Annotated in this window: 32 protein-coding genes and 1 pseudogene; 23 read left to right on the top strand and 10 right to left on the bottom strand. The window is 66.6% G+C overall.

Annotated elements, in window-relative coordinates; all coding sequences use genetic code 11:
• A pseudogene (locus MA879_RS09995) lies at positions 1-230 on the top strand (IS5/IS1182 family transposase); the annotation flags it as partial.
• Between the two features lie 20 nt (positions 231-250).
• Here MA879_RS09995 and MA879_RS10000 read toward each other — a convergent pair.
• Both MA879_RS10000 and MA879_RS10005 read right to left on the bottom strand, forming a co-directional pair.
• Positions 251-1,495, bottom strand: coding sequence for an IS256 family transposase (locus tag MA879_RS10000; RefSeq protein ID WP_248125903.1), 1,245 nt, complete (start codon positions 1,493-1,495; stop codon positions 251-253).
• Positions 1,496-2,123: 628 nt separating this feature from the next.
• Positions 2,124-2,534: a VOC family protein gene (locus MA879_RS10005; RefSeq protein ID WP_129867321.1), complete on the bottom strand. Its 411-nt coding sequence runs from the start codon at positions 2,532-2,534 to the stop codon at positions 2,124-2,126.
• 1,166 nt (positions 2,535-3,700) lie between these two features.
• Here MA879_RS10005 and MA879_RS10010 point away from each other — a divergent pair.
• From MA879_RS10010 to MA879_RS10055, 10 genes are all read left to right on the top strand, one after another.
• Complete coding sequence (locus tag MA879_RS10010) at positions 3,701-4,330, top strand: shikimate kinase (protein ID WP_129043635.1); 630 nt, start codon at positions 3,701-3,703, stop codon at positions 4,328-4,330.
• Between the two features lie 104 nt (positions 4,331-4,434).
• Positions 4,435-5,163, top strand: a complete 729-nt coding sequence (locus MA879_RS10015) for a formylglycine-generating enzyme family protein (RefSeq protein ID WP_241733887.1) — start codon at positions 4,435-4,437, stop codon at positions 5,161-5,163.
• Positions 5,160-6,002, top strand: a complete 843-nt coding sequence (locus tag MA879_RS10020; protein ID WP_129043633.1) for an RCC1 domain-containing protein — start codon at positions 5,160-5,162, stop codon at positions 6,000-6,002. The genes MA879_RS10015 and MA879_RS10020 overlap by 4 nt, the downstream gene beginning before the upstream one ends.
• A 144-nt stretch (positions 6,003-6,146) precedes the next feature.
• Positions 6,147-6,641 (top strand): GNAT family N-acetyltransferase, encoded by a 495-nt coding sequence (locus MA879_RS10025; RefSeq protein ID WP_129043631.1) that lies wholly within the window; start codon positions 6,147-6,149, stop codon positions 6,639-6,641.
• Positions 6,642-6,743: 102 nt separating this feature from the next.
• The gene (locus MA879_RS10030; protein ID WP_129043629.1) at positions 6,744-8,090 is read left to right on the top strand and encodes an AlbA family DNA-binding domain-containing protein; all 1,347 of its coding nucleotides are present in this window, start codon (positions 6,744-6,746) and stop codon (positions 8,088-8,090) included.
• A gap of 1,973 nt (positions 8,091-10,063) precedes the next feature.
• Complete coding sequence (locus tag MA879_RS10035; RefSeq protein ID WP_282447823.1) at positions 10,064-10,798, top strand: TnsA-like heteromeric transposase endonuclease subunit; 735 nt, start codon at positions 10,064-10,066, stop codon at positions 10,796-10,798.
• Positions 10,783-12,984 (top strand): DDE-type integrase/transposase/recombinase, encoded by a 2,202-nt coding sequence (locus MA879_RS10040; protein WP_129043625.1) that lies wholly within the window; start codon positions 10,783-10,785, stop codon positions 12,982-12,984. The genes MA879_RS10035 and MA879_RS10040 overlap by 16 nt, the downstream gene beginning before the upstream one ends.
• The gene (locus MA879_RS10045; RefSeq protein WP_129043623.1) at positions 12,984-14,057 is read left to right on the top strand and encodes a TniB family NTP-binding protein; all 1,074 of its coding nucleotides are present in this window, start codon (positions 12,984-12,986) and stop codon (positions 14,055-14,057) included. Before MA879_RS10040 ends, MA879_RS10045 begins: the two co-directional genes overlap by 1 nt.
• Complete coding sequence (locus MA879_RS10050; RefSeq protein ID WP_129043621.1) at positions 14,054-15,550, top strand: TniQ family protein; 1,497 nt, start codon at positions 14,054-14,056, stop codon at positions 15,548-15,550. The genes MA879_RS10045 and MA879_RS10050 overlap by 4 nt, the downstream gene beginning before the upstream one ends.
• Positions 15,550-16,443, top strand: a complete 894-nt coding sequence (locus MA879_RS10055) for a TniQ family protein (protein WP_129043619.1) — start codon at positions 15,550-15,552, stop codon at positions 16,441-16,443. The genes MA879_RS10050 and MA879_RS10055 overlap by 1 nt, the downstream gene beginning before the upstream one ends.
• Before the next feature lie 80 nt (positions 16,444-16,523).
• On the opposite strand, the gene MA879_RS10060 is transcribed toward MA879_RS10055, so the two are convergent.
• Positions 16,524-16,784 (bottom strand): hypothetical protein, encoded by a 261-nt coding sequence (locus MA879_RS10060; protein WP_248125906.1) that lies wholly within the window; start codon positions 16,782-16,784, stop codon positions 16,524-16,526.
• A gap of 214 nt (positions 16,785-16,998) precedes the next feature.
• Here MA879_RS10060 and MA879_RS10065 point away from each other — a divergent pair, with 214 nt between their 5' ends.
• The 7 genes from MA879_RS10065 to MA879_RS10095 all read left to right on the top strand — a co-directional run bounded on the left by MA879_RS10065 (position 16,999) and on the right by MA879_RS10095 (position 26,749).
• Positions 16,999-18,006, top strand: a complete 1,008-nt coding sequence (locus MA879_RS10065) for an IS481 family transposase (RefSeq protein ID WP_248125909.1) — start codon at positions 16,999-17,001, stop codon at positions 18,004-18,006.
• Positions 18,007-18,307: 301 nt separating this feature from the next.
• Complete coding sequence (locus MA879_RS10070; protein ID WP_248125912.1) at positions 18,308-19,477, top strand: hypothetical protein; 1,170 nt, start codon at positions 18,308-18,310, stop codon at positions 19,475-19,477.
• Complete coding sequence (locus tag MA879_RS10075; protein WP_248125915.1) at positions 19,478-22,303, top strand: DUF4365 domain-containing protein; 2,826 nt, start codon at positions 19,478-19,480, stop codon at positions 22,301-22,303.
• A 266-nt stretch (positions 22,304-22,569) separates the two neighbouring features.
• Positions 22,570-23,565 (top strand): IS481 family transposase, encoded by a 996-nt coding sequence (locus MA879_RS10080; protein ID WP_248125918.1) that lies wholly within the window; start codon positions 22,570-22,572, stop codon positions 23,563-23,565.
• A 307-nt stretch (positions 23,566-23,872) separates the two neighbouring features.
• Positions 23,873-24,364: a DinB family protein gene (locus MA879_RS10085; RefSeq protein ID WP_248125922.1), complete on the top strand. Its 492-nt coding sequence runs from the start codon at positions 23,873-23,875 to the stop codon at positions 24,362-24,364.
• Between the two features lie 197 nt (positions 24,365-24,561).
• Positions 24,562-25,503 (top strand): GNAT family N-acetyltransferase, encoded by a 942-nt coding sequence (locus MA879_RS10090; protein WP_248125924.1) that lies wholly within the window; start codon positions 24,562-24,564, stop codon positions 25,501-25,503.
• A gap of 346 nt (positions 25,504-25,849) precedes the next feature.
• Positions 25,850-26,749, top strand: a complete 900-nt coding sequence (locus MA879_RS10095) for a GNAT family N-acetyltransferase (protein ID WP_023190123.1) — start codon at positions 25,850-25,852, stop codon at positions 26,747-26,749.
• Between the two features lie 418 nt (positions 26,750-27,167).
• Here the strand turns inward: MA879_RS10095 and MA879_RS10100 are convergent, their stop codons facing one another.
• Positions 27,168-27,827 (bottom strand): hypothetical protein, encoded by a 660-nt coding sequence (locus tag MA879_RS10100; RefSeq protein ID WP_023190121.1) that lies wholly within the window; start codon positions 27,825-27,827, stop codon positions 27,168-27,170.
• Positions 27,828-28,080: 253 nt separating this feature from the next.
• On the opposite strand from MA879_RS10100, the gene MA879_RS10105 reads away from it, so the two are divergent.
• Entirely contained in the window at positions 28,081-29,394 is a 1,314-nt protein-coding gene (locus tag MA879_RS10105; protein ID WP_248125927.1) for a toprim domain-containing protein, read from the top strand.
• Between the two features lie 397 nt (positions 29,395-29,791).
• On the opposite strand, the gene MA879_RS10110 is transcribed toward MA879_RS10105, so the two are convergent.
• Positions 29,792-31,024, bottom strand: a complete 1,233-nt coding sequence (locus MA879_RS10110; RefSeq protein WP_023190119.1) for an MFS transporter — start codon at positions 31,022-31,024, stop codon at positions 29,792-29,794.
• Positions 31,021-32,673, bottom strand: a complete 1,653-nt coding sequence (locus tag MA879_RS10115; protein ID WP_135019341.1) for an ABC-F family ATP-binding cassette domain-containing protein — start codon at positions 32,671-32,673, stop codon at positions 31,021-31,023. Before MA879_RS10115 ends, MA879_RS10110 begins: the two co-directional genes overlap by 4 nt.
• A gap of 427 nt (positions 32,674-33,100) precedes the next feature.
• Between MA879_RS10115 and MA879_RS10120 the strand changes: the two genes are divergently transcribed.
• The 3 genes from MA879_RS10120 to MA879_RS10130 all read left to right on the top strand — a co-directional run bounded on the left by MA879_RS10120 (position 33,101) and on the right by MA879_RS10130 (position 35,789).
• Positions 33,101-34,039, top strand: coding sequence for an AbiTii domain-containing protein (locus MA879_RS10120; protein WP_127435182.1), 939 nt, complete (start codon positions 33,101-33,103; stop codon positions 34,037-34,039).
• A gap of 398 nt (positions 34,040-34,437) precedes the next feature.
• Positions 34,438-34,752 (top strand): helix-turn-helix domain-containing protein, encoded by a 315-nt coding sequence (locus MA879_RS10125; RefSeq protein WP_248125930.1) that lies wholly within the window; start codon positions 34,438-34,440, stop codon positions 34,750-34,752.
• A 56-nt stretch (positions 34,753-34,808) separates the two neighbouring features.
• Complete coding sequence (locus tag MA879_RS10130) at positions 34,809-35,789, top strand: NAD-dependent epimerase/dehydratase family protein (protein WP_248125933.1); 981 nt, start codon at positions 34,809-34,811, stop codon at positions 35,787-35,789.
• A gap of 9 nt (positions 35,790-35,798) precedes the next feature.
• Here the strand turns inward: MA879_RS10130 and MA879_RS12685 are convergent, their stop codons facing one another.
• Positions 35,799-36,323 (bottom strand): IS5 family transposase, encoded by a 525-nt coding sequence (locus MA879_RS12685; protein WP_418001245.1) that lies wholly within the window; start codon positions 36,321-36,323, stop codon positions 35,799-35,801.
• The gene (locus MA879_RS12690; RefSeq protein WP_418001246.1) at positions 36,289-36,678 is read right to left on the bottom strand and encodes an IS5 family transposase; all 390 of its coding nucleotides are present in this window, start codon (positions 36,676-36,678) and stop codon (positions 36,289-36,291) included. Before MA879_RS12690 ends, MA879_RS12685 begins: the two co-directional genes overlap by 35 nt.
• Before the next feature lie 121 nt (positions 36,679-36,799).
• Here MA879_RS12690 and MA879_RS10140 point away from each other — a divergent pair, with 121 nt between their 5' ends.
• Complete coding sequence (locus MA879_RS10140; RefSeq protein WP_248125937.1) at positions 36,800-37,684, top strand: phosphotransferase family protein; 885 nt, start codon at positions 36,800-36,802, stop codon at positions 37,682-37,684.
• Positions 37,685-38,263: 579 nt separating this feature from the next.
• Here the strand turns inward: MA879_RS10140 and MA879_RS10145 are convergent.
• Both MA879_RS10145 and MA879_RS10150 read right to left on the bottom strand, forming a co-directional pair.
• Entirely contained in the window at positions 38,264-38,509 is a 246-nt protein-coding gene (locus MA879_RS10145) for a hypothetical protein (protein ID WP_248125940.1), read from the bottom strand.
• Positions 38,510-38,687: 178 nt separating this feature from the next.
• A complete protein-coding gene (locus tag MA879_RS10150) occupies positions 38,688-41,429 on the bottom strand; it encodes a DNA methyltransferase (protein ID WP_248125943.1) in 2,742 nt (913 codons plus the stop codon).
• Positions 41,430-42,376: the final 947 nt, after the last annotated feature.

Here is a 42,376-nt window from a genome sequence, read left to right on the forward strand (position 1 = left end):
CCGACCAGCAGGGCCACCGCAGACGGCGCGGTGCCCGCGGCGGGCGCCCCGTCAGCCTCGACGCGGACGCCTACAAGGGCCGCAACGTCATCGAGCGTCAGTACGCTCACCTGAAGCAGTGGCGGGGTCTGGCGACCCGGTATGACAAGTACGCGATCATCTACAGGGCCGCTGTGGTCCTGAATGCTGTGCTCGCGTGGTCGAAGGTCAAGTCCCTGGAAGTGGTGTAACCGTCTTCGAGGCATGAGAATCAGGCCAGGGCCGGCATCACCTCCGTGCCCATCACGGTGCCCGGTTCTTGCGTGAGGGGCTCGCGGCAGCGGGCCAGCAGCTCGAGACCGAGGTACCGGCGGCCCTCGGCCCACTCATCCGTCTGCTCAGCCAACACGGCCCCCACGAGCCGCACCACGGCATCCCGGTTCGGGAAGATGCCCACCGCGTCCGTGCGGCGCCGGATCTCCCGATTCAGGCGCTCGGCAGGGTTGTTCGACCAGATCTGGGACCACACGTCCTTCGGGAACGAGATGAACGCGAGGATGTCCTCCCGAGCAGCATCGAGGTGCCCAGCCACGGCGGGCAACCGCTCGGCCACGTAGTCCAAGAGCCGGTCGAACTGGGCGTGCACCGCGGGCCCGTCAGGCTGGTCGTAGACGCTGTGGAGCATGGCCTTCACCGCCGGCCACATGGCCTTCGGGGTCACCGCCATCAGGTTCGCGGCATAGTGCGTGCGGCACCGCTGCCACACGGCCCCGGGCAGGTTCGCCGCGATGGCTTCGACCAGGCCACGGTGGGAGTCCGAAGTCACCAGTCTCACCCCGTGAAGGCCGCGGGCGACCAGATCAGCGAAGAACTCGTTCCACGCCGCGCCTGACTCCGTGGTGGCCACCCGCAGCCCGAGTACCTCACGTCGCCCGTCAGCGTTGACGCCGGTGGCGACCATGGCCACCGCGTTGATCACCCGACCACCCTCGCGAACCTTCATGGTCAGGGCGTCCGCGGCGAGGAACACGAACGGGCCGGCATCCCCCAGCGGGCGGTGCCGGAACGCGTCGATGTGCTCGTCCAGCTCGGCGGCCATCCGGCTGACCTGGGACTTCGAGAGCGAGTCGATGCCCAGCTGGCGCACGAGCTTGTCCATGCGTCGGGTGGAGACCCCAGCGAGGTAGCAGTCGGCGACGACCGTGATCAACGCGGACTCGGCCCGCTTGCGTCGCTCGAGCAGCCACTCTGGGAAGTACGTGCCGGCGCGCAGTTTCGGGATGGCCACGTCGATCGTGCCGGCGCGGGTGTCGAGGGGCCGGTGGCGGTACCCGTTGCGCTGTGCGGTGCGGGTATCAGAAGCGGTGCCGTACTCGGCGCCGCAGACCGCGTCTGCGTCAGCGCTGAGCAGGGCGTTGATCACGGTCTGCAGCAGGTGGCGCAACAAGTCCGGCGAGGCTTCGCCGATCGCTTCGCGTAGCAGGCGTTCAGAGTCGACAATGTGAGGAGCGGTCATCGTGGTGATGTCCCTTTCGAGAGTGCTGTGGAAGGTTCACTCGAAGGCTCCCACGGTGACCGCGTCCATGCTGGGGACGGTGTTGGCGGCCGGGGAGGGTTACACCACTATCAGGGACTCAACTTTCGCGTACTTCTCATTTCGTGCTCCCAAGACGGCGAAATCGGCTCGAAGACGCCCTTGGCCAGTCGATAACGAGTACCGGTGAGACTTGGCAGTGCAGCCCACCAGTGCTATCGGGCCGTCGACGTCCTCGAACAATAGAACGGATGGGACTCTCCCAGCCGGGTTGCTGACGCGTGCCGGTCCGAGGCTCTCGAACCATGGGCCGTACGGGCCGGGGCGGCCAAATTGCCCCAGGGGCAAGGTGAGCTCGATCGCGCTTCCGGTGTCCTGGAGTAGCACGATCACGGGAGGCGTCGACGTATTTGCCGAGTGGAGCCAGCCGAGCCGAGGAGCCCCCGGTTGGAGCATGTTCGATTGGGCCATTGTTCTCCTATTCTCAGCATGCAGATCGTTCGTTCGTTTTCATTCTCGCTCTATGGGGGGAGGAGGAGAAGCGGCCGACCGCCGCATATTTGGCTAATTGACCCGGTTTAAAAGCTGTCCATGCCCCCGGGCGGAACACCTAGCCAAAGAAGATGCAGAACGGGTGACCAGTCGGGTCCGCGTAGCCATAGAGGGGCTCATCGGGGTCGTCGGACTCGTCGTTGATGAGCCGGGCGCCAAGGTCCAACGCCCGGACATGGGCGGCAGTGAGGGACTCCCGGTCCGGCACCGTGAAGTCCACATGCGCCTGCATGGGCACCTTGGGGGAGGCCCACGTCGTGGACCTGAGCTGCTCCGTCTGCTGGAACGCGATCACCCGCCGGCCATGCTCGTCCAGGAGTACGAGCCAATCGGCTTTGTCCGCCTCGCCGCTGGTGGGCTCGTCACCCTCGCGGTAACGCAACCTCAAGAGCTGGCGGTCGAACTCGGCCAGTCCTCGAGCGTCAACGGCGTCGAGAATTGGTTGCAGCAGCCTGGGCACGCACACCATGGCTGAACCCTAGCAAGGGGTCCCGGTGGGACCGGGCCGCGCCTCATGCGGGCGGGGAAGCGGGCCCCGTGGACCCCCACCGCCTCCCGAAGCCAGCCAGCATCACGGTGAGGTCATCCTCAGCATGCGCCCCCGACATCAGCCGCTCGTCCAGCGACTCGGCCGCCGGCCGGCCGATGTGCACCGCGGTCGGTGCCGGTGCGGGTGCCTTGGCGCGGAGGGGCTGACCGTGGTTCCCCTCTGGGGGTGCCTTGCCCCGATGTCACTGATGTGGGGATCCGCCTTGGCGTCAACGGATCAGGTGCCCAATCGGGTATGAAACATATTTGCGCGTTTGTGAAATCTTCGCTGCATCTCGACACCAGAACCGGCGCCAGTCTGAGGCGTGATCTCCTGTAGAGATGCAGCGAAGATTTCACACGACACGCGGTGAACCCTTCTCGGAGCAAAACCTTCAGCGGGGTCTGTGAAATGTACCCCTCGGCCGCCGAGAGAGTCATCAACGCCCAGGGTCAGTACATCTAGGGCGTGTCTGAGAATGGATCCGGGGTCTTAGCCCAACCCTCGAAGCATTATCAGACACGCCCTAGGTCGAGGTGGCGCTCACGACCCGACGAGCAACCTCACTCCCATGACCGCAATGAACAGCGGGGCCCCTTCCCCAGTGGCCTGCGTGTCTTGCATGCCCGGCACAATCGGTCGTTTGTGGCGAGGGACCCCGCCATGCGCCGTGTGCGCCACATCCGACCCTGTCCGCCCGCCACATGACTCGCCACAACCGACCCGCCAGAGCGGCAGCCGCCCGTACGTTTCTGGCGGGCCCTGGGGCGTGCGGGAGCGCCCACCGGGACACCCAGATTTCACGCCGACCGGATCCCGCCTGATATGCGAAGAGTTCACCGCGCGTCGTGTGAACTCTTCGCTGCATCTCGACAGATGCAGCGAAGATTTCAAGAACGCGCCAATTTGATTCATACACGTTCTAGCGCCTCACCTCTTGACAGCACAGGTGTCGAGATGCAGCGAAGAGTTCCAAAACGCGTCAATTTGATTCATACGCCATCGAGCACCCCAGACATTGACGTAACGAGGTCGCGAAAGATAAAGAGGCCGCCGTTGCGTCTGACCACACGCCTTGTGCCTGTCTCTGATGGTTTCCTGAACCTATGGACGAAGTACCTCCTCCTTCCTCAGGCACGTGCGAGCCCCGTCCGCGGTGCGTGCTGATCGGACCACCCGCCACCGGCAAGAGCACCGTGGCCCGACTTGTGGCCTCCGCCCTCAGATCCCCATGGGTGGATCTCGACGAGATCGCCTCGCCCTACTACGCCGAGGCCGGCTGGAGCCCGGCGATGCTCTCCGATCTGCCCTCGGAGCTTGGGTGGGAGCGATTCCATGCCTCCTTCGAGCCCGCCCTGATCCACGCCGTGGAGCGATGCATCCAGGAACACCCCGGCGCCGTTGCAGGCCTCGGCGCCGGGCACACCCACCCCACCGACCCGAGCCTCCGGCCGCGGGTGGCCCAGGCCTTGAAGGGCGCGTTCGTCGTGCTCCTACGCCCCACCCCCGATACGAACCGCCCCGTGCAGATCCTTCGCGAGCGATGCCGGCGCGCGAAGTGGACGGACTGGCAGATCGACGGGATCGACTGGATCCACCGCTGGTGCACCGACCAGCAGGACGAGCAACTCGCCGACGCCACCGTCTATACGGAGGGGCAGAGCCCCGAGCAGGTGGCCACCGAGATCGTCACGCGCTTGCAACACCACGAGACGCAGACGCATCCCCCCGGCTGAGCAGGTACGACGGGAAATTTCCTGACACGCAGACGGCGAACCAGCCGCTCGCCGTGGGGTGAAGACCTCCCGGCATCTGCACGTCGGTGTGTCACGCTGGCCCCATGCCCCCGCCCGCAATGACTCCCCTACCCCCGGGCAGGATCACCCTGCGCGACGCACGCCGCGGGACCACACGGGACGTCAAGCTGAAGCCTTTCGAGATCGCCATCCATCCCCTCCACGACCCAGACACCGGCCTGCCGGTCGCGCCTCTGACCTGGTTCGACGCCGCCGCTCTCTGCAATGCGCTCTCCGCGACCGAGGGCCTGCAGCCGGCCTACGCTCACGCGGCAGACCGGCGCTCCATCACGTGGGACCCCGCCGCCGACGGCTACCGGGTGCCCACCGAGGCCGAGTGGGAGTACGCCTGCCGCGCTGACTCCACCGCGCCGACCTACGGGGCGCTCGAGGACGTCGCCTGGACCAGCCTCGATGACCTCCAGGGGCCGCAGCCCGTCGGCCAGAAGAAGGCCAACCCCTGGGGCCTGCACGACATGCTCGGCAACGTCTGGGAATGGTGCTGGGACTACGCCGACCCCGCCCGCTACGGCGACTACCGCACCCTCCGCGGGGGCGGCTGGGCGGACGAGCCCTGGAGCGTGCGCGCCTCAGTCCGCCGCGGCAGTTCCCCCGACGCCGTCCTCGAAGACATCGGACTGCGCGTCGCGCGCGGGCCGGTGGGTACAGGAGGGAAGGCACAGGGGTGGTCCCATGAGGCGGACCGGGAACGGGCCGCCATCCGTGGTCCGCTCCCGGTGGGGTGGACTCCCCTGCGGGAGATCGCCCGATGACCGCCCCGCAGGTGCCCCTCGCGGCCGGCCGGCGGCACTCGCTGGCCGTCGTCGACGGCGGGCGCGTCCTGGCCGCGGGCCCGCCCGGGGCGGCCGAGTGCGCCGTGGCCTGCTGGAGCGAAGTCGTCGTGGTCGCCGCCGGGAACGTCCACGCCGCGCGGAACACGGGCCGCTCCCACTCGGTCGGGCTGCGCGCCGACGGCATGGTCCTGGCCGTGGGCTGGAACGCGCACGGCCAGTGTGAGGTCACCGACTGGACCGGGATGGTGGGCGTCGCCGCCGGATGGCGCCGCACCCTCGGGGTTTGCGCCGACGGCACCGTGGCGGCGGCAGGCCGGCGGGACGACGGCGCCTGCGACGTCGAGGGTTGGTCCGAGATCGTCGCGGTCTCCGCCGGGGACTGGCACTCCGTAGGTCTTGAAGCAGACGGGAGGGTGGTGTCGACCGGGCTGAACACGCGCGGTCAGGGCGACGTGACCGGGTGGACCGACGTCGTGGGGATCGCGGCCGGCTACCTCCACACCCTGGGCGTCAGGAAAGACGGCACCGTGTTGGCCTGCGGCGACGCCGCCGCGGGCCTCGCCGAGGCCCACAGCTGGCGGGGCATCACGGCGGTGGCGGCCGGCAGTCATCACACGCTGGGCCTTGCTGAGGACGGACGCGTCCTCGCGGCCGGAGACGACAGCCACGGGCAGTGCCGCACGCAGGCCTGGCGCGATGTCGTGGCCATCGCTGCGGGGTCACGCCACTCACTCGGACTCCGCCATGACGGCGTCATCCTGGCCGCAGGCGACGACGGCGATGGGCAGTGCCGCTGGGCGGTGGCAGGCGAGTCATGATGCGAGCACACATGAGGCGTACTGCTGCAGAGTTCGGCCTGAGGAGCAGGTCCCGGTTTCTAGCCCCCTGGGCAAGGAACAGCGCGAGTCTTGCGCAGCCTTTGCCGCATCTCGACAGCAGCGTTGCCGTGCTTCACTACAGTCATGGCCGGCATCACGATTCGTCCTCTCAGCGACTCAGACCGCAGCGCCGTCGGGGCCGTGCTCGCCGCTGACGGCGGCTATGCCCAGCGGGTGCACGGACGGCCCCCGGAGTCTGACGACGTGACCGGCCTGTTCACGGCACGCCCGCCGGCCACGCAGCCAGAACAGAAGCATCTGCTCGGACTTTTCCTGGGCCGCGAGTTGATGGGCGTCGCGGATCTGGCCACCGACTGGCCGGAGCCAGGCGTGAACTTCCTGGGGCTGCTCCAGCTGCGGGTCGATGCCCAGGGGCAGGGACTGGCCCGACGCTTCCACGATCATCTGCTCTCCGCGTTCCCCGCGGGCCGGGAGTGGCGGCTGAACGTCGTCGACACCAACGCGGAGGTCCAGCCGTTCTGGGAACACCTCGGATATCGGGTCACTGGCCAGCGGAAGTCGTGGACCAGCCCCACAGGCCTGGAGCACGAAGTGGTAGTCCTGGCGCGCGAGAGCTGACTGTTCTCACTGAAGTCACCCCGCAGTTGTGCAGCAACGACCAAGCCCCCGGTTTCGCAGCAGTCCCCCTCGCCCCCAAGAACAGCCGCCTACGCTGACCCCATGTGGACCCGCATTCACGCCCGTCTGGGGCTGACCGATCCAGAGCTCAAACCTGAGCACATCGAGGCCGCAGTACGCGAGAATCTCACAGAGGAAGAGGAATTGGACTGGAAGGTCCAGCTCCCCCTACCTGATGGCCTCAAAGGTGCTGACCTGGAAGCCAAAGCCCTCGAGCTGGCGAAGGATGTCGCCGCCATGGCCAATGGAGACGGTGGCGTGATCGTGTACGGAGTGCAGGAGAAACGTTCCAACGCGCCGATGGCGATCGTGAGCGTCGGGGAAGTCTCCGAGGTGCAGGAGCTCCAGATCCGGCGCGCCATCCTGGCCCGTACCTACCCGCCCGTCTCTGGCGTGCAGTTTGAACACGTGATCTGGGACGACGGGCGCCGAGTCCTGGCGTTGCATGTGCCAGCCAGCCCGGAGGCACCGCACTTGATCCGCCCGCCCAAAGACAAGTCAGATCAGGGATGGTTCCAAGCCCCGTGGCGCAACGGCTCCCACACGGCGAACATGACCGAACGCCAGATCGAGGAGGCCTACCGACGGCGGGAGCAACGGCGACGCGAGCAACGCGCGAGCGTGAGCGAGCGATTTCACGACTTCGTGGTGGCCGTCGGCGCCGACCCTGAACTGGGCTCGAACGCACGCACTGTCAACGGCACGACTATCATGGGGCCGCCTCCCATCTGGATGGCCGCCGTGGCCGTCCCGCTCCAACCGCGTGTCGACCCTCGACGATTGAGCGCTATCGGGGCGACCCGGTTCCTGGATGCGGTAAACGCCCGTCGACCGGAGCAATCGTTTGATGGCCTCAGCGCTTTGAGGACCTCCACCTATTCAGAACTGCGGCGGGGGTTGGGTCTGTACCACCACACCTACCTCCCCCGCCCCGACTACCCCCAGGGCGCCCGCCTGGAAATCCATGGGGACGGCGGCTTAGGTCTGGGCGTGACTCGAGACGGCAGATTCGGCAGGGATGACCTCACCCCGGAATTTGTGGCAGCCGAGGACGCCGAAACCCTCGCCTGGGACTTGACGGCCATGCTGGTGCGAACCGTCGAAGCCGGCAACGTGAGCGGCGACTTCCTTGTGAAGTTCGGCCCCTCCCGGCCACCAGAGGGGATCCGACGGCGCAGCTGGATGGGAAGCATGTACGCATCCATCAGCGACGACGACCGTCTCCGCGGGCTCAAGGCCGTATCGGGGACCGCAGTGGCCACACACGGCCGCCGGGAGCTCGTCCGCAGTGTGTGGGAACTGCTGGAGGATTTCTTGTCCCAGCGGGGCACTCTGCCCAGCATCACGGCGGACCAGTTCGCCACGGCACTCGCCCTGGAGGTCCACTAGAAGAGCGGCTGCACTACGTGCTGGCCTCGAGCATTCAGTAACTCCGGAACCGTGCAGTACGGTCCACCGCTCTGGTCACAACAACTAGAAAGCCTTCCGACCGAAGACCGTGACCGCCCGCTCTCCGCTATCCCTCCCCGGATACATTTCGATCCAGGTGCCGTCGGCCGCGAGAAGTGGGTGTGTCGAGTACGGAAGGCGGGCGACCAGGTTTCGGAGGCCAACAGAGACTCGATCAGGCCCATAGGTCAGCCAGTCGCTCACGTCAGGGAGGTGATCGGTGATCTGCGGCTGTCCTGTTGCAGCCTGAAAGGGATTGGTCGCCCAAACCAAGGACCACGCGAGTGGTGGCCAGATGACGTCAGCGAGCGACGTGTGTGCCTCAGAGCGCTCAAGTACGCGGACGGCCCAGACTCTGCTGGCCAACAACCCGCTACGGGGGAAACGGGGGTCGGAGAGGCCCAATCTCAGGCTCAGATCAGCTGGCCAATCCACGCTGCAGCCGCGGCGGTAGTCCTCCGTTGCCAACTGATGCGCAAGGAGCGGGTACCGGGCGCGCATCCCGCTGTTCAGGGCAAACATCCCGTAAAGCACGCAACGGACCACCGCCCCGGGAGCGAACCTCACGTCCGGCACGCTCCCCGGACGGATGGCCAATCGTTGCGCACCTGGGGTCGTCAGCCGCCGCACCTGATGGGAGAACTCGGCGTAGGCCTTGTCGTAGTCGCCGCCGCAGCGACTGTTGCAGGCTCTGCAGAGCCCCCGAACCCACATCCCGCCCCCGTTCCAGCGACCGGGCTGACGCATCTGCGCGACGATCCGGTCCGGGGCACGTTCAACGCGCTCGTCGTTTCCGGCTGCTCTCGGGGGCACGTGCGTTCGGCTCATCTTGCCGTGCGCACCGCAGAGTCCACACGCCCGGGGGTCGGGGGATGCGCCCGTATCCGCGACCAGACCGGAAGTCTCCATGTTCACGCTGCCTCTCTCCTCGCTACCACTCAGGTCAATCCTGGTCGAGTTGCCGATCAGGCTGGACCGCCCCCTGCCGTTCGGACGATCCCTGTGACGTACGACCTACCCGCGCTGTTTGACCGTCTTCCTGCGACCAGTCGTCTCTGCCCTGTCTGCGACCAGTCCTGACCGTTGCTCTCGAGTGGGGTCGGGGTAACGACGAAGCATCCACGAGCGCTGGGCGATCCCAACCTCGATGGCTCGACGGGTATCCACCGGGGCGCCGCCCCGTTCTCGCAACTCGGCGAGAACAGCAATCTCGTCGCACAAACGAGTTCTCGTACGCTCGAAGTTCTGACGGCAGTTGCGGCTGCAGAAGGTCTGGGGCCGACCAGCGGAAGACTCCGTCGGCCACTCGCAGAGGTTCGCGCAGTCAGGATGCAGACACCTCATCCGGTCGGCAGGCTGCAGCCCCCTGGCCAGAGCTTCGTCGATCTCTGCCCAGCTGCCACGCTTCGCCCGAGCGAGAGTCCGGACGATCGACGGTGTACGCGCGCCCCCGGCGCCCCGACTTCCAAGAGCCATATGGTTTACCTCTCATCCGGGAAGGTCCCTCCACTCGAGTGGCGACCCCCTCCTCCCCGAGCATCTTAAGACTCATGAAGGAATGGCGGAAGAGTGCCGTTGCGAGGTCTGCCTGTCGCGAAAAACCACGTGTCTATCCATACACCTGCCCGGGGGCTAGATGCTCGCCTGACATGAGGATATGTACATCTCCGAGAGGAGCCTGGAGAGATGTATCTCTAACGCAGGCGTGCCCGTCGGCCGCCGCACGGGGCCGTCATGAGGACTATGGTTGCGCGTATCGGTCGCGGCCCATTACGGTCTGCATAGGCCGCCCGCGCCGACCTGACCTTGTGTCCGACGCGCGGGAGGGCGCGACGGTTGCACCCGTCACGCCCTCCAATTAGCGGCCCTGATACAACGCGAACTGAATCGAAGGAACCGCCGTGTCCCAGCTTATGGGCGACCCCGGCGGAGGACCAGCCACACCCTGGAGCCACCTGGAGTTCTCCGCTCCGGACGGCCCACTCCTCTGCCACCCCTCCGACCCCCTGCCCGACCTCAACGCCATCGGATCCGTAAGGGCTCCGCGGTCGCACGCACTGAGCCGACACGTACCCGTGCAGACCTTCAGCACAACGAACACGGACGTCGTCGCCGTGGAATCCGGGCTAGAGCAGGAGCTCGTCCTGGTCCTGGACCGGGATCCCTCCCTGGCCCGTTTGATTGGACAGCCGCTGACCGTGGAGTGGGCCGGCCAACGAGGAAAGGGCCGGCGTCACACCCCGGACCTGCTCGCCCTCGCCCAGGACGGATCCGTCACGGTCTGGGATGTCCGGCCCGAGGGCCGGCGGGATCACAAGTTCTGGGATGCCGTCCGGATCACCCGCGCGGTGTGCGAACACTACAAGTGGGGCTACGAGCTCTTCGGCGGCCTGCCCGAGGTGCACGCCATCAACCTGCGCTGGCTCTCCAGCTACCGGCACCCGATGCCCTGGTACCAGGACCACCGAGACACGCTCGAGGGACTCGCCCGCCTCGATGGCGCCACCATCGGGACCGTGCTCGGCACCGACGACGGCTCCGGTGAGCTGGTCTCAGCCATGTGGCACTGGGCGTGGGACGGACACCTGCAGCTGGATCTCACCCAACCCTGGAGAGCCACTACGCCGGTGCGATGGGAGCCGAGATGAACTTCGCCGTGGACCTGAACATCGGCGACCGCGTCCTCACCGATGCCGGGCCGGCCCTGGTGAAATCGATGTGGGCACTGGGCGTGGAGCTGGAGACCATCAGCGACCCGGCCAAGCTCGTCCCGTGGACGAACCTGGTTATCCGGCCGACCATCGACGGGCAGGCACAGGCCGTGGATGCGGCCCTGCACCCCTGGTGGGACCAGCTGCCGGAGAAGGTACAGCAGGATGCCGTGTTCAAGATGGAGTGCGTCCTCGAGATCCTCACCGGGTTCCGCAGCGGGCTGGCCTCCCTGGCACTGCCGCATGAGCCGGTCACACCGTTCGGCCCGCTCTACGAGGCCAGCCTGAACGCCCAGTGCGAAGCGATGGCCCGGCTGGTCAGCTTCGAGAAGTCCGCAGACCGGCAGCTGATGCGCCGGGTCCAGGACGGAGAACTCAACAGCCCCAGCGTGACCGCACGCGCGGTGAACAAATGGGTGAGGCGGTGGCAGGCATCCGGGCTCAGGGGCCTGGTCGACGGACGCGCCCTGCGCACCACCCAGGGATTCGGTGCCCTGGACCCCAGATTCCTCACGATCGCCGACCAGGAGTTCGCCCGATTCGACGGGTCCGCCTCGGCCATCAACCGGCAGGAGATCCACCGGCGCATCCAGGTCCGCATGCACGCCGAGGGCATCACCGACGCCCACCTGCCCCAACGGCTCGTCAGCGACTACCTCAGCCACCGGTTCGCCCAGCTGGGCAAGACCACCCGGGCCCAGCGCTCACGCCGACACCGGAAGATCTCCTCGACCTCCAGCGCTGCCCTGCACCACCTCGGGCACTGCGCCACCGACGTCACCCGGGCCGACAACCTCGTCTACGACGAGTTCACCGGCAAGCCCATCAGCGTGGAGATCGCCACCATCATGAGCGTCCCGGCACGGGTCATCGTCGCCGTCCGGGTCTTCCCGAAGTCGGTCAGCTCCACCGAGATCGCCCTGCTGCTCTACGACGCGATGCGGCCCCAGTCGATGGCCGTCGATCAGGACGGCGCCGGTGACTGGCGCTGGTGCGGGGTCCCGACCTCCCTCCAGCTACCCGGACAGGCTCCCCCACTGGCCAACGACCCCGCCACCGGGCTGGGCGAGCACGCGATCCCCGCCGTGACCCCCACCCACCTGCGCATGGACAACGGATCCATCTTCCGCAGCGAGCAGCTGCGCCGGCTCGCCCTGCACTGGTCGATCACGTTGAGCCACTCCCGCGGCACCCGCCCCACGGACAATCCGCACATCGAGCGCTTCCACGAGACTCTGCAGCGCTTCTACCAGCAGCTGCCCGGCTACAAGGGCCGCAACGTCTCCGAACGCGGCAGCTGGGCCGGCGTGGTGGCCGAGGCGCCCCTGCTCACCCCGGCCGAGCTCGAGCGGCAGCTGCGACAGTTCATCGCCCTGGACTACCACCGACGACCCCACACCGGGCTGTCCCTGCCCGGAGCACCCGGGGTGAACATCTCCCCGCTGGAGATGTTCGACTGGATCCTAGCCACCACCGGACGGATCCACGTCCCCCAGCACCCGGACCTGATCTACCAGTTCCTGCCCACCCGCCAGCTGACCCCGAACCACGCCGGCGTCGAGTACCGCAACCTCACCTACGACGCCCGGATCCTGGACGAGTTCCGCGACCCCGTCCCGGGGCGGTTCCGAGACGAGGACGCCAAGATCCCGTTCCACTACGACCCCAGGGACGCCACCCGGCTCTGGTTCCGCCACCCCGACACCGACCGCATCCACGAGATCCCCTGGCGCAACCGTCATCTCTTGCACGCGCCCCTGACCGACGTCGTCCTCGAGGAGGCCCGCCGGCGCATCCGCGCCCGCGGCGGCCCCAAGGCTCTGACCGGCGCGCTCATCGACCGTCAGCTCATCGAGGAGATCGGGCACCTGGCACACACCCGGTCGGACGAGACCTGGTCCACCACGATGGCCGCCTCCCGCATGCGCTTCGACCAAGCCCACCACGATCACGACGAAGCCTCTCTCGCGCACCGCCTCGCCACCCCAGAGGCACCTGCCGAGCTCGGCCCCGGCGGACGGCACCTCCACCTGGTTCAGCCGACGGCGGCGCTGGATCGGACCGCCACCCACGGCCTCGCCGGGCTCTTCGAGCGCTGGCCTGACTATGCCCAGGAGATCTGATGGACGCCCTGCTCTGGCACACCCAGGCCATGACCCTCGCGCCTACCGCGCCTGAGCCGGTCCTGCTGCACGAGTTCGGCCAGCTCTCGCCCGAAGCCCAGAACGAGTATTGGACCCGGTTGAACAGGTGGATGTGCGCGACCACCCTCGACTGCGAACGCACCGACGCGTTGCGCGCCGGCATGGACCGGGTCACCTACCGCAACGCCTACTCTCGTTCCGGGGCCAAGACCATCATCGGGCTCTCGGCACCCAACGGGGTGGGCAAGTCGACGTTCATCAAGTCCTACGCCCAGGACCTCTACCACCAGTCGATGCAGGGCCAGGCGGTCGACAAGCTGCCCTCACACACGGACAGCTCCGGCGCCCCCTCGCACTGGATCCCCCAGGTCTACATCACCCTGCGCGCCGCCTCCGAGGTCGCCGACGTCAACGCCGCGATTCTCAGCTACCTGGGCTACCCGATCATGGGACGAACCACCAAGGACACCACCCTGCTGGTCCACGCCGTCGCCCGGCACGGGGTCAGGCTGCTCATCCTCGACGACGCCCACATGCTCCGCGCCAAGCAGGCCCGCGCCCGCGACGTGCTCGACTACGTGAAGTTCCTCAACACGATGATGGGCGAACGCGACGGCACCCTCGTCCTCGTCGGCGCCAACATGGAAGGCGGCCCCGTCTACGAAGACCCCCAGCTCGCCGCCCGGCTGCGCACCTTCGCACTGCACCCGTACAACGTCCAGCAGGACACCACCGAGCGCATGGCATGGCAGCACCTGCTGGCCGCAGTGGAGAAGAAGTTCATGCCCTACCTGGACACCGCCACCGAAGGAACCCTCACCCGGGAACTGGCCGGACCGATCTGGGCACGCACACAAGGCCACCTCGGAGACACCCAGCAGCTGATCACCACCGCCCTGCTCGAGGCCTTCGACCAAGGTGACACCACCCTGACCAGCGAGCACCTGCGCGGTGTCCGCCTCTCTGCTCGAGCGGAGGCCGCTGAAGCTGACCTGCTCCGCGACGCCACCCTGACCTCCCATCGGGAGCAGAACCGCAAGGCCAAGAGGTGACCGGCCCAGGGCATCCCCCGTCCGCCCTCGCCCCGATCCCCGGCGAGTCTCTGACCGGGTACGTGCTCCGGTTCAACGCCACCAGCATGGCCCCACCCCTGGCCCTGCCACCGCGCTACGCCGACACCGATCTGCCTCCTGGCCTGACCGACGCGGTGCACCGCAGCACCGGGTTGGACTCCCGACACATCGGGCGGATGACCATGACCGGCTGGCCGCTGGCCCTGCGCGGACGCGGAATCCAGCACCGACACGGGTGGGTCCTGCACCGGCGCGACGTCTGGCTCTGCCCCACCTGCACCCCCTTGACCGGCTTCCGCGCCCTGCGCTGGCGCCTGGCCCTGGCCCCGGTCTGCCTGCGCTGCCACACCCTCTTGACCCACGAGCGGACCTTCACGCCGACCCGCTCCGCCACCATAGAGGAGCTGGCCCGTCTCCGACGCCTGGACGAGCTGACGACGCGCGCCCTGCAGGGGTCGAAGACCTCCAGGTCCCACCTATCGGTCTTGCGCCGCATCTGTACCGCCTCAGATGCCCACGAGCCTGACGGCGACGTCCTGCCCCGCCCAGCTCTCGGGGGCGCTCCCACGCCAGCAGGGAATCAGTGGGGAACCCATCCGCCCGGCGAACCGAGCACCGTGCTGAAGCAGCTGGCCACGCTGGACCCCGCGCTGCTGAACGAGTCCCGCGCCCGAGCGCACTGGCAGCAGTTGCAGCATGAGGTCTCGCTGCCCTCGAGCTCCGCCTTCGCCCCAGCACCGTTCCAGCCCGAAAGCCCGCCCACCAGCCCGGCCACCCCGGCCATGGCTCGGGCCCGTCGACGCGCCCTGCTGCGACAGCTCACGGACCTCTGCGCAGCCACCGGTCTGCGGCCCCAGCACATCCCCACCGTGGCCGCTCCCTGGCGGGCGCCCCGCTGGTCGCGTATCCGCGTCCTGGAGGATCAAGCCTTCGAAGCCCTCGCCCTGCACACCCTGCTCCTGGAGGCACTAGGCGAGGACGCCACCGGCAGCGCCGTGTTCGTCGCGCACGGCATCCCGGCCGTCGTGAACCAGCACGACCTGCTCACCCGAGTCCGCACCCGAGGCAACCTGAGCCCGGGTGAATGCGACCGGCTGCTCGCCCGCGCGCAGGCCCTCGTGGACGACGGGCTCGTCGACTACGCCTACCGCCGCGGGACCCTCCTGGCTGTCCCCTCCCTGCCCCGCATCCCCGCCATACATCTGCCCCGGCACCCGTTCTGGCCGGCCCGCACCCTCGTCCCGGCATGGGCATGGGTCGCGTACGCCCGCGGCCTGCCGGACTCCGGCCCCGTTCCCGATGTTTCCCTCGAGGCCGTGGACCGCTTCCACGCCGACCTCGACCCCGAGGCTCGTCTGCGACTGCTCGAGGCCTTCGACACCCATGTCCGCGGTGAGGATTGGGCCGCGGTCGCCTCCGCGGCCGGCAGCTCCTCTCCCACTATTGCTTCCGCCCATCAGAGGAGCGCCTGATGTCGACGCTGCTGCCCATCCGCCCCAGACCCGCCCCCGAAGAAGCCCTGGACTCCTATCTCGAACGCGTGGCCACCGCCAACGGGGTCACCACCAGCGGCTTCGTTCGACAGCTGACCACCGAAGCCCGGGCTCCCCTGCGCTTCACGAACATCGCCCCACCACCAGCGATCCTGGACGTGCTGGCCTCCTGGACCGGCACCGACCGGAGACTCCTGCAGGACTGCCTGTTGACCCGATACCCGGTCATCCCGTTCATCGACAGCCAGAACCGTCACGGAACCCGGTCCGTGGTGGCCCACGGATGGGTGCTGCTCAACCGCTCCCAGGCCTGCCCCTGGTGCCTGGCCGAGACCGGAGTCTGGAAGATCACGTGGCGTCTGGCCTGGGTCACCGCGTGCCTAGACCACGAACGTCTCCTCGTGACCGACTGCCCCGGCTGCCAGAAGCCCCTGCGTACGACACATCACGGCGCGCTCCGGCCCGCCGGCCCCGGAGCAAGCTGCGGCAACCCCCGTCCCCAAGGACAGGGCAAACGGTGCCCCTTCGACCTGAGCCGGATCTCCCCGCCCTCCGCGCCCCCTCCACTCTTGCAACAACAGCAACGTGTCGAGCGCGCCCTCCGCGACGCGGACATCGATCTGGACGGCCACTCCGTGGCCGGAACGGTCTATCTGAAGCTGATTCAAGCCCTCGCCGCTGGCGTCCTAGGCCGACCGACCGCAACACAAACACGGGCCTCCAACATCACAGTCCAGGGACCCTGGGCGCCCCCAAGCACAGTGCTCCGCGTGCGTTCAGCACCGAGACCAGTGCGACTTCGGGCGGCTGCCGGTATCGAGATCGACCAGATGCTGGCGCAGAACACGCACCACATCTCACTGGCGGCCTGAGGCCGGGCACCACCCGCAGCCCGGCAATGGCTCACGTCCGGTGCGTCGCGACGGCTGAGCCTGGCGGTCGAGCTTCGCCTTCAGCGTCCCTCGTCGAGACCGTCAGATTCCACGTCAGCGTGGGGCTCCAGCCCCAGGCGGCGCCCGCGTGTGGCCCCTGGAGGGTCGCCTTCGATCGGGGCACGCCAGCGTTCGAGTGCCTCCAGGTCAGCGATCAGTTCATCCCCGGTGGAGTAGAACCGCGAGAACGGCGACAGCTCATCGTCGTGGCTTGGAGGATCCACCTGAAAACCATCGACGCCATCCACCTCAGCCGAGAAGACGTAGACCGCCGTCGGCATGTCGTCCTCATTCTGCTCGGCGGGGCGACTCGGTTCGTAGAACCACGCCTCGTCCAATCCGATGGCAAGGGCGTCGACGTCGAAACGCCAACCCCGTCTAGGTGTTGTGGGTCATGAGGTTCTTGGCACGAGGGCCGGGCTGAGATGAGACGAGTGGGCCTCTCCCGCAGGATGGAAGTTCCTACACCACCCATCCGCGCAAAGAGACCCACTCATGACTCACGCTAACGCACCCCTGACTCCCACCGGCCGTCTGCGCATGGTCCACCGCCACCTGAACGAGGGCATCCCCCACGCGCACGTGGCCGCCGAGTTCCGGGTGAGCCGCCCCACGGTGGCCACCTGGGTGGCCCGCTACCGTGCCGAAGGCGAGGCAGGACTGCAAGACCGCTCCTGCCGGCCACGACGCTCTCCCGCCCAGCTCGACCCGGCCCTGGTCACCCAGATCCTCACCCTGCGCCGGGAGTGCAAGTGGTCAGCCCGCCGCATCCATCACCACCTGGTCCCTCAAGGCCACCAGCTGTGCCTCCGAACGGTGGGCAGGTGGCTGCACCGACTGGGCATCTCCCGGTTGCCAGACCTCGCGCCCACGGGTGAGGACCTGCGCCAACGACCCCAGAAGATCACCGCGAGAGGGCCGGGGCACATGGTGCACCTGGACGTGAAGAAGATCGGGAAGATCCCAGACGGGGGCGGCTGGCGTGCTCACGGACGGGACTCCGAGAACACGCGAGCAGCCAAGCGCGGGCCTGGCTGCCGGGTCGGGTACACCTACCTGCACTCGGCGATCGACGGGTACACCCGCCTGGCCTACACCGAAGCCTTGCCCGATGAGCGGGCAGCTACGAGCGTGAGCTTCTTCTGCCGGGCGAGGGCGTTCTTCGCCGCCCACGGCATCACCGTGGACCGGGTGGTCACGGACAACGGGAACAACTACCGGGCCGTGGACTTCACCGGGAAGGTGGTCTCGCTCGGGGGCCGGCACCACCGGATCCGCCCCTACACCCCGCGCCATAACGGGAAGGTCGAACGCTACAACCGGCTGATGGTCGACGAGGTCCTCTACGCCCGCCCGTATACCTCAGAGACGGCCCGGCGTGAGGCCCTGCAGGTGTGGGTGAACCACTACAACTACCATCGGCCTCATACCTCCTGCGGGAACGCCCCGCCGGCCTCGTTGACCCCGGCACGAGTCAACAACGTCATGCCCTCCTACATCTAGTCCTGAGGCTGCGCCCCCGACACGTGGCGCCTCCTCAGCTCTGGCGTGCCCCGTAGTTGCCTCTGTGACGCACCCTCAGCGGCAGATTAGATTCGGGCGTTGCGCACGGTGAGTCACGTGGGCGCCCAGTAGTTGGCTTGCAGCGGCGACCCCGGCCATGGTGGGTCCCAGTGACGAAACTAGTGGGCGCGTGACGTCGATGCTCCCTGCCACGAGCGTAGTGCCTCTCGTGGGGGTCATTACGACTCCAGCAGCCGGGGCAGAGCCTCTGCCTCCGAGCTGCAGGCCATACGCTTGTCGCATGTACCCGCCACCCACCGGGCCGGACCTGACGGCCGAGCAGCGTCAGGAGCTTGACGACACTTTTTTGTCGTCTGATCCGTACGGGTACTTCAGCGCCCGAATCCGCATGATGCTGTGGTGGGCAGAATCAGACGTTGACAGCCATAAGCATGCCCTAGCGGCGCCCGATCATAGAGAGCACCACGAGCCCGAGACCCTCGCGCGGTTCTCCCGCCTGCTTGGCCAGCCGATGGGATTCATACCCGAGACCTTGCCGAGCTCCGTTGCCACACAGGTCGCTACGGATGCGTATGCCCTGCGGCACCATGCGGCTGAGTCGCTGGTGCGGTTGACGGCCGCACTCTCGCAGCGGAGGAGTGCTGGCAAATCGTGTGTATGGGAGACCCTGTCGACCGGGCCAAACCAACTCGGCCAGGTTGTGGACCAGATTCGCGAGTCCTTCTCCTCGGCGGAGGCCCCTATGCAGTTCGCCCGTCTAGTGGTCCAGGAGCAGGACTTGCAAAGCGGGATGACAGATCAACTTGCCTCAGCATCCAACGTGTTCGCCGACTGGCTCAATTTCGCTATCGCCCTGCTCGTGGGGCATGAACTCCAACTCAACGCTGCTCACAACAAGGTCAAGCACGGTTTGTCAGTCCGTGCGCGTGATGATCTCAAAGTCACCTTCGCCACCACTCCGCCGAACGCGGATGGGACCATCCCGGTAGGCGCCCTGACCGGGCCAGACGCCGTGGACATCTTCGATTGCCCCGTTATTGAAGTGCTCGCACAGGCACCCAGGGTGGACGGGCATTCACAAGGACTGGAGCTGACGCAGTTGAGGGTGGATGTTCCTGCCGTTCTCGCCGAGACATACATGATCGCCTGGGCTCATGGTGCGATGTTCCATGTCGCAGCCGCGAAACACTTCGCAGGACGGTCGCATCCCCCCAAATATCTGACCGCTCCCGCTCACCCCGGTTACCCAGTGGGGGGCCCTCACCCTGACCATGTTTCAGGCAAGGCGCCGGTCGGGATGAGGTTCCCCCTCACCACTCCTCCCGGTGGCGAGCCAACACGGCGTCCACCGGGACTCGCATTTCGAGACGTGTTCATACCGTTCACATTCACTGGCTCTGCGATGCGCAATGGTCGCGTTGTTGCGGACGAAACCACGGAGGAGGCGTAGGTGCGCGCCCCGACGAATGAAGCCACGGGAACCTCGGGTGAGTCTGAGGTCTTGGCTCAGTTCGAGCGCTTGGGTTGGGGAGGGGTGATCGATAGCCGGCACGACACAGGGACTGACCTGTATTTGCGGCCGCGAGATGCCCGCCGGTACGAACTCGGCGCCGTCATGGGCGTCCAGGTTAAGACCGGATCGTCATACTTCAAATCCCCGCAGAAGGACGCCGAGGGAACGATCACTGGGTGGTGGTTTGCGCAGGACGACCGTGAACACTTCGACTACTGGCTGCGCCACGCCTTGCCCCACGTGGTGATCCTGCGCGATCAGGATAGAAACCTCTCGTTCTGGGTTCACGTCACGGCTGAGCGGGTCGTCCCAACTGGTAAAGGTGCCAAGATTCTTGTACCGGTCTCACAAACGGTTGGCGAGGACCACAACGAACAACTCTCCGATGTCGCACTAACCCAGCTTCCGACTCCGACCTGGGACGGCACGGCGTGGACCGGCGCGGTGCATCTTGCACCGGACGATGGTGTTCGGCATGCCCTCATCACTCCCCGGCTCATCGCACCGCACCCGAACCTGGACCTGGACCTGGACCTGGACTCCATCACCGGGCTCGAAGCCCTCGCCATGCAAGTGCTTTTCCGGGACGATCTCAAACGGCTCCTGAACCCGATGAGTCTTCCCGCGTTCGGAACGGAGAACGATACCGAGCAGAAGGGTCTGTCACTGGACGATGCGCGCGAGGCCGATGACTGGTGTTGGCGCGCCACTGCTGCCCTTCATCTCTGGCACTACCGGCGAGAAGCCGAAGAACTGCTTCAGCTTGTCGACTTAGCCTCTACGCCCAGTGAACGCTCCGCGGCAGCAGTGCTTTGCTGCGTCTACCACTTCAACGAGAACGATCCCGATGCCGCGCTTCACGTGCTTCAAGGCGCCTTGGCACATGACGACTACTCCCCCGTGGATCACGCGTGGCTCGAAGCGCAACGAGCACGAGCGTTGCTGGAAGTTGGACGACAAGAAGAGGCTTTCGACCTCGCAATGACAACCCAGCGCATCCACCGAGAAGCACCGTCAGATGTCACGGCCGCGGCCATCGCGGGAGCGTGCGCGCTGACGTCATACGGGGCAACCGGTTGGATGCAAGGCGATCTTGCCAACCTGATCCAGCGCAGCGACAACCCAGCGTCTTGGTGGAGAAGCCAGGTGATGTCCTACGGTCTATCCGCTCATCTCTCCGAGGAGTTCCGGACCTGGAGCGAGGATTCGTCGATTCGGATTGGGGGCTCAGACGTCGCCCACACCCGTCTACGCTCCGCAGCGTTGCTGGCCTCCTGCGCTGGTGATCATGACGGGTGGCGTGGCGCAAGTGGCGCTCTTGCGGAGCATCTCCTTGTCACAAGCAGCCCCGCTGACGATCCTGGCAAAGTCGCTGGCCGGCTGACGCTTCTCCGTCACTCTGGAGACAGCAAGAGCACTGGGCGCGCGACCCGGCACATTGTGCGCACAGGTCCAACGATGGCCGCCAGGATCGCGGCAAGTAGAGTCAACTTGTCTCGTTCAACTCGAACATCCGCTCTGGCAGATATCGAACTGCTGACAGCCGCCGGTGATGTTCTCGAACCCGAACGCGCCGACGAAATCTGTGCGTGGGCCCTAGCGACGCTCGAAGAGCCACAGGCCTACCTGAGACGCATTCTTCCCACATTTACTGTGCTCTACAAGATCATTGATCTGCTGAAGGCCATGGTCTGGACGTTGAGCGAGGACTCACTTCACAACGTGATCGACTACTTCCTGGGCCAACCACCAGTCACCAACGACGGAACCGCTCAGACGCTCGCCCGGCTGATCCATAGGATCCCCGCGTCCGCGTGGCGTGAGAGTGACCGCCAGCGCGCGGCGAACCGATCTGACGGCGACGCCTCCTACCTACGCGAGGCCTTCCTGAAGGTCGCGGCTCCTGCAGTTGAAGAGAGTCGCGAGCGAGTCCTTCAACGAGCACGGGCCGGGGATCTGCTCATCTTTGAGGCCATCGAGGATGTGCGAACACTGCCCTCCGATGCAGTTAATGCTCTCACCGACCGACTGTGCAGCAACATCGACCGTCTCATCGAGGAGGCCGCCAGGGGGTCGTACGGTCTCGGTGGTCTCGACTACGGCGAGGCACTGACCGTGCTTGGTGTCTGGCACCCGTCAAGTGGGCGGTGGGGTCAAATCGAGTCGCTGTTAACGACTCCCGGGGTCCGCGGTCAGCAACAGTCTGGAACATTGCTCGTACTCGCAGTCCACGGAGCGACATTGGCCGACTCAATCAAGACACAACTTCTCGAAGCCGTGTCAGCTCTTCGGAATCGAAAGCCGGTGCAGGCCCCCTTTGATGACGACGAAGACATCCGGAGCCTCGCCTCCGAAGCTTTCGCTGCTCTCGTGGATGAGGGCACGCGCGAACGGTTGATACGGGACCTCATCGGCGGCGACACTGATCACCGTGCCGCGGGAGTCCGGATCATCGAACGTTTCGGAGACAAGGCAGATTCCGAACTCCTTCTCGCTCTCGCGGGTGACGCAAACGAGAAAGTACGTAATGCGGCGCTCAGAGGACTGAGTAGGTTGGTCGTTGGCGACCGTGCCACTGCAGGTGTGATGACTATTCTGTCGCAGGTCCTGAACTCTGGCGGAAGGCAGAGTGCTGCGGCAGTTGTTTCTGGACTACAGACTCCTTCGGGGAAGCCAGCTGTTTCTCAACTGCTAACCATCGCCACACAGCACACTTCAGCACAAATTCGCAAAGCTGCACGCGAGAGCATCCCCGACTTATAGCCCACCGTCGGCCACGAGAGGTGACTCCTCTGCACCCGGTGCCTGAGGCAGAAGTCGAGCGGCCAGGTGGCACGGCCTCAGAATCGCCTTCCCGGCATGAGCTCGCTGTCAGGCGTGCCCCTGGGACATGTCCGCGGCGCAGCGGTCAGGGTGGTCGGCTAGATGTGATGTCCAGGGACGTTGTTGCGTGAACAGCTGACAGGCGAAGGCCTCCTGTTGCGAGAGTGGAGTTGTCGAGAAACCGCTCACGCGAACAGAAGGCCTTCATGTCCCACGCTAACGCCGCCCTGACCCCTCGCGCCCGCCTACGCCTGGCCAAGCTCATCGTCGAGGAGCACTGGCCGGTCGCCACCGCGGCCAAGATGTTCATGGTCTCCCCACCCACCGCACGCAAATGGGCCACACGCTTCCGGGCCGAGGGACCTGCAGGGATGGCAGACCGGTCCAGCCGGCCGTCCACGATGCCGACCAGAACACCGCCGGCGGTGGTGAAACAGATCGTGGCCGCCCGATGGCGCCGACGCCTGGGGCCGGCACAGATCGCCGGAGAACTCAGGATGCCGGCCTCCACCGTCCATGCCGTGCTCGTGCGCTGCCGGATCAACCGCCTCGCCCGTCTGGACCGGGCCACCGGCGAGCCGATCCGCCGCTACGAGCACCCCCACCCCGGGTCGCTGATCCACGTCGACGTCACCAAGTTCGGGCGCATCCCCGACGGGGGCGGACACCGATTCGTCGGGCGCCAGCAGGGCCTGAAGCACCGCGCGGCGACCTCGGACCGCGAAGGAACCCGTGATGCCCGATACCAGCCCCGGCTCGGGGTGGGCTTTCTGCACACCGTGATCGATGATCACTCCCGCTTCGCCTATGTGGAGATGCACTCCGATGAACGCAGCCAGACTGCCATCGCGGTGTTGCGCCGCGCGGTCGCCCACTTCGCGCGCCTGGGCGTGGAGGTGGAGCGGGTGCTGACGGACAACGGCTCGGCCTACCGCTCGCATGCCTGGCGTGATGCCTGCACCGAGCTCGGGATCAAGCCCAAGCGGACTCGGCCCTACCGGCCGCAGACGAACGGCAAGATTGAGCGGTTCCATCGCACGCTCGCTGACGGGTGGGCCTACGCCCGGTTCTACAGCTCAGAGACGGAGCGCAGGGCCGCGTTGCCTGGATGGCTGCACTTCTACAATCATCATCGCGTCCACTCCGCGATCGGCGCCGCGCCTGCCACCAGGCTCAACAACCTCCCTGGACATCACAGCTAGATGTACTGACCCTGGGCGTTGGTGACTCTCTCGGCGGCCGAGGGGTACATTTCACAGACCCCGCTGAAGGTTTTGCTCCCAGAAGGGTTCACCGCGTGTCGTGTGAATCTTCGCTGCATCTCTACAGACGCCGTCGAGATGCGGCGAAGACTGCACAAACGCGCGAATATGCTGCATACCGCGGCACGCCGACAAGAGCTCGACGGCCGTTCTGGGGCGTACTGGCGGGCTGTCCTCAGCCGGGCGTCCCGGCTGGTATCAAAGGCTCGCTGGGGCGCTGCGCCGGGGTAACGGGGATGATGACCCCATGCACAACCCCGATGCCCCTCAGTACTACGGCGCTGACTTCGACCGGCAGATCCACGAGTTCATCGACCAGCATCGAGACATGCTCTCGGCGTGCCTGGACGGGCTCACCGAGGAGGAGGCGCGACAGCGGCTCGTACCGTCCAAGACCACGCTCCTGGGCCTCGTGAAGCATGCAGCGTTCGTCGAGCGTGTCTGGTTCGCGGAGGCACCCACGGGGCACAGTCGGGCCGTCCTCGGCATCGTGGCGACGCCCGACGAGTCCTTCGAGCTCTCCGACGATGACACCATCGACTCCGTGCTCGCGGACTTCGCCCAGGCATGCGAGGACTCTCGCTGCGCCGTCCAGGAGGCCGATGGTGATGTCACCTGGCGTGGGAATCGGCGAGGGCCGCTGGGCCTGCGGTGGATCCAGCTCCATGTGCTCAGGGAGCACGCTCAGCACTGTGGCCATGCAGACATCCTGCGGGAGCAGGTTCTCGCTCGCCGGTGAACCGCCTACGGACTCAGCCCGTAGGCGCCCCGCAGTGACCGCCCTGGGTGTGCAATCTTCGCTGCGCCCGACAAACGCGCGAATATGCTGCACACCGAGTGGAGGACTTGTGCCCTTGACAGTGGGATGAGCGCACCTGCGCTCTTATCCACCACCGCAACTAGGCAGCCTTGGACATGTAGCGCATCGTGAGCTCCATGGACTTTTACCGCCCCTCGCTCGCGGAACTTCGCGCAGCAGCTGCCCTGCCATCCCATACCGCTACCGGCCTATCGAACGATGTGATCCTCACCGAGATCGAAGCCGGTCGATTGAAACCCGAGTGGTCATGCATCGCCACCAGCGATGATGGCGACTTGATCGGACGGGCCATGTGGTGGGGGCGTGACAGCCAGGAACCCATTGCGCTGGACATCTGGGATGTCGCACCTGGTGCCCCAGAGCCGACCCGGGTTCTCTCCGGACTTCTCACGCACGGCCGCGTCCTCGTGGAAGCGACGAATGGGCGAGCTCTGCTGCCCCACACCCTCCGGGTGCCGGTCGGGTGGAGAGACCGGCCAGAGGTCGCGGAAACCGTCCAGCTCAAGATGCAGGTCGCGAGCGCCAACGGACTGGGCCGCGCGAATGAGCGACTGCAGTTCCAATGGGATGAGGGCGGAATGGTGCACCCCGACCCAGCCCGACTGCGGTTCACTCCGGCGAGCGACGAGGCGTTCACGCGGCTGTTCGCCGATGCCGCGGCGGGATCACTGGACGTGATGACGGCACGCGAGTTGGAGCAGACCACCGCCGCGGACCTGGCCCGTGACGAGGTCGCTTACTACCTCTCCTGCCCAGGAGAACGTTCGTGGTGGCGCGTCGCACAGACTCACGATGGCGAGATCGTCGGGCTGGCTATCCCCTCCGCCACCCCGACCAACCGAAACGTGGGGTACCTAGCCGTGCTGCCACAGCACCGCGGCCACGGTCACGTGGACGAGATCCTCGCGTACATCACCCGATTCCATATCGGGGATGGAGCTCGACGAATTACCGCGACCACAGATGCGGTCAACACCCCGATGGCGGCGGCGTTCGACCGGGCCGGTTACAAGCTGGTCGAGGTGCGCATCGACCTGGAGCCGTCCCAGATGCACTGACCGGCGACGACGGCACCCGCCAGCGGGCGAGGACTATTCTTCGCAGACCCCGCTGATCGTCCGGTTCGGCGAAGAGTGCACCGCGTGTCCTGTGAAATGTTCGATGCCTCTCGACAATCACGCCTCAGACTGGCGCCGGTTCTGGCATGGACACCACCGCGTCCTCCCCCGTTGTCGAGATGCAGCGAAGATTTCACAAACGCGCAAATATGTTTCATACCCGATTGGGCACCTGATCCGTTGACGCCAAGGCGGATCCCCACATCAGTGACATCGGGGCAAGGCACTCCCCGAGGGGAACCACGGTCAGCCCCTCCCCGCCTCGAGCTGGAGGCAGGATGGCCCCATGACCCTCTCCTTCGAGACCCCAACGTGCGATCAGCTCGTGGAGCTCGCCGAGGAACTCGCGCAGTGGCAGCAGATCCCCTGGGCCGGACAGCTGCACCCCGGCGACCTGGGGTGGCACTCCTCGGTCGGCGCCGAACGTTTGGCCGGCGATCTGCGCGTCTGGAAAAACGGCACCCGCCCGGTGGCTTTGGGGATGCTGGACGGGCCAGGGCTGATCCGCTTTGCCATCGCCCCCGACTGCACGGCCGACGAGTCCCTGGCTCACGCGATGGCCGGCGATCTCGAGAACCCGTCCGGCCTGTTTCCCGACGACCCCGTGAATGTGGTCGAGGCCCGCGGCGCCACGGCCCTGCAGGCAGAGCTGCGTCGGCGCGGCTGGGCCGAGGACGAGGAGTGGACGCCCCTGGTCCTGGAACTGGCCGGCGAGCCGCGGTGGGAGCAGCTGGAGCAGAGCGGCCTGCGCATCGAGATCGTCGGCGCCGAAGAGGCCGCCGAGTGGACCGCCGTGCACTGGTCCTCGTTCAAGGGGACCCCCTACACGGACGAGGCCCGGGAGGGATTCGTGCGGCGGTGGTCCACGCTGATGACCAGCCCGCTCGCCGATCACGCGCAGAGCCTCATCGGATACGACTCCACTGGTGCGGCTGTGGCGGTGACGACCGTGTGGAGTGCCGGCGAAGGCCGACCCGGACTCGTGGAACCGATGGGTGTGCACCGGGACCACCAGGGCAAGGGCTACGGGGTGGCCATCACCCAGGCTGGCGCCCAGGCACTGCACCAGGCCGGAGCCAGTGCCGCTGCTGTGGTTGCGGAGAACTCCAACCCCGCCGCTTTGGCGACCTACACGGCTGCCGGCTTCACCGCGGGGGCATCCGTGAGCGACCTGGCACGCCCGTAGTCCCGGGGGGCATGGACTTGCGCAGCCTGCACTGTGAGTCGTGCGCAGGCCACTCTGCATCCCGACGGGCACGCCCGGCCGGTGCGGCGGCTGCCTTGGCCCTGTTCAGTCTGTCCCCGGGCGACCTCGTAGAGCGGTATCCCCACCTCGTGGCCTCCTCCCGGCCAGGATGGGCGGCGGCCACCCTTGCGCGACGCATCTCACGAGGCCCGGGTACACGGATCGGTGGGAGTGGGCCGGGCTGGGCGTTATTAGTTCACGAATGCTTCCGCGTGAGCTGCGTGCGCAGGGCTCGGCCAGTGTGGGTCTCCATGGCGGGCAGGTTGGCGGCCGGGCCTTTTGGATGCCGCATGCGACGCATCTGCACGACGCTCACCAGAGGGCGATCTCCGCAAATGGCAAGGTTAATCAACCGGTGTCACGATGCCGTGGAATGCATACGACCTTGGGGGTCCCGGCGGTTGGTCACCATCGTTACCTCATCCTCAGCAAAGAGGCGCATAATTCGAACGAGTTCACGAAGCGGGATGAAAGTCAAATGCTGGGTACTGGACTTGTCGGAAGCGACCAGCCATCCAGCCAGTTCGTCCGGGGTGCACTCGACGCGAGGATCACTCTCGTCTAGGGCCCACCAGTCGCCAAGGGCCAGAGATTCGAGGGTCCACGCGAAGCGCATGATGAGGCTGTGGATGAAGAGGTTACAGACCTCGTTTGCCGTGACCACCACCTCCGCGGGTGCCTCCATGTCGTACATGTCGAGATCTCCAAGGGCATCCCAGACGTCAGGCGTCTTCGCGCCCACCCGCAGGGGGTAACGGACCACTCTTGCCTTTGTCTCCCTTGTTGCTTTGGTGACCTTGGACGGCATCCCGAGCAGGCGTCGGACGGCGAAGGCTCCGTTCATGACGTCCCGCTCAACAAGGTAGAGCGCTTCTATCTCCGCCTCATACGAATCCGCGCCATCTAGTTCTCCATCGACGGCCTGGTCTAAGACCGCAGGGAGGCCCAGCCGGGCCCGTTCCAAGCGCTCGGCAGCGTTGGCAAGATCGCGCTTCCACGGCCACGACTCGTTGAACATGGACACACCATACGAGCCCGCTGGCCGGATTGATCTACCACGGTGGCCCTGTGGGAGGGGGCACTCACGCTGCTGCTAAGGGGTCGATCAACGCGTTCGGTCAGTCGACCTGGTGCCCACGAGGCTGTGCCCCCATTTCGACATGGCTGGTGTGCTATAGGGATGGGGTTCACATAAGTGGTCCGTGGAGCTCGGTTACGGTAGAAGCATGGGCGCATGGTGGCAGCTTGAAGCAGGGAGCCGGCTGACACCGTTGACCGGCAAGAACACGGTTCCAGATGAGTTGATGCTCCTGTTCACGGACGCGGATCACTTCGTCGATGAGGCCCAAGTTGAAGCGCTGTCCGAGCTCGAGGACGCACCGGAAGAGTTCGACTCCGATGAAGAGCCCTGGCCCCGCAGGATGGTGGGTTATTCGGCGACAGCGGGGACGCTGCGAGCCAGACTGGAGCTGCAAGGGTTCGGAACCCTACGGGTCCACGCGCTGTGCGCGGCTCTCTTCGACGATGATCTGGAACCCGACCCCGAGTTTCCCAGCCTCGACATGCGTGAACGCTGGCCAGAAGGGCGATCGACCTATCCGGACGGCTCCGCCGTGGTCGACGCACTCGCCACACGTCGCGGGCAAGACCTCATCAGTAGATACCGCCAATATCGGCCCAGAAGTTCTGAACAAAAATTTCTGGAGCACATGTGGGAATTGATGCAAGAGAGCTTCGATGACCCTCGGTTCGAACTCGCACTCATTCTCTCGCGAACAAACCCATCGACCCGTGTGACCCTTGACCTCACAGATGTAGTAGTAGGCGGCTACGTATCGCTCGAGGAACAGCTACATCTTTCGGCGAGAACTCGTATGGCGACAGCAGTCGCAGCAAGCGGGCCGATCATCGTGATTACCGAGGGTTCGAGCGATGCCAGGTGGCTCCGTCACGCCCTTCGGCTGGCTGCCCCAGATACTGAGCACCTGTTCGAGTTCCTAGACTTCGACCAGACTAGGGCTCCTGGCGGGGTCGATCGGGTTGAGTCGCTGACGAAGGGCATGGCCGCCGCAGGCGTCATGAATCGCATCATCGCAGTCTTCGACAACGATACTGCCGGCCGCGAAGGCGCTCGGCGATTGAGTTCTCTTGACCTGCCAACCGGGGTGCGGGTCATCTGCTTGCCCGATGTGCCATACGCGCAGAACTATCCCACCCTCGGCCCAACTGGCCCGGCTCCGGCAGACATCAATGGTCGAGCGTCATCTATCGAGTTCATGTTCGGCGAAGACGTTCTCCTCAGCCGAAACAACGAACTGTATCCCGTTCAGTGGAATTCATTATTAACCGCTAGCGGGGCTTATCAAGGCAGTCTTTCCGCAGAGCACAAGAGGGCGGTAAACGCCAGACTCGATGACATATTTGCGACTTCAGGGACACAGATCGTGCCTAGTTCGGTACTTGAAGGATGTCGGCGACTGGCCGAGACCTTGCACGCCGCCGCAGCTCCGTCGCCGTACGTGCCCGGATCCGAGTACTCGGAACTCAGCGCGCAGTGGCGAGCCCAAGAGTCAGCTGAACCTTGACGCACCTGCAGTGAAGGCAGGGCGGAACCTCGCTAGATGTACTGGCCGGCGACTTTGGTCGCACCGCGGGTGGTTCAGGGCTACTTTTCGCCGACCCCGTTGAATGTTTTGCTCTGTGAAAGGTTCAGCGAGTGTCCTGCGAAATCTTCGCTGCATCTCGACAATTTCACAGACGCGCATCTATGTTTCATAGAACAGCGCACACCTCGCCTCTTGACGGAGCGTGATGTGACCAGCAATGAACTTGTTGCCATCGTGCGACTACGCGCCGTGAGGGCCAGGGGACGCACGCGGGCCTCCTGAGTGGGCGCGTCGATTGAAGCGTCGGAACAGCAGGGGGCGCCCCCTGCCGCGTGGTGGGGCCGAGCCATCGCCCGACCCCGCCGCGAGGCACGAGTCACGCCGCGTGGGGCTCGTCGGAACGCAGTTGCCCGGCCAGTGCCAGGACGCCGGCCAAGGCCAGCGGGACCATCCCCGCGGCCACGAACAGTGCTCCTGGGGCGACGGTGGCGGAGACCGCCCCCACGAGCCCGACGGACAGCGGCATGAACGCGATCGAAACGAAGAAGTCCAGGCTCGCCACCCGTCCGAGCATGTCCAAGGGCACGTGCGCCTGGAGGACGGTCCCCCAGATCACCATGCCCACTCCGATGCCGGCCCCGTAGAGCATCAGACCGGCCCCGATGATCCAGGGGTTCAGCGTCCAAGCAGGCAGGGCCAGCGGGACACATGCCAGAGCCCAGACTCCCACCATTACGGGCAGGAACCGCCGCGGCGCCTCCATGCCGCCAGCAATCAGCGAGCCGACCAGCCCGCCGACGCCCAGCGCCGCCAGCACCGCCCCGTAGACCGCGGCACCGTTCTCGTGGCCGTCGCGCAGCAGCACCGGCAGCAGCACCTCGAGGACGCCGGTCGTCACCAGGCCCATGACGGCGGCGAACAGGACGCTGCTCCTCACCCAGCGCGTCCGGAGGACGTACGTGAATCCCTCGGCCAGGTCCCGGAACGGGTGCTGAGGCGCCGCATTCGTATCTGGAGGGCCCACCGCAGGCAGGCGGGCGGCCAGCACCGCGCCGGCCGCGAGCGAAAGGGCAATGAGCAGCCCGCCCGCAGGAGGTGTCGTCGCACCGATGACCGCCCCGGTCAGGGCTGGTGCCAGGGCCTGACCGACGACGGGCCGCGTCGCCCCCTCGAGGCCGTTCACGGCCATCAGCTGCTCCTCCTCGACGAGCAGCGGCACCAACGCCGTGTAGGCCGGGAAGAAGAACGCCGTCGATGCCCCGACGATCAGTGCTGACAATCCCAGGAGCCAGTACTGAGCGGCCCCCATCGTGGCGAGGCCGGAGACGACACCGGCCGCCACCGCATTGACGACCAGGACGGCCACCAGGATCCCCTTCTTCGACAGGCGATCGGCGACGACGCCGGCCGGCAGTGAGGCAGCCAGCAGGCCGACGCCGCTCCACATGACGACGCCGGCCAGCGTCGGCGGATCAGCTCCGAGCTCCAGCACTTGCATGGCCAGGTACAGGTTCCAGGCACCCTGGCCGAAGATGGCCAGCACCATCGCCAGGAACAGCGGCCGATACCGGGGAGAGGACAGAGGTGCCAGTGCGGTGATCGAGGTCAACGGCTCACCCCCTCGGTGCTCAGCTCGAGACGCGGCCAGTCGGTCAGGTCTCGGAGCATCTGGCGGTCGTGAGTGGCCACCACCACGGCCGCCCGGGTCTCCCGGATGGCGTCCGTGAGCTCGTCCACCAGCGCGGCGGAGAGGTGGTTGGTCGGCTCGTCGAGCATCAACAGGTCCGGCTGTTCAGCCAGGCACAGCGCCAGGTGGAGCCTTCGCTGCTGCCCCTGAGACATCCGCCCAACGGGCGTGTCCAGGCTCCGCGGTTCTAGCAGGCCCAATGACCCGAGTGACGGCACACCGTTGTTCCTCGCCATCAGACCGTTGCGGTGCAGGTGCGCCTCGAACGCCTGCCGCGCCGTGTGTCGCGGGTTCCATGCGGGCACTTCCTGGGCGAGCAGCGCGATCTTCGCGCCCGTGTGCCGCAGGATGCGGCCGGCAGTGGGCTCGAGGATGCCGGCGAGGACCTGGAGCAACGTGGACTTGCCGGCGCCGTTCGGGCCGGTGAGCAGCAGGCGATCCCCGCCGTGGAGCTCGACGGAGGCCGGCCCGTGGAGGCGGCCGGCCAGGCCGACCCCCTCCGCACTGAGCAGTGGCCGGCCTGCCCTGGTCGTCGAGGCCGGCCACGTCAGGGACCGGGGCGGGTCCGGCACGGTGATCTCGTGCGCCGCCAGATCCCGCATCCTGCGGTTGAAGGTTTGGACCACGCCGCCGGCGCGAGTGGCCCGCTGGTGCTTGCCCGTCCCCTTGTCCGGACGCCACCGGTCCTGGAGACGTCCGCGGGCGGCCTCGGCCGCGCTGGTGAGGGCGGCGTGTTCGGCCAGCTGCTGCTCATGCTCCTGTTCCCAGGCGGCCCGCTCGGCACGCCGCCCCTTCTCCCAGGCCTCATAGCCTCCGGTGTACTGCCGGGGGCGACCGTCACGAGTGGGATCCAGGTCGAGGAAGACGTCGGCGACGTCCTTCATCAGTGCGCGGTCATGGGTGACCACGGCGAACCCCCCAGCGTGCTCCCTCAGTGCCCGTGTCAGGTACTCCAGGGCCCCGGCGTCGAGATGGTTGGTGGGCTCGTCCAGCAAGAGCAGGTCCACCGCAGAGCCCAGGACGACGGCCAGCCGGACGCGGTACCGCTGTCCGACGGACAGTGCCCGCAGCGGACAAGCCCGATCCGTGCAGGCGGACAGGCCGTGCAACGCGAGGTCGATGCGCCGCTCGGCGTCCCAGGCGTCGAGGGCGGTGGCCGTCTCCAGCGCTCGGGCGTAGGCGTCATCGGCTCCAGGCCTGCCCTCTGCCATGGCGAGGGTGGCCTCCTCGAGGCGGTCCAGGACACGGAGGGACTCGCCGATGGAGTCGTGGACGAGGTCACCGACCGTGCGGTCGTCGTCCACGTCGAGGTCCTGTTCGACGAGGGCGACCGTCCCTGCGCGGGTCACGGTGCCGGAGTCCGGCATCAGGGTGCCGGCGAGCACATGCAGCAGCGTGGTCTTGCCGCGGCCGTTCTCACCGACGACGGCCAACCGGGATCCGGCGGAGACCGTGACGTCCACGTCGTTCAGCACGGTTCGATCGCCCAGGGTGAGGGTGATGCTCTCGGCTCGGATGTGGGCGGCGCTGCCTGCAGGCAGGGCAGGGGTGTTCAGAGGGGTCAGGGTCATCGTGGTCTCTCAGCTCGTCATGGAGCCGGGCAGCACGAGAAAGCCGCCCGGCAGGGTGCCAGGACGGCGAGCGGGTTTCGTCAGGAGTGGTCCGCCGCCGTCAGCGAGCGGAGCGGAGCTTCATCGACGCGATGCCTCTGTACATGGACTCGACGATATCAAACGCGGCAGAGGAGTCCCGGATCGCCACAGACCTGTATGCCGAGCTATCGAGCGTCCCGGGGAGGCAGAGACTGGAAAACTGACGAGCGAGAGAGTCATGGTTTGGCCTCTGCGGCCCCGTCAGAGGTCTGCGGCTCGATAGAAGGCCCTCGCAAGCCTCTTGAAGCCTCAGCCTTGCCCATATGCGACCGTTTCACGAAAAGTTCTAGGACTGTCCACGTGCCACCGTCTGCCACGTCCGCCACACCGATTGGTGCTTTTTCTGATGACTTTCACTATCACTCGCGCAATTGAGACCTTGTCAGATCCGAATGTGCAGATCGAACACGCATTGCGGCAATGTCTGGTAGTGGCAAAGCGAATCCAGTCCGACCCTATGGTGGAATGGGTGAAGGGCGAGCTTCAGGGGTACGGGTCACCAGACGTTAAACCTCCGAACTATCGCTCAACTCTCTTCGCTCCATACAGGCTCACATTCCATGGTCCGATGGGCGCCTCGTTGCGTCAGTCACTCAGTCGTTCGGACATCCCAGAGTCATTACGAGTACCCGCAGAAGCAGACTTCCTACGCCAGCCCGTGGCGGAGGTCAGCGCCCTGACCCGAGACCGGGAGAACTCACCGGAGCTTAGCCTTCCTCTCATTTGGGTCGATGAGTTCCGTCGCCTCGGCAATGAAGGCAAAGCGCCCAGAGTTGAGATGATGGAGCTCGCATCGGCCTGCAGAGTCCTGCCCCGGACGCATCTGGAGGGCATCGTCGATCGTGTGCGCACCTCTGCCCTAGAGCTGCTGTTGGAGCTCGAAGCCATTGATCCATCAGTGGGCGATGTCGGCAAGGATGCGGAGGGCACACGGGGAGAAGCACGCAGCGTCTCTCTTCAAATCATCACCCAAAACATCTATGGCGACCGGGCATCGGTGGTCTCACAAGGGCAGGTTGACGGCGCCGCCTCAGTTGCAATTGACGCTCGCGTGACTCCTGGAGATCGTGAGGGACTTTTGGATGCTGCCGCCAAGCTTCTCGAGCCCGATCAGGTTGCAGATCTTCGACAAGCTCTCGATGAGGACGGCAATACGGTCGGTGAGTCCACACGCTCGTTTCTGACAAAATTGCGCGACGGGGCCGCCGAAGCTTCCGGCCAAGCTGCCGTGAGTGGCCTCACTGCACTACTGACCCAGTTCTTGGGCGGCACGTTTCCCTGGTGAGAGGAGCACGGCCCCCACTGATCGCCTACTAGGACACCCTGCCGCCGGACGTGGCAGATGGCGATCCAGTAGCAACTCTTAGACATGCAGAGTGTTCGGAGTGGGCGTGGATGCGCTCGTGCGACCCGCAGGAAGTACCGCGGCTCCAGTCTGGAGGCGCCTTCTACGCACCCAGGCGAATTCGCACGGCCCCGTCCTGGATGCCCTTCTTCACTCATCTCCAGCTCGGCCTACTTTGCAGAGACGAACGTGTGGCGCGTGTTTGTGAACTCTTGGCCGCGCGTCGTGTGAAATCTTCGCTGCATCTCTACAACAGGAGAAGGCACTCCCACCGCCGGGGCTTCCCTGGCTGAATCAAGGAACTCCCGACAGCATGCTCACCGCCTTATCGTGGGCCCATGGGAGAAGTCGTGTACCTTGCGGATAGATCGGACCAGCACCGGCAGCTGCTGTGGCGGGAAGCGATCGGCCATGTCGTTCGGCAGGAGCGGCACACGCGACGAGAGCGGCTCACAGACGTGGGCGAACGGGCCGGTATCGCTCCGCAGTACCTCTCGGAACTCGAGCGCGGCCTCAAAGATCCGTCCTCCGAGGTGCTTCACGCGGTCTCTGACGCCCTCGAAACTCCTGTCCACGAGATTGCCCGCCGCGCAGCGTCCGTACTCGACGGGACGGCCCGTCTCGGACCTGCGGTCCTGGCTATGGCAGCCTGACGCCGCTCACAGCAGATTCGCCCCACATCGACGCGTCCGCCCGACACACTGAGGACATGCACATCCTCCTCCTCGGCGGCACCGGCTTCCTCGGCCGGGCACTCGCCCACGCGGCGCTCGATGCCGGCCACGCCGTCACGTGCCTCGCCCGCGGATCGGCCCCCGCCGCGTCCGGTGCCACCTTCGTCCGCGCCGACCGGGACGACCCCGACGCCCTCGCCCCGGTCGCCTCCCGGACGTGGGACGCCGTCGTCGACCTGACATCCCATCCGGCCCACGCCCGCGACGCCGTGCACCGGCTCACCGCGCACCATCGCCTTCTCGTGTCCACCACCAGCGTGTACGCCTCGTTCGACACCCCAGACCAGGCCGAGGACGCTCCCCTGGCCCCGCCCGCGGACATCGACCTGATGACCGAGATGAACCAGTACCCCGGGGTCAAGCGCCGCTGCGAAGACATCTACCGAGGCGCGGATGGGCAGGTCACCGTGATCCGCCCAGGGCTGATCGGCGGAGCCGGCGACGACACCGGACGGTCCGGCTACTACCCCTGGCGGTTCGCGCACCCGACCGGTACCGACGTGCTGGTGCCCGATGCGACGTTCCCCGTCTCCCTCATCGACGTGGCAGACCTGGCCGCGTGGATCCTGCACTGCCTCGAGCACACGGTCACCGGCACGTTCAACGCCGCCGGCCAGACCCACACCTTGGCAGACCTGTACCGGGCGAGCATCGAGGTCACCGGGTCCACCGCCCAGCCGCGCGTGATCCCCGACGACGTCCTGCTGGCCCGGGGCATCGCCCCGTGGGCCGGGCCGAACTCGCTGCCCCTCTGGATCCCGGTGCCGGGGTTCCGTCACGTCGGCAGCGTCGACTCCTCCGCCGCCCTCGCCCACGGGCTGGTCCGCCGCCCGCTGGCCGAGACCCTCGCAGCCGCCCTGGCCACCGAGGAGGAACGCACGACGGAACGCCCCGTGGGGCTGACCGACCAGGAGGAAACCGCCCTGCGCGCCGCCCTCAGCCCCACCAGCGGCTAGGGCGTGTTGCTAAAGGAGGGTAGTCAGCCAGTGCAGTGTCGCTGCAAGGCTGAGCCCGGCGTGATAGTTCCGGGCGTACTTGTCCGAACGCACCGCGATCCCTCGCCACTGCTTGAGCCGGTCGAAGCACCGCTCCACGACATTGCGTCCCCGATAGCGCTGGCGCTGGTCGTCACCGAAGTCGATCGGCCGGCCCGGGCGTCTGCGCCGGTGCGTGATCTGATCGGCCCGCTCGGGGATCGTGGCCGCGATGCCATGCCGGCGCAGCCAGGCCCGGTTCGCCTTCGAGGGGTAGCCCTTGTCTGCAATCAGGCGGTCAGGCCGTATCCGGGGCTGCCCACGGGCCCCGGCCACGCTGATCTGCTCCAGCGTGGTGGCCAATATCGAGGTGTCCGCGACCTGCCCGCCGGTCACGACGAACGCCAGCACCCTGCCCTTGCCGTCACAGACCAGATGATTCTTCCTCGTCAGACCGCCGCGGGAGCCTCCGATGGCATGGTCAGCCGGCTCGTCCGCTGATCTCTTGTCGTTCATCCAGGCCCCCTGTGGGGCGGGGCAGGGTCGCCCCGTGCTGGTGGACGCGCACGATCATGGAATCGATCGAGGCCACCCAATCCAGCTCGCCAGCCTGCTGTGCCATGGACTGGGTCTTCTCCAGCACCTGCTCCCACACGCCCTGGACGGCCCACCGGTTGAAGTTCTTGTAGATCGTGTTCCAGTTCCCGAACCGCTCGGGCAGATCCCGCCACGGCGCTCCGGTGCGGAAGCGCCACGCGGTGGCCTCGACCACCGCGCGCCGATCCACCGGCGGCCGACCGGTGGACTTCGGCGCGGGGAACAGCGGGCCGATCACGGCCCAGACCTCGTCCGAGACGACATCACGCGACATGACCCCAGACTCGCGCATCCACGTCCCCGAACCCTTTAGCAACACGCCCTAGGCGCCACTGGCTTCCCATGGGTCGCCAGACAGGCGGCATGAGGGTGAGTCGGGGAGATGCGACCCCGGCATGTTCGGGCAGACTCAACCTGGTGAATGGGAGGGGCACATGGCTGTAGGGCTGGACGCGCTGGATGCTGATCAGCGGCAATTTGTCGAGGCGCACGTGAAGGGCGGCCGTGTGGTCGCCGATCACTCCTGGGGACAAACTGACACCGTGGTCCTGGAAGTGGTGGCTGGGCCGTGCCGCGTGATCGTGAAGGCAGGCGGCCCGTCGAATGGTCGCATCGCTCGCGAGATTCGCGGCCACCGGGAATGGGCCGCCCCATGGCGTGCGACAGGAAGCGCAGCCCGCATGATCGCCGCTGACGAACGGGCCCGCGTACTCATCACCACCTATCTGGAAGGACAACTCGTCGAGGGAACGCCCGCCCAGGACGACCCCGGCATCTACGAGCAGGCTGGTCGGTTGAGCGCCGTTTTCCACGACCAGTACGCCACGGCTGACCCCACGTGGAATGCTCGCCTGCGCGACCGGACCTTGCGTTTCCTCTCCATGCCGCACCGCATCCATCCCCGGATTGCAGAGCAGGTGCGTCAGGAGGTCGCTGGCTGGCCAGTTGGGGGTGCAACGGTCGTCCCCACTCATGGGGACTGGCAGCCGCGCAACTGGCTCGACGATCACGGTGTCCTGCGGGTCATCGACCTGGGCCGCGCCGATCTGAGGACGCCCGAGGAGGACTTCGTACGGCTCGGTCGCCAGGACTTCCTGCGCAATCCCGAACTCGAGGCGGCCGTCGTTGCCGGTTACGGACGTGATCCGCGAGATCCCGACATGTGGCGACGCACGAATGTCGCGGAGGCGGTCGGAACGGCCGCCTGGGCATTCAACGTGCGCGACGAGGACTTCGAAGCACTCGGGCATGCCCACCTCGGGCGTCTGTACCCCGAGTGATGAGCTGAACGGGTAGAAGTCCACCTGTCTGCGAACGCGCGCCCATCGGCACGGTCGGGTGCTCACGCCCCTCGCGGCAAATGTGCGCGCGGGGGCGGGCGCCCAACTCAGGACTCTGGTGTGCGGAGGGCTGTCTGCCAGGTGTCGTGGTGGTGGATGAACTTGGTGGTGTCGTGCCAGTGCCGGCCGTGGCCATCGATGTACATGGACGCCCAAGGCTCAAAGCCGTCACGGTGAGCCGCACGCAGGTGCTGCCACATGGCTGCGGATCGCTCCTCCGGGCCTTCCGGTCCGCCCACCACTCCACACGAGCAGCCTCCCGCATGTCGCGGGACTCGGTGTTGTGCGCCGCTCGGCACGCCTCGCATGAGCAGCCGGCGCGCCACCGGCTCGCCGTGCCGTGCGCGGCGACCGCTCCGCGCCCTGCGCGCTGCCGACTCCGGGCGGCGGCGCGGGCGTCCGCCGTCGTCCACGGCCCCGTGGTCGTCAGCCATCCCTTTTCCACCCACACCCGCACGGTGGGCGGGGTGACGCCGACTTGACGGGCCACGTCCACGAACGTGTGCAGCGGTGACGGGCTCACGCGCCGCCCCCGTAGCGGGGGGCGCGCCCGGTCGTCAGGGTGGACGCGCTCAGCGCGGCCACCGGCTCCCCGAGCACGCGCCCGATCTGCGCCTGCGCCCGGCCCAGGGCGTTCACCCACGACGTACCGCCCACGATGCGCTGCATGTCCTCGGACGCGACCCACGCCCCGCCCGGGTCCGTCGCCGTCGCGCGGCGCTGGTGCCACTCGGCCACGATGCGCCCGTCCCGCGTCACAAGCACGCCGCCCGTGCCTTGTCTCTTGGGGTTTGATCTACCCGAAGCGGTAGATCCTGTGGGATCGCGTGCTCGGCGTGTGAGCACGCATGGGGGTGTGCTGTCCGGGGCGTGTGTCGCCGGCCAGTTGCTGGACTCTTCCGGTACGACGCGTCAGCGCGACGGATACGTCGGACCGGACCGATCAGACGCGCACCGCGTAGAGCTCCATCAGACGCGTCTGCCGCTCCTTCTCCGTCGCACCGGAGCCCAGACCGAGGATGCCGTCCATGACACGGTCCAGTCGGGCGTGCGCCTTCAGCAGTTCAGGGGCCATCGCCAACGGGTTGTAGTGCTGAGCCAACGACCGCTCCGGGTGCTCTCCGCGCGCGGCCAGCACGCCGACGCCCGCCTCGATCAGCTTCGCCCGGTCCGCCTCCGACAGCTCCGGCACCGGCAACGTGTTCCACACCAAGGTGTTGGAGAACCGCAGGTCCGACTTGATCTGCCCACCCACCATGCGCTGCCACGCGATGAACGCCGACGACGAGATGACAGCGAACGCGAACCCATCCTCGTCGGGCGCCACAAAGTTCGCGTTGGAGGAGATGACCTGCTCCGTGAACCTTGCAGCCGGATAGAACCGTCGGGTCTCGGAGACGTGGATCGGGATGCAGAGGTACCCCCCGGTCATGGGGCGACGTTCGGCGAACAGGTGCGGCGTCGCGGCGAGCTCCTGAGTAGCCCGCTTGCTGCTCGCAGCGCGGAACTCCCGAACACTCTCAACGCGCGTACGCAGCAGGACCGAGCGGGCGAGATCGGAGGGGTCCAGGTCTTCGAGCCAGAAGCACCAGCGCGGCAGTCCGTGGATGAGCTCGCGTGCACCCACGTAGCGGCGCAGATACGTCGCGGCCACGGGATCCGCGGCCACCTCCGCGTGCTCGGCAGGCCCCACGATCAGGTGCCCCCCGTCCGCCGGCTTGGACCCGTAGAGCACAGCCGGCAGCTGGGCCAGCGGCTTGCTGCGTTTGGTCACCAACACCCACGGCCCCTCCACCAGGTAGGGGTTAATCGCGGTCACCGGTTCCTCCACTGGCTGCCCCTGGGAGCGTTCGTAGGAGAACAGCCGCGCCCCCTTCAGGGGGATGCCCTTGGAGAAGCCGACGATGACGCAGTGCACGGCGGCCGCGCCGGGCGCCTCGGAGGTCCAGGCGAACGTGCGGTGCGCGAACGGGATGGACCATCCCTCCCGGTGCAACGGTCCGAACAGGGCCGGCACGGGCTGGCCCTGGGCGATGGAGTTCGTCGTCACGTAGGCGAACCGGCCCACCGGCTGGCCGGCGAAGTAGTGCATGGCCTGGGCGTGCCAGCCGGTGACGTAGTCCAGGTACCCGTCGTAGTCCTTGCCCCAGACGGCCTTCATGTCCGCGGTCTGCTCGGCGGTTTTGGTGTACTGGCCGATGAACGGCGGGTTGCCCATCACGTACACCTCGGGCGAGGCCGGGACGACGTCGTTCCAGTCCATGCGCAACGCGTTGCCGACCACGATGTTCGCCGACTCGGTCAACGGCAGCTGCTCCGGGGACACGCCGATCTTCAGCGACATGTCCTGGTTCGCCTGGTGGTTGACCAGGAACATCGCCGTGCGGGCGATGGTCGCCGGCCACTCCTCCAGCTCGATCCCGTGGAAGGCCGGCATCCGCACCCGCACTCTCTCGTCCTCGTCCATCACCAGCGAGGTCTGCGCCTGCTTGCCCGAGAGCTCCTGCAGACGCACCAGGATTTCCAGCTCCAGAGCCCGCAGCTCCCGGTAGGCCACGATCAGGAAGTTGCCGCACCCGCATGCCGGGTCCAGGAAGCGCATCTGCCCCAGTCGCTCGTGCAGCTTGCGCAGTCCGGGGCGGGAGTGGATGTTCGCCACGAACTCGGCGCGCAGCTCGTCCAGGAACAGCGGCCCGATGAGCTTGAGGATGTTCTCCTCGGTCGTGTAGTGCTCCCCCAGCTCCCGGCGGGCCTCCTTGGACTTCACCGCCTGGAACAGGGACCCGAAGATCGCCGGAGAGATCCCGCCCCAGTTGAAGTGGCAGGCCGCGATCAGCTTCTGACGCATCGAAGCGGTGAAGTACGGGATCGACACCGCCTCCCCGAACACGGACCCGTTCACGTATGGGAAGCGCAACATCAGCTCATCGGTGCCGGCCATGCGCTTGTTCACCGGTCGGTTCAGCACCTGGAACAGGGCGGTCAGCTGCGCGCCCAGGTCTGAGCCGTCCTCGGCGGTGCGGGTCTGGATGAACTCGAGGAACAGGTCCCGCTCCCACAACCCGGAATCGTCGGCGAAGAGGGCGAACAGGGTTCTCACCAGGAACACGGACGCCTCGTGTTCGTCGTATCCGGAGCCCTCGAGCTCCACGTAGAGGTCGGCCATCAGCTGCGCGGCCTTCACGGAGGCCGCGGCCTGCTCGGCCGAACCGAAGACACGCTTCTGGTAACCGGCGATGAATCCGAACCGCTCGGCCTCCACCGGCAGCTGCTCCAGAGCGAACTCCACCACGGCGTCCTCGTCCCCGGGGGCGGCCTCGAGGTCACGCAGACGGAACGTCTCGAAGTCGCAGGTGATCACGTAGCGGGGCTGCTCAGCCTCGGGGACGTTCGCCAGGTACGTCAGCGCCTGGTCCTCGGCGGCGGCCAGGTCCTTGCCCAGCGACTTCTGCTCGGCGATGAGCATGCCGGGCCAGAACACGTCGATGAACCCAGCCCCGCCGTCGGCCTTGCGCGCGCGGGCCTCGAAGCGGGCCACCGCGCGCCGGCGCACCCCGTACACCGCGAACAGCTCCGTCCAGAAGGACTGCGACTCACCCCGCTCGTAGGACTCCCCCGCCCACTCGTGCACAAACGCGGCAGCGTTCGCGCGGATCTGATCCCAGGACAGGGGCTTGGTCTGCATGAGGGCGGGCCTTTCAACGACGACCGCCCCATCATCCCCCCGACCTCTTCACTCTCGAGAACAGAGGGAGCCTCCACAATGAAGGCCCCCTCCGATCTCACCCGATCAGCTCAGCGTCCAGCGCCAGCGCCATCCCGGCGCCGGGGTCGGCGGCGCGGGATGGCCCTGGTTGAGCCAGAAGCGTGCCCCAGTAAGGCGGCCCCCCGCATCGCAGAGGTCATAGGGGCCGGTGAACTGGGTGATCTCTCCAGGCGAGAAGATCCTGTGGTGACGCGAAGACAGCACGATGGCGGTCTCCTTTCGGTTGTGCTGGCAGGTGTACTGCGAAGCAACATGCCGAAGCCCGGTCACGGTTCTTGTACCGTGGCCTGTTGAACGCCAAGTTCAACTTCGGTTGCTGGACCGTCATCGGGTTGCCGCCCGGGGGCGGTCCAGTGCTGCTTCACCGACAGGGTCCGGGGAGATTTCTCCACCCCTCCTTTGTCACGCCCAACACTACATGTAGGGCCGGATGGGAACATGCCTCCCTATATGTAGTAGTGACACGGATGTAATTACGGTTGCGCGTTGTCCCCACCACTGTCCACAGGGGGGAGGGGCATCCGACCCGCGGTATTAGACGGGGAACGCCCAATTAAGGGATCCATGTCCACAAGCTACCGGGTTCGCTATGGGCGAAATAGAGTTATCTATCTTTAGTTTCTTACGGCGTGTCGACTTTCCTGCGACCACAAGATGTAGGACACCAGGCTTCATCAGCGCCCCGGTAATCCATGAATCAGCCCTGGGTGCAGATCAGTGACACGACCCCTCTGGATGTGGCTCTTCACGAACGAGGGTGTAGTCGGTTGAGCGCGTCGGTGGCCGGGTAGGGGTCGAGGTCTCCCGGATGATGGAAGTTCTTCACGCTCGCCATCCCGAAAGACCTCGACGTGCTCCACCCTACT

This window comes from Micrococcus lacusdianchii (assembly GCF_023155805.1).
GTDB classification, from domain to species: domain Bacteria; phylum Actinomycetota; class Actinomycetes; order Actinomycetales; family Micrococcaceae; genus Micrococcus; species Micrococcus lacusdianchii.

Bases quoted from the DNA above. Each gene is read 5' to 3' on its own strand.
- MA879_RS10045 (WP_129043623.1), top strand. From the start codon at position 12,984: ATGGACGCCCTGCTCTGGCACACCCAGGCCATGACCCTCGCGCCTACC.
- MA879_RS10115 (WP_135019341.1), bottom strand. From the start codon at position 32,673: ATGACCCTGACCCCTCTGAACACCCCTGCCCTGCCTGCAGGCAGCGCC.
- MA879_RS10085 (WP_248125922.1), top strand. From the start codon at position 23,873: ATGCACAACCCCGATGCCCCTCAGTACTACGGCGCTGACTTCGACCGG.
- MA879_RS10020 (WP_129043633.1), top strand. From the start codon at position 5,160: ATGACCGCCCCGCAGGTGCCCCTCGCGGCCGGCCGGCGGCACTCGCTG.
- MA879_RS10005 (WP_129867321.1), bottom strand. From the start codon at position 2,534: ATGGTGTGCGTGCCCAGGCTGCTGCAACCAATTCTCGACGCCGTTGAC.
- MA879_RS10100 (WP_023190121.1), bottom strand. From the start codon at position 27,827: ATGTTCAACGAGTCGTGGCCGTGGAAGCGCGATCTTGCCAACGCTGCC.
- MA879_RS10095 (WP_023190123.1), top strand. From the start codon at position 25,850: ATGACCCTCTCCTTCGAGACCCCAACGTGCGATCAGCTCGTGGAGCTC.
- MA879_RS10130 (WP_248125933.1), top strand. From the start codon at position 34,809: ATGCACATCCTCCTCCTCGGCGGCACCGGCTTCCTCGGCCGGGCACTC.
- MA879_RS10035 (WP_282447823.1), top strand. From the start codon at position 10,064: ATGGGCGACCCCGGCGGAGGACCAGCCACACCCTGGAGCCACCTGGAG.
- MA879_RS10065 (WP_248125909.1), top strand. From the start codon at position 16,999: ATGACTCACGCTAACGCACCCCTGACTCCCACCGGCCGTCTGCGCATG.
- MA879_RS10060 (WP_248125906.1), bottom strand. From the start codon at position 16,784: ATGCCGACGGCGGTCTACGTCTTCTCGGCTGAGGTGGATGGCGTCGAT.
- MA879_RS10015 (WP_241733887.1), top strand. From the start codon at position 4,435: ATGCCCCCGCCCGCAATGACTCCCCTACCCCCGGGCAGGATCACCCTG.
- MA879_RS12685 (WP_418001245.1), bottom strand. From the start codon at position 36,323: ATGAACGACAAGAGATCAGCGGACGAGCCGGCTGACCATGCCATCGGA.
- MA879_RS10080 (WP_248125918.1), top strand. From the start codon at position 22,570: ATGTCCCACGCTAACGCCGCCCTGACCCCTCGCGCCCGCCTACGCCTG.
- MA879_RS10025 (WP_129043631.1), top strand. From the start codon at position 6,147: ATGGCCGGCATCACGATTCGTCCTCTCAGCGACTCAGACCGCAGCGCC.
- MA879_RS10070 (WP_248125912.1), top strand. From the start codon at position 18,308: ATGTACCCGCCACCCACCGGGCCGGACCTGACGGCCGAGCAGCGTCAG.
- MA879_RS10010 (WP_129043635.1), top strand. From the start codon at position 3,701: ATGGACGAAGTACCTCCTCCTTCCTCAGGCACGTGCGAGCCCCGTCCG.
- MA879_RS10125 (WP_248125930.1), top strand. From the start codon at position 34,438: ATGGGAGAAGTCGTGTACCTTGCGGATAGATCGGACCAGCACCGGCAG.
- MA879_RS10140 (WP_248125937.1), top strand. From the start codon at position 36,800: ATGTTCGGGCAGACTCAACCTGGTGAATGGGAGGGGCACATGGCTGTA.
- MA879_RS10090 (WP_248125924.1), top strand. From the start codon at position 24,562: ATGGACTTTTACCGCCCCTCGCTCGCGGAACTTCGCGCAGCAGCTGCC.
- MA879_RS10000 (WP_248125903.1), bottom strand. From the start codon at position 1,495: ATGACCGCTCCTCACATTGTCGACTCTGAACGCCTGCTACGCGAAGCG.
- MA879_RS10150 (WP_248125943.1), bottom strand. From the start codon at position 41,429: ATGCAGACCAAGCCCCTGTCCTGGGATCAGATCCGCGCGAACGCTGCC.
- MA879_RS10030 (WP_129043629.1), top strand. From the start codon at position 6,744: ATGTGGACCCGCATTCACGCCCGTCTGGGGCTGACCGATCCAGAGCTC.
- MA879_RS10055 (WP_129043619.1), top strand. From the start codon at position 15,550: ATGTCGACGCTGCTGCCCATCCGCCCCAGACCCGCCCCCGAAGAAGCC.
- MA879_RS10040 (WP_129043625.1), top strand. From the start codon at position 10,783: ATGGGAGCCGAGATGAACTTCGCCGTGGACCTGAACATCGGCGACCGC.
- MA879_RS12690 (WP_418001246.1), bottom strand. From the start codon at position 36,678: ATGTCGCGTGATGTCGTCTCGGACGAGGTCTGGGCCGTGATCGGCCCG.
- MA879_RS10120 (WP_127435182.1), top strand. From the start codon at position 33,101: ATGACTTTCACTATCACTCGCGCAATTGAGACCTTGTCAGATCCGAAT.